The 54,711-nt window shown below is 55.1% G+C and carries 50 protein-coding genes, 5 tRNA genes and 1 other annotated feature; of the genes, 45 read left to right on the top strand and 10 right to left on the bottom strand.

Annotated elements, in window-relative coordinates; genetic code table 11:
• Nucleotides 1-244 precede the first annotated feature (244 nt).
• The 13 genes from cysG to rpoS all read left to right on the top strand — a co-directional run bounded on the left by cysG (nt 245) and on the right by rpoS (nt 11,617).
• On the top strand, nt 245-1,660 hold the full coding sequence (cysG, locus tag ABIB18_RS16025; protein ID WP_046289599.1) for a siroheme synthase CysG: 1,416 nt from the start codon (nt 245-247) through the stop codon (nt 1,658-1,660).
• Nucleotides 1,661-1,669: 9 nt separating this feature from the next.
• Complete coding sequence (gene cysD / locus ABIB18_RS16030) at nt 1,670-2,578, top strand: sulfate adenylyltransferase subunit CysD (protein ID WP_031374746.1); 909 nt, start codon at nt 1,670-1,672, stop codon at nt 2,576-2,578.
• Nucleotides 2,579-2,589: 11 nt separating this feature from the next.
• Entirely contained in the window at nt 2,590-4,017 is a 1,428-nt protein-coding gene (gene cysN / locus ABIB18_RS16035; protein WP_031374747.1) for a sulfate adenylyltransferase subunit CysN, read from the top strand.
• Nucleotides 4,017-4,622, top strand: a complete 606-nt coding sequence (gene cysC / locus ABIB18_RS16040; RefSeq protein ID WP_031374748.1) for an adenylyl-sulfate kinase — start codon at nt 4,017-4,019, stop codon at nt 4,620-4,622. The genes cysN and cysC overlap by 1 nt, the downstream gene beginning before the upstream one ends.
• A 54-nt stretch (nt 4,623-4,676) precedes the next feature.
• Nucleotides 4,677-4,997, top strand: a complete 321-nt coding sequence (locus ABIB18_RS16045) for a DUF3561 family protein (RefSeq protein ID WP_031374749.1) — start codon at nt 4,677-4,679, stop codon at nt 4,995-4,997.
• Between the two features lie 178 nt (nt 4,998-5,175).
• Nucleotides 5,176-5,493, top strand: coding sequence for a cell division protein FtsB (ftsB, locus tag ABIB18_RS16050; RefSeq protein WP_031374750.1), 318 nt, complete (start codon nt 5,176-5,178; stop codon nt 5,491-5,493).
• Between the two features lie 3 nt (nt 5,494-5,496).
• The gene (gene ispD / locus ABIB18_RS16055; RefSeq protein ID WP_031374751.1) at nt 5,497-6,213 is read left to right on the top strand and encodes a 2-C-methyl-D-erythritol 4-phosphate cytidylyltransferase; all 717 of its coding nucleotides are present in this window, start codon (nt 5,497-5,499) and stop codon (nt 6,211-6,213) included.
• Nucleotides 6,213-6,695, top strand: a complete 483-nt coding sequence (gene ispF, locus ABIB18_RS16060) for a 2-C-methyl-D-erythritol 2,4-cyclodiphosphate synthase (protein WP_031374752.1) — start codon at nt 6,213-6,215, stop codon at nt 6,693-6,695. Before ispD ends, ispF begins: the two co-directional genes overlap by 1 nt.
• Nucleotides 6,692-7,732, top strand: a complete 1,041-nt coding sequence (gene truD / locus ABIB18_RS16065) for a tRNA pseudouridine(13) synthase TruD (RefSeq protein WP_354474792.1) — start codon at nt 6,692-6,694, stop codon at nt 7,730-7,732. Before ispF ends, truD begins: the two co-directional genes overlap by 4 nt.
• Nucleotides 7,733-7,923: 191 nt before the next feature.
• Nucleotides 7,924-8,685 carry a 5'/3'-nucleotidase SurE gene (gene surE, locus ABIB18_RS16070; RefSeq protein WP_031374754.1) on the top strand — a complete coding sequence of 254 codons (762 nt, stop codon included), beginning with the start codon at nt 7,924-7,926 and terminating at the stop codon, nt 8,683-8,685.
• On the top strand, nt 8,679-9,305 hold the full coding sequence (locus ABIB18_RS16075) for a protein-L-isoaspartate(D-aspartate) O-methyltransferase (protein WP_031374755.1): 627 nt from the start codon (nt 8,679-8,681) through the stop codon (nt 9,303-9,305). The genes surE and ABIB18_RS16075 overlap by 7 nt, the downstream gene beginning before the upstream one ends.
• Nucleotides 9,306-9,467: 162 nt before the next feature.
• Nucleotides 9,468-10,568: a murein hydrolase activator NlpD gene (gene nlpD, locus ABIB18_RS16080; RefSeq protein ID WP_031374756.1), complete on the top strand. Its 1,101-nt coding sequence runs from the start codon at nt 9,468-9,470 to the stop codon at nt 10,566-10,568.
• 56 nt (nt 10,569-10,624) lie between these two features.
• Entirely contained in the window at nt 10,625-11,617 is a 993-nt protein-coding gene (gene rpoS / locus ABIB18_RS16085; RefSeq protein ID WP_031374757.1) for an RNA polymerase sigma factor RpoS, read from the top strand.
• A gap of 399 nt (nt 11,618-12,016) precedes the next feature.
• Here the strand turns inward: rpoS and mutS are convergent, their stop codons facing one another.
• Together mutS and narL are read right to left on the bottom strand one after the other, a co-directional pair.
• A complete protein-coding gene (mutS, locus tag ABIB18_RS16090; RefSeq protein WP_046289601.1) occupies nt 12,017-14,578 on the bottom strand; it encodes a DNA mismatch repair protein MutS in 2,562 nt (853 codons plus the stop codon).
• A 302-nt stretch (nt 14,579-14,880) separates the two neighbouring features.
• Complete coding sequence (narL, locus tag ABIB18_RS16095) at nt 14,881-15,528, bottom strand: two-component system response regulator NarL (protein WP_031374758.1); 648 nt, start codon at nt 15,526-15,528, stop codon at nt 14,881-14,883.
• A gap of 322 nt (nt 15,529-15,850) precedes the next feature.
• Here narL and ABIB18_RS16100 point away from each other — a divergent pair, with 322 nt between their 5' ends.
• The 7 genes from ABIB18_RS16100 to ABIB18_RS16130 all read left to right on the top strand — a co-directional run bounded on the left by ABIB18_RS16100 (nt 15,851) and on the right by ABIB18_RS16130 (nt 25,692).
• Nucleotides 15,851-17,242 carry a NarK family nitrate/nitrite MFS transporter gene (locus tag ABIB18_RS16100; protein WP_046289603.1) on the top strand — a complete coding sequence of 464 codons (1,392 nt, stop codon included), beginning with the start codon at nt 15,851-15,853 and terminating at the stop codon, nt 17,240-17,242.
• A 101-nt stretch (nt 17,243-17,343) separates the two neighbouring features.
• The gene (locus ABIB18_RS16105) at nt 17,344-21,105 is read left to right on the top strand and encodes a nitrate reductase subunit alpha (RefSeq protein WP_256149372.1); all 3,762 of its coding nucleotides are present in this window, start codon (nt 17,344-17,346) and stop codon (nt 21,103-21,105) included.
• Nucleotides 21,102-22,646 (top strand): nitrate reductase subunit beta, encoded by a 1,545-nt coding sequence (narH, locus tag ABIB18_RS16110; RefSeq protein WP_354474796.1) that lies wholly within the window; start codon nt 21,102-21,104, stop codon nt 22,644-22,646. The genes ABIB18_RS16105 and narH overlap by 4 nt, the downstream gene beginning before the upstream one ends.
• On the top strand, nt 22,643-23,371 hold the full coding sequence (narJ, locus tag ABIB18_RS16115) for a nitrate reductase molybdenum cofactor assembly chaperone (protein ID WP_354474798.1): 729 nt from the start codon (nt 22,643-22,645) through the stop codon (nt 23,369-23,371). The genes narH and narJ overlap by 4 nt, the downstream gene beginning before the upstream one ends.
• Complete coding sequence (narI, locus tag ABIB18_RS16120) at nt 23,368-24,045, top strand: respiratory nitrate reductase subunit gamma (RefSeq protein WP_354474800.1); 678 nt, start codon at nt 23,368-23,370, stop codon at nt 24,043-24,045. The genes narJ and narI overlap by 4 nt, the downstream gene beginning before the upstream one ends.
• A gap of 148 nt (nt 24,046-24,193) precedes the next feature.
• Nucleotides 24,194-25,276 carry a lytic murein transglycosylase B gene (gene mltB / locus ABIB18_RS16125; RefSeq protein ID WP_031374763.1) on the top strand — a complete coding sequence of 361 codons (1,083 nt, stop codon included), beginning with the start codon at nt 24,194-24,196 and terminating at the stop codon, nt 25,274-25,276.
• 80 nt (nt 25,277-25,356) lie between these two features.
• Entirely contained in the window at nt 25,357-25,692 is a 336-nt protein-coding gene (locus ABIB18_RS16130; protein WP_031374764.1) for a zinc ribbon domain-containing protein YjdM, read from the top strand.
• A gap of 35 nt (nt 25,693-25,727) precedes the next feature.
• Here the strand turns inward: ABIB18_RS16130 and ABIB18_RS16135 are convergent, their stop codons facing one another.
• Complete coding sequence (locus tag ABIB18_RS16135) at nt 25,728-26,615, bottom strand: dihydrodipicolinate synthase family protein (protein ID WP_031374765.1); 888 nt, start codon at nt 26,613-26,615, stop codon at nt 25,728-25,730.
• Nucleotides 26,616-26,782: 167 nt separating this feature from the next.
• Between ABIB18_RS16135 and tam the strand changes: the two genes are divergently transcribed.
• The 15 genes from tam (at nt 26,783) to luxS (ending at nt 38,212) form a co-directional block, all read left to right on the top strand.
• The gene (gene tam, locus ABIB18_RS16140) at nt 26,783-27,559 is read left to right on the top strand and encodes a trans-aconitate 2-methyltransferase (protein ID WP_354474802.1); all 777 of its coding nucleotides are present in this window, start codon (nt 26,783-26,785) and stop codon (nt 27,557-27,559) included.
• 105 nt (nt 27,560-27,664) lie between these two features.
• Complete coding sequence (gene pncC, locus ABIB18_RS16145) at nt 27,665-28,159, top strand: nicotinamide-nucleotide amidase (RefSeq protein ID WP_354474804.1); 495 nt, start codon at nt 27,665-27,667, stop codon at nt 28,157-28,159.
• A gap of 96 nt (nt 28,160-28,255) precedes the next feature.
• Entirely contained in the window at nt 28,256-29,326 is a 1,071-nt protein-coding gene (gene recA, locus ABIB18_RS16150) for a recombinase RecA (RefSeq protein WP_031374767.1), read from the top strand.
• 124 nt (nt 29,327-29,450) lie between these two features.
• Entirely contained in the window at nt 29,451-29,969 is a 519-nt protein-coding gene (locus ABIB18_RS16155; protein ID WP_084227840.1) for a regulatory protein RecX, read from the top strand.
• Between the two features lie 133 nt (nt 29,970-30,102).
• Nucleotides 30,103-32,730, top strand: a complete 2,628-nt coding sequence (gene alaS, locus ABIB18_RS16160; protein WP_354474807.1) for an alanine--tRNA ligase — start codon at nt 30,103-30,105, stop codon at nt 32,728-32,730.
• Nucleotides 32,731-32,980: 250 nt separating this feature from the next.
• Entirely contained in the window at nt 32,981-33,166 is a 186-nt protein-coding gene (gene csrA, locus ABIB18_RS16165) for a carbon storage regulator CsrA (RefSeq protein ID WP_008927091.1), read from the top strand.
• Nucleotides 33,167-33,451: 285 nt separating this feature from the next.
• Nucleotides 33,452-33,544 (top strand) — tRNA-Ser (locus tag ABIB18_RS16170).
• Nucleotides 33,545-33,552: 8 nt separating this feature from the next.
• Nucleotides 33,553-33,629: transfer RNA gene (locus ABIB18_RS16175), tRNA-Arg, on the top strand.
• A 216-nt stretch (nt 33,630-33,845) separates the two neighbouring features.
• A tRNA-Arg gene (locus ABIB18_RS16180) sits at nt 33,846-33,922 on the top strand.
• Between the two features lie 190 nt (nt 33,923-34,112).
• Nucleotides 34,113-34,189, top strand: a tRNA-Arg gene (locus ABIB18_RS16185).
• A 189-nt stretch (nt 34,190-34,378) separates the two neighbouring features.
• Nucleotides 34,379-34,455: transfer RNA gene (locus tag ABIB18_RS16190), tRNA-Arg, on the top strand.
• A gap of 460 nt (nt 34,456-34,915) precedes the next feature.
• The gene (yqaB, locus tag ABIB18_RS16195) at nt 34,916-35,482 is read left to right on the top strand and encodes a fructose-1-phosphate/6-phosphogluconate phosphatase (protein ID WP_089562569.1); all 567 of its coding nucleotides are present in this window, start codon (nt 34,916-34,918) and stop codon (nt 35,480-35,482) included.
• Nucleotides 35,479-35,907, top strand: coding sequence for a YqaA family protein (locus ABIB18_RS16200; RefSeq protein ID WP_031374771.1), 429 nt, complete (start codon nt 35,479-35,481; stop codon nt 35,905-35,907). Before yqaB ends, ABIB18_RS16200 begins: the two co-directional genes overlap by 4 nt.
• Nucleotides 35,908-35,938: 31 nt before the next feature.
• A complete protein-coding gene (gshA, locus tag ABIB18_RS16205) occupies nt 35,939-37,546 on the top strand; it encodes a glutamate--cysteine ligase (RefSeq protein WP_031374772.1) in 1,608 nt (535 codons plus the stop codon).
• A 150-nt stretch (nt 37,547-37,696) separates the two neighbouring features.
• On the top strand, nt 37,697-38,212 hold the full coding sequence (luxS, locus tag ABIB18_RS16210; protein ID WP_031374773.1) for an S-ribosylhomocysteine lyase: 516 nt from the start codon (nt 37,697-37,699) through the stop codon (nt 38,210-38,212).
• Between the two features lie 58 nt (nt 38,213-38,270).
• On the opposite strand, the gene ABIB18_RS16215 is transcribed toward luxS, so the two are convergent.
• Together ABIB18_RS16215 and ABIB18_RS16220 are read right to left on the bottom strand one after the other, a co-directional pair.
• On the bottom strand, nt 38,271-39,557 hold the full coding sequence (locus tag ABIB18_RS16215; RefSeq protein WP_069728904.1) for an HlyC/CorC family transporter: 1,287 nt from the start codon (nt 39,555-39,557) through the stop codon (nt 38,271-38,273).
• A 15-nt stretch (nt 39,558-39,572) separates the two neighbouring features.
• Complete coding sequence (locus ABIB18_RS16220; protein ID WP_031374775.1) at nt 39,573-40,373, bottom strand: cytochrome C assembly family protein; 801 nt, start codon at nt 40,371-40,373, stop codon at nt 39,573-39,575.
• Between the two features lie 165 nt (nt 40,374-40,538).
• On the opposite strand from ABIB18_RS16220, the gene ffh reads away from it, so the two are divergent.
• The 5 genes from ffh to rplS all read left to right on the top strand — a co-directional run bounded on the left by ffh (nt 40,539) and on the right by rplS (nt 44,047).
• A complete protein-coding gene (gene ffh / locus ABIB18_RS16225) occupies nt 40,539-41,900 on the top strand; it encodes a signal recognition particle protein (protein WP_159223287.1) in 1,362 nt (453 codons plus the stop codon).
• 141 nt (nt 41,901-42,041) lie between these two features.
• On the top strand, nt 42,042-42,290 hold the full coding sequence (gene rpsP / locus ABIB18_RS16230) for a 30S ribosomal protein S16 (protein ID WP_003849041.1): 249 nt from the start codon (nt 42,042-42,044) through the stop codon (nt 42,288-42,290).
• Between the two features lie 18 nt (nt 42,291-42,308).
• Nucleotides 42,309-42,857, top strand: coding sequence for a ribosome maturation factor RimM (gene rimM, locus ABIB18_RS16235; RefSeq protein ID WP_046289605.1), 549 nt, complete (start codon nt 42,309-42,311; stop codon nt 42,855-42,857).
• Between the two features lie 35 nt (nt 42,858-42,892).
• Nucleotides 42,893-43,657 (top strand): tRNA (guanosine(37)-N1)-methyltransferase TrmD, encoded by a 765-nt coding sequence (gene trmD, locus ABIB18_RS16240; RefSeq protein ID WP_031374777.1) that lies wholly within the window; start codon nt 42,893-42,895, stop codon nt 43,655-43,657.
• 42 nt (nt 43,658-43,699) lie between these two features.
• Nucleotides 43,700-44,047, top strand: coding sequence for a 50S ribosomal protein L19 (gene rplS / locus ABIB18_RS16245; RefSeq protein WP_031374778.1), 348 nt, complete (start codon nt 43,700-43,702; stop codon nt 44,045-44,047).
• A gap of 73 nt (nt 44,048-44,120) precedes the next feature.
• Here the strand turns inward: rplS and ABIB18_RS16250 are convergent, their stop codons facing one another.
• Nucleotides 44,121-44,681, bottom strand: coding sequence for a GNAT family N-acetyltransferase (locus ABIB18_RS16250; protein WP_031374779.1), 561 nt, complete (start codon nt 44,679-44,681; stop codon nt 44,121-44,123).
• Nucleotides 44,682-44,971: 290 nt separating this feature from the next.
• Here ABIB18_RS16250 and ABIB18_RS16255 point away from each other — a divergent pair, with 290 nt between their 5' ends.
• The gene (locus ABIB18_RS16255) at nt 44,972-46,051 is read left to right on the top strand and encodes a 3-deoxy-7-phosphoheptulonate synthase (protein ID WP_031374780.1); all 1,080 of its coding nucleotides are present in this window, start codon (nt 44,972-44,974) and stop codon (nt 46,049-46,051) included.
• A gap of 5 nt (nt 46,052-46,056) precedes the next feature.
• Nucleotides 46,057-47,178 (top strand): bifunctional chorismate mutase/prephenate dehydrogenase, encoded by a 1,122-nt coding sequence (tyrA, locus tag ABIB18_RS16260; protein ID WP_031374781.1) that lies wholly within the window; start codon nt 46,057-46,059, stop codon nt 47,176-47,178.
• A 33-nt stretch (nt 47,179-47,211) separates the two neighbouring features.
• On the opposite strand, the gene pheA is transcribed toward tyrA, so the two are convergent.
• The 4 genes from pheA to bamD all read right to left on the bottom strand — a co-directional run bounded on the left by pheA (nt 47,212) and on the right by bamD (nt 49,961).
• A complete protein-coding gene (gene pheA / locus ABIB18_RS16265) occupies nt 47,212-48,375 on the bottom strand; it encodes a bifunctional chorismate mutase/prephenate dehydratase (protein WP_031374782.1) in 1,164 nt (387 codons plus the stop codon).
• Nucleotides 48,376-48,397: 22 nt separating this feature from the next.
• Nucleotides 48,398-48,522, bottom strand: a sequence feature (Phe leader region).
• Complete coding sequence (gene pheL / locus ABIB18_RS16270; RefSeq protein ID WP_193387678.1) at nt 48,474-48,521, bottom strand: pheA operon leader peptide PheL; 48 nt, start codon at nt 48,519-48,521, stop codon at nt 48,474-48,476. It overlaps the preceding feature by 48 nt.
• A gap of 93 nt (nt 48,523-48,615) precedes the next feature.
• Nucleotides 48,616-48,951, bottom strand: coding sequence for a ribosome-associated translation inhibitor RaiA (gene raiA, locus ABIB18_RS16275; protein ID WP_031374783.1), 336 nt, complete (start codon nt 48,949-48,951; stop codon nt 48,616-48,618).
• 278 nt (nt 48,952-49,229) lie between these two features.
• Nucleotides 49,230-49,961 carry an outer membrane protein assembly factor BamD gene (gene bamD, locus ABIB18_RS16280; protein WP_031374784.1) on the bottom strand — a complete coding sequence of 244 codons (732 nt, stop codon included), beginning with the start codon at nt 49,959-49,961 and terminating at the stop codon, nt 49,230-49,232.
• Nucleotides 49,962-50,091: 130 nt separating this feature from the next.
• Here bamD and rluD point away from each other — a divergent pair, with 130 nt between their 5' ends.
• The 3 genes from rluD to clpB all read left to right on the top strand — a co-directional run bounded on the left by rluD (nt 50,092) and on the right by clpB (nt 54,496).
• Complete coding sequence (gene rluD / locus ABIB18_RS16285) at nt 50,092-51,069, top strand: 23S rRNA pseudouridine(1911/1915/1917) synthase RluD (RefSeq protein WP_031374785.1); 978 nt, start codon at nt 50,092-50,094, stop codon at nt 51,067-51,069.
• Nucleotides 51,069-51,797 carry a purine nucleoside phosphorylase YfiH gene (gene yfiH / locus ABIB18_RS16290; RefSeq protein ID WP_031374786.1) on the top strand — a complete coding sequence of 243 codons (729 nt, stop codon included), beginning with the start codon at nt 51,069-51,071 and terminating at the stop codon, nt 51,795-51,797. The genes rluD and yfiH overlap by 1 nt, the downstream gene beginning before the upstream one ends.
• A gap of 113 nt (nt 51,798-51,910) precedes the next feature.
• A complete protein-coding gene (gene clpB / locus ABIB18_RS16295) occupies nt 51,911-54,496 on the top strand; it encodes an ATP-dependent chaperone ClpB (protein WP_354474816.1) in 2,586 nt (861 codons plus the stop codon).
• Nucleotides 54,497-54,711: the final 215 nt, after the last annotated feature.

The following is a 54,711-nucleotide window of genomic DNA, read 5'->3' on the forward strand; positions in this document are numbered from 1 at the left end:
CTTCGGCTGGCCATTGTCTGTTTTTGATGGAGGACGGCCAGTTTTTTGCGGCCTCCGCCAGCCGATAATCTGTGAGCACGGTCACGGATAACCCATTAATTATCCGTCGTTAAGATCAAATTGTTCTGTGCTTAGCGGGGCCGTTATTCCATTCGGTAACTACTCATTCCAATTCGTAATTTCATCTGGATAAACTCAGGGACGTATAGTCGCGTTAACGCAAAGTTACAACACTAAGGTTAACGTGGACTATCTGCCCCTTTTTGCCGATCTCTCTGGCCGCCCGGTTCTGGTTGTCGGCGGTGGAGATATCGCAGCGCGAAAAATTGAACTGCTGCGTCGTGCGCGCGCGCGCGTGCAGATTGCCGCGCGCGAACTCTGCCCTGAACTGCAGGCGCTGCTCGAGACGCAGCAGCTGGAGTGGCTGGCGACCGCGTTTGATCCTGCCCAGCTCGACGGCGTCTTCCTGGTGATCGCCGCCACCGATGACAATGCCCTCAACGCGGCGGTCTTCGAGGCTGCCAACGCGCGCCAGAAGCTGGTGAACGTGGTGGACGATCAACCGAAATGCAGCTTTATCTTCCCCTCGATTGTTGACCGCTCACCGCTGGTGGTCGCGATCTCCTCCAGCGGCACTGCGCCGGTGCTGGCGCGTATGCTGCGTGAAAAATTGGAGACGCTACTGCCCGCTAACCTCGGCCAGATGGCTGAGGTGGCCGGACAGTGGCGTGACAAAGTTAAACAGCGTTTTCACCGCATGTCTGACCGCCGCCGTTTCTGGGAGCGGGCATTCAACGGCCTGTTTGCCAGCCAGATGTCGGCTGGCAATGTGGATGAGGCGAAACGCACGCTGGACCGTGAGCTGCTCGATGAACCAGGCCGACAGGGTGAAATTATTCTGGTGGGGGCCGGTCCGGGCGACAGCGGTCTGCTGACGCTGCGCGGCCTGCAGGTGATGCAACTGGCCGATGTGGTGCTGTATGACCATCTGGTCAGTGACGAGGTGCTGGAGCTGGTTCGCCGCGATGCCGATCGCATCTGCGTCGGTAAACGGGCGGGTGCGCATTCGGTGCCGCAGGAAGAGACCAATCAGATGCTGGTTAAGCTGGCGCTGCAGGGCAAGCGGGTTGTGCGCCTCAAGGGGGGCGATCCGTTTATCTTTGGCCGCGGCGGCGAAGAGCTGCAGGCGGCACAGCAGGCTGGCATTCCGTTCCAGGTGGTGCCGGGCGTCACCGCCGCCGCCGGAGCCACCGCTTACGCCGGTATTCCGCTGACTCACCGCGATTACGCGCAGAGCGTGATGTTTATTACCGGTCATTGTCGTCCGGATGGTGACGACATTGACTGGCCGTCGCTGGCGCGTGCGCGTCAGACGCTGGCGATCTATATGGGCACGGTGAAGGCGGCGCTGATTAGCGAAGCGCTGATTCAGCACGGCCGCGCGCCGTCGACGCCGGTGGCGGTGATCAGCCGCGGCACCCGTCAGGATCAACAGGTAGTGACCGGTACCTTAGAACAACTCGAGGCGCTGGCCGCCTCGGCACCCACTCCGGCACTGCTGGTGATCGGAGAAGTGGTCAATTTGCACGGGCAACTCGCCTGGTTTCAACATTCGGCACAGCAGGGGGCTCGCGAGTCCGCCGTTGTCAATCTGGCTTGAGGGAAAATCATGGACCAAAAACGACTCACTCATCTGCGTCAGCTGGAGGCGGAGAGTATCCACATCATTCGCGAAGTGGCGGCGGAGTTCAGCAACCCGGTGATGATGTACTCAATCGGTAAAGACTCCTCAGTGATGCTGCACCTGGCGCGTAAAGCCTTTTATCCTGGCACGCTGCCGTTCCCGCTGCTGCATGTGGACACCGGCTGGAAATTCCGCGAAATGTACGAGTTTCGCGATCGCACCGTCAAAGCGATGGGCGCGGAGCTGCTGGTTCACCGCAACCCGGAAGGGGTGGCGATGGGCATTAACCCGTTTGTGCACGGCAGCGCCAAACATACCGACATCATGAAAACCGAAGGGCTGAAGCAGGCGCTGAACAAATACGGTTTTGATGCTGCTTTCGGTGGCGCACGTCGTGATGAAGAGAAGTCGCGCGCTAAAGAGCGTATCTACTCGTTCCGTGACCGCTTCCATCGCTGGGACCCTAAAAACCAGCGTCCGGAGCTGTGGCACAACTACAACGGCCAGATCAACAAGGGCGAAAGCATCCGCGTTTTCCCGCTGTCGAACTGGACTGAACTGGATATCTGGCAGTACATCTTCCTGGAAAACATTGAGATCGTGCCGCTTTACCTCGCCGCACCGCGTCCGGTACTGGAACGCGATGGCATGCTGATGATGATCGATGACGATCGTATCAACCTGCAGCCGGGTGAAGTGATCAAACAGCGCATGGTGCGTTTCCGTACTCTCGGCTGCTGGCCGCTAACCGGCGCGGTGGAATCTGAGGCGCAGACGCTGCCGGAGATCATTGAAGAGATGCTGGTCTCCACCACCAGTGAGCGTCAGGGTCGGGTGATCGACCGCGATCAGTCCGGTTCGATGGAACTGAAAAAACGTCAGGGTTATTTCTAAGGAGACGCCAGATGAATACCGTAATTGCACAACAGATTGCCGACCAGGGCGGCGTTGAAGCCTGGCTGACCGCACAACAACACAAGAGCCTGCTGCGTTTTCTCACCTGCGGCAGCGTCGATGATGGCAAAAGCACCCTGATTGGTCGCCTGCTGCATGACACCCGTCAGATCTATGAAGATCAGCTCTCTTCGCTGCATAACGACAGTAAGCGTCACGGCACCCAGGGCGAAAAGCTCGATCTGGCGCTGCTGGTAGACGGTCTGCAGGCGGAGCGGGAACAGGGCATCACCATTGATGTGGCCTATCGCTATTTCTCTACCGAAAAGCGCAAGTTTATCATTGCCGATACTCCGGGCCACGAGCAGTACACCCGTAACATGGCGACCGGTGCGTCAACCTGCGATCTGGCGATCCTGCTGATTGATGCGCGTAAAGGGGTGCTGGATCAGACCCGTCGTCACAGCTTTATCTCGACGCTGCTGGGCATCAAACACCTGGTGGTGGCGATCAACAAGATGGACCTGGTGGATTACAAACAGGATATCTTCGAGCAAATCAAACAGGATTATCTCGATTTTGCCGCCCAGCTGCCGGAAGATCTCGATATTCGCTTTGTGCCGATGTCGGCGCTGGAAGGGGATAACGTGGCGTCAGCCAGCCAGACCATGCCATGGTACAGCGGCCCGACGTTGCTTGACGTGCTGGAGACGGTTGAACTGAAGCGGGTGGTGGATCATCAGCCGATGCGTTTCCCGGTACAGTACGTTAACCGTCCGAACCTCGATTTCCGTGGCTATGCCGGTACGCTGGCGTCGGGCAGCGTGCAGGTCGGGCAGCGGGTCAAAGTGCTGCCATCTGGTGTCGAATCCAGCATTGCCCGCATTGTGACCTTTGATGGCGATCTGCAGGAAGCCGGGGCCGGTGAAGCGATTACGCTGGTGCTGCAGGATGAGATTGATATCAGCCGTGGCGATCTGCTGGTGGATGCCAGCGCTGAGCTGAGTGCCGTCCAGTCCGCCAGCGTGGACGTGGTCTGGATGGCAGAGCAGCCGTTGCAGGCTGGCCAGAGCTACGACGTGAAAATCGCCGGCAAGAAAGCGCGTGGCCGGGTTGAGAAAGTGCTGCATCAGGTGGAGATCAACTCGCTGGAAACGCGCCATGTCGATTCGCTGCCGCTCAACGGCATTGGCCTGATTGAGATGACCTTTGATGAGCCGATGGTGCTCGACAGCTATCAACAGAACCCGGTGACCGGCGGCATGATCTTTATCGATCGCCTGAGCAACGTCACCGTGGGTGCCGGCATGATCCATCAGCCGAAACAGGATGCGCCGACCCATCAAGGGCAGTTCAGCGCCTTCGAGCTGGAACTGAATGCGCTGGTGCGCCGTCATTTCCCACACTGGAACGCGCGCGATCTGCTGGGCGGTCAATAATGGCCGGCCACGATGATAATGTGGTGTGGCATGACCATCCGGTGACCCGCGCCGCACGTGAACAGCAGCATGGCCATCAGGGCGTGGTGCTGTGGTTTACCGGGCTGTCTGGCTCGGGAAAATCAACCGTGGCGGGCGCGCTGGAGCAGGCGCTGCATCGCATTGGCGTCAGCACCTACCTGCTGGATGGCGACAATGTGCGTCACGGGCTGTGCCGCGATCTCGGCTTCAGCGATGACGATCGCAAAGAGAACATTCGTCGGGTCGGCGAAGTGGCGAAACTGATGGTGGACGCCGGACTGGTGGTGCTGACCGCCTTTATTTCGCCGCACCGCGCTGAGCGTCAGATGGTGCGCGATCTGCTGGAACCGGGCCAGTTTATTGAGGTGTTTGTCGATACGCCGCTGGCGGTATGCGAAGCGCGCGATCCCAAGGGACTCTATCGCAAAGCACGCGCTGGTGAACTGCGTAATTTCACCGGTATCGATAGCGTATACGAGGCGCCAGAAAGCCCGGATATCCAGCTGGAGGGCGAACAATTGGTTACAAAACTTGCCGCCCAATTGTTAGACCTGCTGCGTGACCGCGATATCATCAGATCCTGAACAGACAGCGGCAAATCGAAGCTGATTTGCCGCCTTCGCGTCAACAGGACCCCTATGCAAAACATTACCCCCATGCTGGCTCGCAAAGATGAACGCACCCCGGATGAGCCGCACTCATCACTGCCGGGCGGCATTATCGGCTTTGTTGCTTACTGGTGCGCCCTGGCCATACCGTTCCTGTTGTACGGCTCTAATACCTTGTTTTTCTTTCTCTACACCTGGCCGTTCTTCCTTGCGCTGCTGCCGGTATCGGTGCTGATGGGTATCGCGCTTAACACCTTACTGCGTGGACAACTGCTGTGGACCACACTCGCCACGGTGATTCTGGTGATTTGCCTGTTCTGGTTAATGTTCGCCTTTCTCTCCGGCTGGTAACCGCCATTGCCGCCACGCTGATGTGCAAACGCATCGGCAGGTTACAAAACTTTTCCCGCCTGGTTTACCCCACTGATTCATATTTTGCGCAGACGCGCAGCAAAGCGCGCCATTTTCGCCGCTGGTGTGGAGTCCTGCGCAAAGTTATGGGATGATTGGGCCGTTTTTAGGGGGCGGGATGGGAAAACTGACGTTACTGCTATTGGTGCTGCTTGGCTGGCTGCAATATTCATTGTGGCTGGGAAAAAATGGCATCCATGACTATACGCGCGTCAACGATGACGTCGCGGTGCAACAGGCGAATAACGCCAAACTTAAATCGCGTAACGATCAACTGTTTGCCGAAATTGACGATCTCAATGGCGGCTCTGAAGCGATCGAGGAACGCGCACGCAATGAATTGGGCATGATTAGGCCTGGTGAAACCTTCTATCGCCTGGTGCCTGACCAGAACAAACGCAACGCGCAACAAGCAGCGCTTAACCAACAACGATAAAACATGAACAATCTGTCCTCCCTTGCGGATGTGATTGCCGTGGTGCCCGCTGCCGGGATCGGCAGCCGGATGCAGGCAACCTGTCCTAAACAGTATCTGACGATTGGTCAGCACACCCTTCTGGAACACAGCATTGCACGCCTGTTTTCCCATCCCGCTATCAAACAGGTGATTGTCGCCCTGAGTCCCGATGACCAGCATTTTGCCGCGTTGCCGCTGGCACGCGATCCGCGTGTGGTGCGAGTCATCGGCGGAGAGACGCGCGCTGAATCGGTACTGGCCGGACTGCAGGCAGCGAAAGGCTCCGCCTGGGTGCTGGTGCACGATGCGGCGCGCCCCTGCCTCCATCCGGACGATCTTCAGCGTCTGCTAAACGTGCGGCATCAGAGCCACGTTGGCGGGATTCTCGCTGCCCCGGTGCGCGACACCATGAAGCGGGGCGAGCCGGGCAAAGCGGCCATCGCCCATACCGTGGAGCGCGAGGATCTGTGGCACGCCTTAACCCCGCAATTTTTCCCGCATGCATTGCTCACCGCCTGCCTGACGCGCGCGCTGAATGAAGGCGCGACCATCACGGATGAGGCGTCGGCGCTGGAGTACTGCGGCTACCATCCGGAGCTGGTGAGCGGACGCAGCGATAACATCAAAGTCACCCGGCCAGAAGATCTGGCGCTGGCGGCTTTTTATCTGAGTCAGATTCAATTAAAGGAGAGCGCATGATGCGTATCGGTCACGGTTTTGACGTTCACGCCTTCGGTGGCGAGGGTCCGCTGGTGATTGGCGGCGTGCGAATCCCGTTTGAACACGGTTTTATCGCCCATTCTGATGGCGACGTGGCGCTGCATGCGCTGACTGACGCGCTGTTAGGCGCGGTGGCAATGGGTGATATCGGGAAGCTGTTCCCGGATACCGATCCCGCCTTCAAAGGCGCAGACAGCCGCGGCCTGCTGCGTGAAGCCTGGCGACGTATTGAAGCCAAAGGCTACCGCATCGGCAACGTCGATGTCACCCTGATTGCCCAGGCGCCGAAAATGCTGCCACACGTGCCGCAAATGCGCATCAATATCGCTGAAGATCTCGGCTGCCATATGGATGCGGTCAACGTAAAAGCCACTACCACCGAAAAGCTTGGTTTTACCGGTCGTGGCGAAGGGATCGCCTGTGAGGCGGTGGCCCTGCTGCTCAAAGCCGACAGCCAGTGATGCTGCATTATCTTCACGGTGTGCCTGCTGTTACCGGCGTAATCAAAGCTAAGCCAGAAGATTTTGTGGTGGTTGAGGATCTCGGCTATGGCGCGGATGGGGAAGGCGAGCATCTGCTGGTGCGCATCCGCAAAGTGGGTGCCAATACCCGCTTTGTCGCTGAAGCGCTGGCCAAATACCTCGGCATTCACCCGCGTGATATGAGCTACGCCGGCATGAAAGATCGGCATGCGGTTACCGAGCAGACGCTCTGTTTTCGCCTGCCGGGCAATGCGATGCCGGATCTGCGCGGTTTTGCACTGGAAGGGGTAGAGATTCTGCAGGCGGTGCGCCACAAGCGTAAGCTGCGCATCGGTGCGCTGGCGGGCAATGCTTTCCGTCTGGTCATTCGCCAGATCAGCGATCGGCAGGCGGCGGAAGCCCGGCTGGCGCAGATACGCGATGCTGGCGTGCCGAACTATTTTGGCGAGCAGCGTTTTGGCCGCAACGGCAACAATCTGATCATGGCGGAGAAGTGGGCGCGCAATGAGATTATGGTGCGCGACCGGAATAAGCGCAGCCTGCTGCTGTCATCTGCGCGCAGTGCACTGTTTAATCAGGTCACCAGCGCGCGCCTGCAACAGCAGGGTAGTCTCAGCCAGGTGATGAACGGTGATGCGCTGCAGCTTACCGGTCGCGGCAGCTGGTTCGTCGCCCAGCCCGATGAACTTGTATCCTTACAAACACGCGTCGATCAGCACGAGCTGCGCATTACCGCTCCGTTGCCCGGCGATGGTGAAGCCGGGCCACAGGCCGATGCGCTGGCTTTTGAACAGCAGGCGCTGGCTGATGCCACCACCTTGCTGAGTCTGATGACGCGCGAACGTGTCGATGCCGCCCGCCGGGCGATGCTGGTGGTGCCGCGGGATTTGCACTGGAACTGGTGTGATGAGGCGACGCTGGAAATGACTTTCTGGCTGCCTGCGGGTAGCTTTGCCACCAGCGTGGTGAGAGAACTGCTCACCCACGCCGATGCGCTTGATAATATTGACGAGTAATCCCTGCTGCAACATTACCCCGATTGTGGGTATTGTTGCGGCAAACCCCCGCAGTAGTATGATTTACGCCTACCACTTCGTTGCGTGCCTCGCTAGAATGCAAAAATCGCTGTCCGGTCTTCACCTGTTGCCATGCAGTTCAAACGGGTCCAGTCACGGCGACCAGTCGAATAAAAAAAGGTCAGAACAAAATGCGGATATTGCTCAGCAACGATGACGGCATTCATGCGCCAGGTATTCAAACGCTGGCGAAAGCCCTGCGGCACTTTGCTGACGTGCAGGTCGTCGCGCCCGATCGTAACCGAAGCGGTGCCTCGAACTCCTTAACCCTGGAAACGCCGCTGCGCACCTTTACTCATGAGAATGGCGATATTGCGGTGCAGATGGGCACCCCGACAGATTGCGTCTATCTGGGCGTCAACGCGCTGATGCAGCCGCGTCCCGACATCGTGGTATCCGGTATCAACGCCGGTCCTAACCTGGGCGATGATGTGATCTACTCCGGCACGGTGGCGGCGGCGATGGAAGGGCGTCATCTTGGCTTACCCGCCGTCGCGGTATCGCTTAATGGCCACCAGCACTATGCCACTGCGGCAGCAGTCACCTGCGCTATCCTTAAGGCCCTGACTCAGCAACCGCTGCGCACTGGCCGCATTCTTAACATCAACGTGCCGGATCTGCCGCTGGCCGAACTGAAGGGCATCCGCGTTACGCGTTGTGGTAGCCGGCATCCTGCCGATCAGGTGATCGCCCAGCAGGATCCGCGCGGCAATACGCTTTACTGGATTGGCCCGCCGGGTGAGAAACTGGATGCAGGCCCGGATACCGACTTTGCCGCGGTTGATCAGGGCTATGTTTCGATCACGGCTCTGCATGTCGATTTGACCGCGCACAGCGCGCAGGATGTGCTGAATGACTGGCTGGCTAAAGCTGAGGTGAATCTGGCATGGTGAATCGGCGTATTGAGACATTGCTGTCACAGCTGCGTCAGCAGGGGATTGATGATGAAAACCTGCTGAAAGCCATCAGCGATGTGCCACGTGAACGTTTTATCGACGAGGCTTTTGAACACAAGGCCTGGGATAATGTGGCTCTGCCGATCGGCTCCGGCCAGACCATCTCGCAACCTTATATGGTGGCGCGAATGACGGCGCTGCTGGCGCTGAATCCGCATTCACGGGTGCTGGAAATCGGCACCGGTTCCGGCTATCAGACCGCGATTCTTGCCCATCTGGTGGATCATGTGTATTCGGTTGAGCGCATCAAAGGGTTGCAGTGGCAGGCCAAGCGCCGACTGAAGCAGCTCGATCTGCATAATGTCTCGACCCGACATGGCGATGGCTGGCAGGGCTGGCCGTCACGCGGGCCGTTCGACGCCATCATCGTCACCGCCGCCCCGCCTGAAATTCCGATTGCGCTGATAGCGCAACTGGCAGAAGGCGGCATTATGGTGCTGCCAGTTGGTGAAGACCAGCAGGTGCTGAAACGTCTGCGTCGTCAGGGCGAAGAAATTATTGAAGAGACGATTGAGCCGGTGCGGTTTGTGCCGCTGGTTCAGGGCGATCTCGCCTGACCCGCTTCGTATTTCTTCACAACTGTTTCATGGCACCACGTACTTGATATTGTTACTATCCATTTTAATCAACGAAAACGCATATTTTATCGCGCCGTGCAGAGTATTCTGCTGGCAAGTACAGTGAAACAGGTACATCAGGGTTGCCATCACGGGGGATCAATGAGCACGGGAAGCACAATTTTTCAGTTACGCCGTCTGGCGGCGCTTTCACTGGTAGGTTTTTGGCTGGCAGGCTGTAGCTCCAGCGACAACACACAAGCACCCATTAGCCGCGTTGGTGATGGTGGCGGCATGAACAGCAGCCAGAGTGGCGCGGCAAGCGCCTCAGGCGGTGTTCCCACTATGCCGGGGCAGGGAGGAATGTTAAGCGGAAATGCAGCATCTGCGCCCAGCAGTGGTGGAATGATTAGTACCAATAATAATGTTGAGACGCAAAACGGCCGAATTGTGTACAACCGCAGTTATCAGAATATTCCTAAAGGTAGCTACTCCGGTGAAACATATACCGTAAAACGCGGCGACACGTTGTTTTACATCGCCTGGATTACCGGCAACGATTTCCGTGATTTAGCCCAGCGTAACAACGTTCCTGCGCCTTACAGCCTGAATGTCGGGCAAACTTTGCAGATCGGCAACGGTTCCGGCCAGCCGATTACCGGTGGCAATGCCATTACCGTTGCTGATGCAACGCAGGGCGGCGTCCCGACCGCGCCACAAATTAAATCTGCCGCTGTTGCACAGCAACCTGTTATTACGTATTCTGATGATTCGGGTAGTTCGGGCGGCAGTAAACTGCTGCCTTCGAAAGGAGCAAATGTTGCATCGACAACAGCTCCAGTGGTTACCGCACCGCCAACGGTCAGCAGCACAACCAATAGCTCTACGCCGGTAGGAAGCTGGCGTTGGCCGACCGATGGTAAGATTATCGATAACTTCTCTGCCGCCGAAGGGGGCAACAAGGGTATCGATATCGCCGGAACGCGCGGACAGTCTGTCGTCGCCACCGCTTCAGGAAGGGTGGTTTACGCAGGTAACGCACTCCGGGGTTACGGTAATCTGATCATCATTAAACACAATGATGATTATCTGAGTGCTTACGCCCATAACGATACAATGCTGGTCCGGGAACAACAGGAAGTTAAGGCGGGGCAGAAGATCGCGACCATGGGTAGCACCGGAACCAGTTCAGTAAGATTACACTTTGAAATTCGTTACAAGGGGAAATCCGTAAACCCGTTGCGTTATTTACCGCAGCGATAATCCGGCAGAACGCACCTTTTGATGTTCTGCCCTGGAATCACGGGTAGGAGCCGCTTATGAGCCAGAATACGCTGAAAGTAAACGAGTTACATGAGAACGCGGAATTCGAGGAGAATGGAGCTGAGGTTTTTGATGAGAAGGCTCTCGTCGAAAACGAACCTGGTGATAACGACGTAGCGGAAGAAGAGTTGTTGTCCCAGGGTGCGACGCAGCGTGTATTAGATGCGACGCAGCTCTATCTCGGGGAGATTGGCTATTCTCCGTTGTTAACGGCCGAGGAAGAAGTGCTGTTTGCTCGCCGTGCATTGCGAGGTGACATTCCTTCCCGCCGCCGCATGATCGAAAGTAACTTACGCCTGGTAGTGAAGATTGCCCGTCGTTACAGCAATCGTGGTTTAGCCCTGCTGGACCTGATTGAAGAAGGTAACCTCGGCCTGATTCGTGCCGTTGAGAAGTTTGACCCGGAGCGCGGGTTCCGTTTCTCAACTTATGCTACCTGGTGGATTCGTCAGACTATTGAACGGGCGATCATGAATCAAACCCGTACCATTCGTCTGCCGATTCATATTGTTAAAGAACTGAATGTTTATCTGCGTACTGCGCGTGAACTCTCCCACAAGCTTGACCATGAGCCAAGCGCGGAAGAGATCGCAGAGCAGCTGGATAAACCGGTTGATGACGTAAGCCGTATGTTGCGTCTCAACGAACGCATTACGTCAGTCGATACGCCGTTAGGCGGTGATTCTGAAAAAGCGCTGCTGGATATTCTGGCCGATGAGAAAGACAACGGTCCGGAAGACACCACGCAAGACGATGACATGAAACAAAGCATCGTCAAATGGCTGTTCGAACTGAACGCCAAGCAGCGTGAAGTGCTGGCACGTCGTTTTGGCCTGTTAGGCTATGAAGCGGCAACGCTTGAAGATGTGGGCCGTGAAATCGGTTTAACCCGTGAGCGTGTCCGTCAGATTCAGGTTGAAGGTTTGCGTCGTCTGCGCGAAATCCTGCAGGCGCAGGGCCTCAACATCGAAGCACTTTTTCGGGAATAATCGCGTCGTGAGTCTCTGATTCAGGTGTGAATCTAAAAAGCGGTGGTGAAAACCACCGCTTTTTTTATGCCTGCAGAAAGGTGATTTGCCGGGTGAAAGGTGATTTGCATTCAGGGAGCTGATTTGCGTGCAGATAGGTGATTTGTTCACAGAGAACTGATTGACCTGCAGAAAAATGTTTTGCCAGTCGATAAGTGATTTGTGTTCAGATAACTGATTCTGCGGCAGAAAATCGATCTGCGCGCAGAGAACTGATTTGCCTGCAGGCAACGGACTTCCATTTAAAATAATAGTTGCCCGCAGATAAGCGACTCACCCGCAGAAGAAGTGCTCAGCGCCTTACCCTGGCGCGCCTGCAAAGCCTGCGCGCATCGGGCTTCAGCCCGATGCGCGCAGTTATTACACCAGTGACTTTAGACGATAGATCCAGTCCAGCGCCTGACGTGGGGTCAGGGTATCCGGGTCCAGCGCTTCAAGGGCTTCCACCGCCGGCGAGGTCTCTTCAACCAGCAGCGGCAGTTGCGAACCATCCACCGTCGATGAGGCGGTATGGTTTGAAACCGTCTCCAGCTCCTTCAGCTTGTTACGCGCCCGCTTGATCACTTCCTTCGGTACGCCCGCCAGTGCGGCGACAGCAAGACCATAACTCTTACTGGCCGCGCCATCCTGCACGCTATGCATAAAGGCGATGGTGTCACCGTGCTCCACCGCATCAAGATGCACATTGACTACACCTTCCATTTTTTCCGGCAGGGTGGTCAGCTCAAAGTAGTGCGTTGCGAACAGCGTCATCGCCTTGATGCGGTTTGCCAGATTTTCGGCACAGGCCCAGGCCAGCGACAACCCGTCGTAGGTTGAAGTACCGCGGCCAATCTCATCCATCAGCACCAGGCTGTTTTCAGTGGCGTTATGCAGAATGTTGGCCGTTTCGGTCATCTCTACCATAAAGGTCGAGCGGCCGGACGCCAGATCGTCAGCCGCGCCGACACGGGTGAAGATACGGTCAAGCGGCCCAATCAGCGTCTCATCAGCTGGCACAAAGCTGCCGATCCAGGCCATCAGTGCAATCAGCGCGGTCTGCCGCATATAGGTACTTTTACCGCCCATATTGGGGCCGGTAATGATCAGCATCCGGCGCTGCGGTGCCAGCGAAAGCGGGTTAGCAATGAACGGCTCTTTCAGAACCTGTTCAACCACCGGATGGCGGCCACCGCTGATTTTAATCCCCGGTTTGTCCTGCAACACCGGACGGCAATAGTTGAGTGACCAGGCGCGTTCCGCCAGGTTGCTCAGCACGTCCAGCTCTGCCAGCGCGGCGGCGCTAAGCTGCAACGCTTCCAGATGCGGCAGCAGCTGGTCAAACAGCGCCTCATACAGACTTTTTTCCAGCGCCAGCGCCTTGCCTTTCGAAGTGAGCACCTTGTCTTCGTACTCTTTCAGTTCCGGAATGATGTAGCGCTCGGCATTTTTCAGCGTCTGGCGGCGGACATAGTGCATCGGCACCTGATGGCTCTGACCGCGGCTGACCTGAATGTAGTAACCATGGACCGCATTGAAGCCGACCTTAAGGGTATCCAGCCCCAGCTTTTCGCGTTCGCGTATCTCCAGCTTGTCGAGATAATCGGTGGCACCGTCGGCGAGGGCGCGCCACTCATCCAGCTCGGCGTTGTAGCCGGGCGCGATTACCCCGCCGTCGCGGATCAACACCGGCGGCGACTCAATCACCGCCTGCTCCAGCAGTTCGCGTAAAGCGGTAAACTCGCCCATCTGGGTACGCAGCTGTTTTAACTGGGTCGACTCAACTTCCGCCAGCAGCTGATTCAGTTCAGGCAGCTGCTGGAACGCATGACGCATCCGCGCCAGATCGCGCGGACGCGCGGTACGCAATGCCAGACGCGCCAGGATACGCTCGAGGTCACCCACCTGGCGCAGCACTGGTTGCAGGGTTTCGCTGAGATTTTGCAGTTCGGCAATCGACTCCTGACGCTGATTGATGATGCGCGCATCGCGCAGCGGCATGTGCAGCCAGCGCTTCAGCATCCGGCTGCCCATTGGAGTGACGGTTTTATCCAGCACCGCCGCCAGGGTGTTGTCGGTACCGCCGGCCAGGTTCTGGGTGATCTCCAGGTTACGGCGGGTTGCCGCATCCATAATGATGCTGTCCTGCTGCCGTTCCATACTGAGGGAACGGATGTGGGGCAGGGTAGTGCGCTGGGTATCTTTAACATATTGCAGCAGACAGCCCGCCGCACTTAAGCCAAGATGCGCGTTTTCGACGCCAAAACCGTTCAGATCACGGGTGCCGAACTGCAGATTGAGCTGCTGACGTGCGGTATCGATCTCAAATTCCCACAGCGGACGACGACGCAGGCCACGACGCTGATCGATCAGCGACATCGCCTGAAAATCTTCCGGATAGAGCAGTTCGGCAGGATTAGTGCGCTGCAATTCTGCTGCCATGGTTTCCGCATCGCCCGGTTCACTCAGACGGAAACGGCCAGAACTGATGTCCAGCGTTGCGTAGCCAAAGCCGCGCGGGCTCTGAACAATCGCCGCCAGCAGGTTATCGTGACGCTCCTGCAGCAGTGCTTCGTCACTGATAGTGCCGGGTGTGACGATGCGTACCACTTTGCGTTCAACCGGCCCTTTGCTCAGGGCGGGATCGCCAATCTGCTCGCAGATGGCGACGGATTCGCCCAGCTGCACCAGCTTCGCCAGATAACTCTCAACGGCGTGATAGGGCACGCCAGCCATCGGAATCGGTTCGCCAGCCGAAGCGCCGCGTTTGGTGAGTGAAATCTCCAGCAACTGCGAGGCGCGTCTGGCGTCGTCATAAAACAGCTCGTAGAAATCGCCCATCCGGTAAAACAGCAAAATGTCAGGATGTTCCGCCTTGAGTCGCAGGTATTGCTGCATCATCGGCGTATGGGAAGGAAAATCCTTTTCGGTTGGCTCTTGCATAGGGTTTTAACTCATTTTTAAAGCGGTAAGATTCTGGCTGCCGACGTCGCTGAACCGAAGCGGCTCAGCGTCAGCGTGCAGGATAAGCAGATGATAACGAATAGGGCGGGGCATATACCAGTCTGATGCATCGCCGTTACCTTCAGCCGTTGTTGCCTGACCGGCACCCTATCAAACACCAGGCGCGGCTGGCGACTGAAAAAAACGGTTTTTCCGGCTGTTTAGCTGCGGCTGCGAGCCTGCTCGCGAATTCTGCTGCCTGAATCCTTATCCCGCCGGTCTCCTGTTCAGATCGCGGCTACTTAACGTTGTCCGCTCTGTAATGCCCAGACGGCTGCCTCCAGCCGGGATTTCAGGTTCATCTTTTTCAGCAGGTATTTGACGTGAACTTTGACCGTGCTTTCACTGATGCCCAATTTGCGCGCAATGGCTTTATTGGTCATCCCGGCGCTGATCAGCTGCAGAATATCGCGCTCGCGGCGGGTCAGCTGATTGATATCCCGGGCCGGGGCCGGGCGATCTTCCCGTAAGCGGGCCACCAGTATCGGGGTTAAGGTTTCGCTGAGGACAGTCTGCCCGGCCGCCGCCTGGTGCAGGGCTTTCAGCAGCGCTTCCGGCTCCATATCTTTCAGTAAATAACCGTCGGCACCGCGTTTTAAGGCGGTGACCACATCTTCCTCATCATCAGAAACGCTGAAAACCACTACCCGACCCGAGAGCGATATCTCGCGCAGCCGGCTCAGCGTATCCAGTCCGTTGAGGCCCGGCATATTCAGATCGAGCAGGATCAGGTCAGGATCGTGCTGCTGTGCCAGCGCCACCCCCTCTATGCCGTTGCCTGCTTCGGCCACCACTTCCAGCCTCTCATCCAGCGCGATCAGCTGTTTCAGCCCGTTACGCAGCATCGGATGATCGTCGATAAGTAAGAGCGTAAACTTTTCTGTCGTCACATCTCTGCTCCTGCTCATTGGATTCGCGCGTATCGCGAAGTGAAGTAAAGGCGGTATCTTACCGGGGAAGACGGGTGGCTATATACCCCGTATGGACTACTCCTTTATTTCCCACTGCCGGCGCGCTTGTGACAGGTTTTATGCAACTGTTTTAAAAACCACTGATTCACAAAGGTTATTTGCTGGCTGTTCATCTACTTAACCGGGATATCTGCGCGCCAGTGTCGCATAACTACCTGCTTTGCCGTTGATTTGTATCAAGCTGCTCATCAGGTCGGATGCGCAGGATATGCACAATTAATATCCTGTAGATGAGAACGCTATGACCCAACCTGTCCCTCTGCAAACCGACACCCGCCGCGCGGTAATCCAGGACTGGCAGCCTGAAAATGAGGCTTTCTGGCAGTCGCACGGCAAACGTATCGCCAGCCGTAACCTGTGGATTTCCGTCTTCTGTCTGCTGCTCGCCTTCTGCGTCTGGATGTTGTTCAGCGCCGTTGCGGTCAACCTGAATAAAGTTGGTTTCAGTTTCACTACCGATCAGTTGTTTCTGCTGACGGCACTGCCGTCGGTTTCCGGCGCGCTGCTGCGCGTTCCATACTCTTTCGTCATCCCGCTGGTTGGGGGACGTCGCTGGACCGCCTTTAGCACCGGCATCCTGATGATCCCTTGCCTGTGGCTCGGTTTCGCGGTGCAGGATAGCCAGACGCCGTTCAGCACCTTTGTGATTATTTCTCTGCTGTGCGGTTTTGCCGGGGCTAACTTCGCTTCCAGCATGGGCAACATCAGCTTCTTCTTTCCAAAAGCCCGTCAGGGCGGCGCGCTGGGCATCAATGGCGGCCTCGGTAACCTCGGTGTCAGCGTGATGCAGTTTGTCGCGCCGCTGGCGATCTCCTGTGCCATCTTCGGTTTTTCGGATGCGGGTCAGACTACCGTTAATGGCGAAGCGATCTGGCTGGAAAACGCCGCCTGGATCTGGCTGCCGTTGCTGGCGGTCGCCACGCTGGCCGCCTGGCTGGGAATGAACGACCTGGCGGCGGCGAAATCTTCGCTGCGTGAACAATTGCCGGTACTGAAGCGGCCACACCTGTGGGTGATGGCGCTGCTCTATCTGGCGACGTTCGGATCATTTATCGGATTTTCTGCCGGTTTCGCCATGCTGACCAAAACGCAGTTCCCGGACGTAGTGATTCTGCACTACGCCTTTTTTGGTCCGTTTATTGGCGCGCTGGCCCGCTCAGCGGGCGGCATCATTTCTGACCGTTTCGGCGGTACCCGCGTCACGCTGATCAACTACGTGCTGATGGCGCTGTTTGCCGCACTGCTGTTTTTCACCTTACCGGGCGCTGACGGCCACGGCTCGTTTATCGCTTTCTTCGCCATCTTTATGGGGCTGTTCTTCACTGCCGGACTGGGCAGCGGCTCAACCTATCAGATGATTGCGGTGATTTTCCGCAAGCTCACTCTGGAACGCATTAAAGCCGAAGGCGGCGACGATGCGCTGGCGCTGCGTGAAGCCGGGACTGAAACCTCCGCCGCGCTGGGCTTTATCTCCGCGATTGGCGCGCTGGGCGGCTTCTTTATTCCGCAGACCTTTGGCCTCTCGCTCTCTATGACCGGCTCGCCAGCCGGCGCGATGAAAATTTTCCTGGTGTTTTACCTCTGCTGTATCGCCATTACCTGGCTGGTTTATGGACGCAAGTCCCGCGCCTGATAACAACAATGCCGGCGTGGCGCGCCGGCCATTATTCACTTTCTGCGTCCTCACCGACGCAGAGTTAGCAATGTCACATTAAGCCTTCAGGAGTATTCCGGATGAGCAAGTTTCTCGATCGGTTTCGCTATTTTAAACAGCTGGCGGAGCCTTTCTCTGGCGAACATGGCCAGTCACTGAACAGCAACCGCGACTGGGAAGATGGTTACCGCAGTCGCTGGCAGCACGATAAAATTGTCCGCTCCACGCATGGGGTCAACTGCACCGGCTCCTGCAGCTGGAAAATCTACGTGAAAAACGGCCTGGTGACCTGGGAGACGCAACAGACCGACTATCCGCGTACCCGTCCCGATCTGCCTAATCACGAACCGCGAGGCTGTCCGCGTGGTGCCAGCTACTCCTGGTATCTCTACAGCGCCAACCGGCTGAAATATCCACTGATGCGTAAAAAGCTGATTCAGCTGTGGCGCGAGGCGAAACAGCAGCACAGCGATCCGGTTGATGCCTGGGCCTCGATTATCAGCAACCCGGAAAAAGCCAAAAGCTATAAGCAGGCGCGCGGCCGCGGTGGGTTTGTGCGGTCCAGCTGGCAGGAGGTCAATGAGATGATCGCCGCCGCTAACATCTGCACTGCGAAAACCTACGGTCCGGACCGGGTGATGGGTTTCTCACCTATCCCGGCGATGTCGATGGTCTCCTATGCGGCAGGCGCGCGTTATCTGTCGTTGATTGGCGGTACCTGCCTGAGTTTTTACGACTGGTATTGCGATCTGCCTCCGGCATCACCGATGACCTGGGGCGAACAGACCGACGTGCCGGAATCGGCCGACTGGTACAACTCTTCTTACATCATCGCCTGGGGCTCAAACGTGCCGCAGACGCGTACCCCTGATGCGCACTTCTTTACCGAAGTGCGTTACAAAGGCACCAAAACCGTGGCGGTGACGCCGGACTATGCCGAGGTTGCCAAGCTGTGCGACCAGTGGCTGAATCCGAAACAGGGCACCGACAGTGCAATGGCGCTGGCGATGGGCCACGTGATGCTGAAGGAGTTTCATCTCGATCGCGAAGTCAGCTATTTCAGCGACTACGTGCGTCGTTATACCGATATGCCAATGCTGGTGTTGCTGGAGCCGCGTGAAGGTGGCTTTTACGCCGCCGGACGCCAGCTGCGAGCCAGCGATCTGATCGATGGTCTCGGTCAGGATAATAATCCTGAATGGAAAACGGTGGCGATCAACGAGGCGACCGGCCAACTGGTGGCACCGCAGGGTTCAATCGGCTTCCGCTGGGGTGAAAAAGGTAAATGGAACCTTGAGCAGCGTGACGGGACGACGCAGCAGGAAGTTCAACTGCAGCTCAGTCTGCTGGGTGGCCATGACGAGGTGGTTGAAGTTGGTTTCCCTTACTTTGGCGGGATCACCAGTGAGCATTTCAACAGCGTCGCGCTGGATGAAATCCTGCTGCATAAGCTGCCGGTAAAACGTCTGCAACTGGCCGATGGCAGCGAAGCGCTGGTCACCAGCGTTTACGATCTGACGCTGGCAAACTACGGTCTGGAGCGCGGACTGGGTGATGCCAACTGCGCGCAAAACTACGACGAGGTGAAAGCGTACAGCCCGGCCTGGGCCGAGCAGATCACCGGCGTTTCGCGCCAGAATATCATCCGCATTGCCCGTGAATTTGCCGACAATGCCGAGAAGACCCGCGGCCGTTCAATGATTATCGTCGGTGCCGGTATGAACCACTGGTATCACATGGACATGAACTACCGTGGCCTGATGAACATGCTGATCTTCTGCGGCTGCGTCGGTCAGAGCGGCGGTGGCTGGGCGCACTATGTGGGTCAGGAGAAACTGCGTCCGCAGACCGGCTGGGCCCCGCTGGCATTTGGCCTCGACTGGCAACGTCCGCCACGTCAGATGAACAGTACCTCGTTCTTCTATAACCACTCCAGCCAGTGGCGTTATGAAACCCTCGCCACCAGCGAGCTGCTGTCGCCGCTGGCAGATAAAAGTCGCTACAGCGGCAGCCTGATCGACCTTAACGTGCGTTCTGAGCGCATGGGCTGGCTCCCGTCGGCGCCGCAGCTCAACGTTAACCCGCTGCGTATCGCCGCGCAGGCGCAAGCCGCTGGCCTGTCGCCGCTGGATTACACCGTTGAGAGTCTGAAAAAAGGCACGCTGCGTTTCGCCGCCGAACAGCCAGACGATCCGCAGAACTTCCCGCGTAACCTGTTTGTCTGGCGTTCTAACCTGCTCGGCTCATCCGGTAAAGGGCACGAATATATGCTGAAGTACCTGCTGGGTACTGAAAACGGCATTCAGGGTAAAGATCTGGGTAAGCAGGGCGGCGTGAAGCCTGAAGAGGTGGAGTGGCTGGATCAGGGGGCTGAAGGCAAACTGGATCTGGTGGTGACCCTCGATTTCCGTATGTCGAGTACCTGCCTCTACTCTGATGTGGTGCTGCCAACCGCCACCTGGTATGAAAAAGACGACATGAATACCTCGGATATGCATCCGTTTATTCATCCGCTCTCTGCCGCGGTCGATCCAGCCTGGGATTCAAAAAGCGACTGGGAAATCTATAAGGGCATCGCAAAAGCCTTCTCCGATCTCTGCCCTGGCCATTTAGGGGTAGAAACGGATGTGGTCACGCTGCCGGTACTGCACGATTCGCCAGCCGAACTGGCGCAGCCGTTTGACGCCAGAGACTGGAAGAAAGGCGAATGTGAGCTGATTCCAGGTAAAACCGCGCCACACATCATGCTGGTAGAGCGTGATTATCCGGCCACCTGGGCGCGCTTTACCTCACTGGGTCCGCTGCTTGATACCCTGGGTAACGGCGGCAAAGGCATCGGCTGGAATACTGAGAAAGAAGTCGATTTCCTTAAGCAGCTTAACTATGTCAAAGCGGATGGCCCGGCAGCGGGACGGCCGAATATCGACACGGCCATCGACGCGGCAGAAGTGATCCTGACGCTGGCCCCGGAAACCAACGGTCAGGTAGCCGTTAAAGCCTGGCAGGCGCTGGGTGAGATTACCGGCCGCGACCATACCCATCTGGCGCTGAACAAGGAAGATGAAAAAATTCGCTTCCGCGATATCCAGGCACAGCCGCGCAAAATCATCTCCAGCCCAACCTGGTCTGGTCTGGAAGACGAACATGTCTCCTACAACGCCTGCTACACCAACGTTCACGAGCTGATTCCGTGGCGCACCCTGAGTGGCCGCCAGCAGCTGTATCAGGATCATGAGTGGATGCGTGCCTTTGGTGAAAGCCTGCTGGTCTACCGTCCGCCGATTGATACCCGTGCCGCCAAACCGCTGCTCAACAGCAAACCTAACGGTAATCCGGAGAAGGCGCTGAACTTCCTGACGCCACACCAGAAGTGGGGCATTCACTCCACCTACAGCGATAACCTGCTGATGCTGACCCTGTCGCGCGGCGGACCGATTGTCTGGATGAGCGAAGACGATGCCCGTGAACTGGGGATTGTCGATAACGACTGGATTGAGGCGTTCAATGCCAACGGTGCGCTGACCGCGCGTGCGGTGGTAAGCCAGCGTATTCCGGCCGGGATGACCATGATGTATCACGCCCAGGAACGTATTGTGAATATTCCGGGTTCAGAGATCACCAGCCAGCGCGGCGGTATTCATAACTCCGTCACCCGTACCTGTCCGAAACCGACCCATATGATCGGCGGCTATGCCCAGCTCTCCTGGGGCTTTAACTATTACGGCACCGTCGGTTCTAACCGCGATGAATTCGTGGTGGTAAGAAAAATGAACAACATTAACTGGTTAGACGGGGAAGGCAACGATGCCTGTCAGGGCAGCCAGCAGGAGGTAAAACCATGAAAATTCGCTCACAGGTCGGCATGGTGCTGAACCTCGACAAATGTATCGGCTGCCACACCTGCTCGGTAACCTGCAAAAACGTCTGGACCAGTCGTGAAGGGATGGAATATGCCTGGTTCAACAACGTAGAGAGCAAGCCCGGCGTCGGTTATCCCCACGCCTGGGAAGATCAGCAGAAATGGAAGGGCGGCTGGATCCGGAAAATCAACGGCAAGCTGGAGCCGCGCATGGGAAACCGTGTCGGCGTGCTGTCAAAAATCTTCGCTAACCCGGATGTGCCGGCGCTGGATGATTACTACGAACCGTTCGATTTCGATTACCAGCATCTGCACAATGCGCCGGCCGGTAAACACCAGCCGATTGCGCGCCCGCGTTCACTGATCACCGGTCAGCGGATGAAAAAAATCGAAAATGGCCCGAACTGGGAAGAGATCCTCGGCGGTGAATTTTCCAAACGTTCACAGGATAAAAACTTCGACAATATCCAGAAGGATATTTACGGCCAGTTTGAACACACCTTCATGATGTATCTGCCGCGCCTGTGTGAGCATTTCCTCAACCCTGCCTGCGTGGCGACCTGTCCGAGTGGTGCCATCTACAAGCGTGAAGAAGATGGCATTGTGTTAATCGACCAGGATAAATGCCGTGGCTGGCGTATGTGCCTTACCGGCTGCCCGTACAAAAAGATCTACTTCAACTGGAAGAGCGGCAAATCAGAAAAATGCATTTTCTGCTATCCGCGTATTGAAGCCGGCCAGCCGACCGTCTGCTCGGAAACCTGTGTCGGACGTATCCGCTATCTCGGCGTACTGCTGTATGACGCAGACCGTATTGAACAGGCCGCCTCAGCAGAGAACGAAAAAGATCTCTATCAGAGCCAGCTGGATATCTTCCTCGATCCACACGCTCCGGCGGTGATCGCCCAGGCGCTGAAAGATGGCGTAGCGCAAAGCGTGATTGACGCGGCGCAACGTTCGCCGGTGTACAAAATGGCGATGGACTGGAAGCTGGCGCTGCCGCTGCATCCGGAATATCGCACCCTGCCGATGGTGTGGTATGTGCCGCCGTTGTCACCGATTCAGTCAGCCGTCGACGGTGGTGCACTGGCGCACACCGGCGTGCTGCCGGACGTTGAAAGCCTGCGTATTCCGGTCGAGTATCTGGCGAACCTGCTGACCGCCGGTGATACCGCGCCGGTGCTGCTGGCGCTGAAACGCATGCTGGCGATGCGTCATTACAAGCGGGCGGAAAGCGTCGAAGGTAAACGCGATGTCCGGGCGCTGGAACAGGTCGGTCTGAGCGAAGCGCAGGCGCAGGAGATGTACCGTTATCTGGCTATCGCCAACTACGAAGATCGCTTTGTGGTGCCGTCCAGCCATCGCGAACTGGCACGTGAAGCCTTCCCGGAAAGTAAAGGCTGCGGCTTTAGCTTCGGCGATGGCTGCCACGGCAGCGACAGCAAATTCAACCTGTTCAACAGCCGCCGTATCGATGCCATCGAAATCACTAAACAAACCGTACGCCCGGAGGATGCATCATGATTGCGCTACGTGTGCTGTCGCGCCTGCTGGATTACCCGGATGAGGCGCTGTTTAGCCACCATCAGAACCTGATTGAGGCGCTGGAAAGCGCCCCTGAACTCGACCCAGCGCAGAGCGCACGGCTGGTGGACTTTATCCACCAGCTCTGCGCCCGGCCACTGCTCGACGTTCAGGCTGATTACTGCGAACTGTTTGATCGCGGCCGCGCCACCTCGCTGTTGCTGTTTGAACATGTGCACGGTGAGTCACGCGATCGCGGTCAGGCGATGGTCGATCTGCTGGCGCAGTATCGGGCCGACGGACTGGAGCTGGATAGCAAAGAGCTGCCTGATTATCTCCCGCTTTACCTTGAATACCTCGCCTGTAAAACGGCTGATGAGGTGCGTCAGGGTTTAGAGGATATCGCGCCGATCCTGGCGCTCCTGGCGGCGCGGCTGGTGGAACGTGAAAGTCCCTATGCCGAGCTGTTCAGTGCGCTGTTAACGCTTTCGGGTACCGCTATCCAGCCTGACGCCTTACGGCCGCAGGTGGCACAGGAAGCACGCGACGATACCCCGGCGGCCCTGGATGCCGTCTGGGAAGAGGAGCAGGTTAAATTTCTTGGCGAACAGGGCTGCGCCTCGGCGCAACAGGCCGCGCATCAGCGCCGTTTCGCCGCAGCGGTTGCGCCGCAGTATCTGGATATCGCTCAGGCTACTCCGCGCGCCACAGGAGAATCAGCATGAATTTTCTCAACACTTTCTTCTTTGATATTTACCCCTACCTTGCCGGGACGGTCTTTCTGGTCGGCAGCTGGCTGCGCTACGATTACGGGCAGTACAGCTGGCGCGCCGGTTCCAGCCAGATGCTGGATAAAAAAGGGATGCGGCTCGCCTCTAACCTGTTCCACATCGGCATCATCGGTATCTTTTTCGGCCATATCCTCGGGATGCTGACGCCTCACTGGATGTATCAATCCTTTCTGCCGCTCGACGTGAAGCAAAAGCTGGCGATGATTGCCGGTGGCGTGTTTGGCGCGATGACGCTGGCCGGTGGCGCACTGTTGCTGAAACGCCGTCTGACTAACCCTCGGGTGCGGGCAACCAGCAGCGTCGGCGATATCCTTATCCTGAGCTTACTGGTGGCGCAGGCTACCCTCGGACTGCTGACCATTCCTTTCTCGGCACAGCATATGGATGGCAGCGAGATGATGAAGCTGGTGGGCTGGGCGCAGGCAGTGGTGACCTTCCATGGCGGTGCATCCCATCATCTTGACGGCGTGGCTCTGATCTACCGGCTACATATGGTGCTGGGAATGACGTTATTCCTGCTGTTTCCATTCTGCCGCCTGGTGCATATCTGGAGCGCGCCGGTGGAGTATCTCACCCGTCGTTATCAGCTGGTGAGAAATCGCCGCTGACGAGGTGACGGTCACCGGCACAGCGCGTCCGGTGACCGTTTTTCGGGGCAGTTTCTTGACGTTTTTTTAAGAATTTGACCTGTATGTCGTTGCGCTGAACGACTACTATTAGCGCATCTGAATCTACCCCCTCGTTTATGGATTACCGATGCGTCTCAAGCTAGCTCTCCTTGCGTTCATCCCGTTACTGGCCTCCTGCAGCAGCAAACCTGAAGTCCCCCAACAGCAAAAGATGCTGGCTGCACCGCAAGGTGGATTCTTGCTCCAGCCGTCGCACAGTGGATCCGCGATGTTTGGTGACTTTGCTGGCAACCCGGCGGCAGAACAATTTATCGATCAGATGGTGGAGAAGCACGGCTTCGATCGCCAGCAACTGCATAACATTATTGGTCAGGCAAAGCGGCTGGACTATGTGCTGCGCCTGATGGATCGCCAGGCACCGAGCTATACGCCGGCACCGGGACCTAACGGTGCCTGGATTCGCTATCGCAATAAGTTTATTACGCCGGACAACGTCCAAAACGGCGTCGCCTTCTGGGATCAATATCAGGATGCGCTGCAACGCGCGCAGCAGGTCTACGGCGTGCCGCCTGAAATCATCGTCGGCATCATTGGCGTTGAAACCCGCTGGGGGCGCGTGATGGGGAAAACGCGTATTCTGGATGCGCTCGCGACCTTATCCTTCAACTATCCGCGTCGCGCGGCTTACTTCAGCAGCGAACTGGAAACCTTCCTGTTGATGGCGCGTAATGAGCAGGACGATCCGCTGGCGCTGAAAGGCTCGTTTGCCGGGGCGATGGGCTATGGTCAGTTCATGCCATCGTCCTACAAAGAGTACGCGGTGGACTTCAACGGTGATGGCCACGCCAACCTGTGGGATCCGGTTGATGCCATCGGCAGCGTGGCGCACTACTTCCAGCAGCACGGCTGGCGCAGCGGCGAAAACATTGCGGTCCCGGCCAGTGGTCAGGCGCCCTTGCTTGAAGATGGCTTCAAGACCCGCTACAGCGTAGGCATGCTGGCTGCCTCCGGCCTGTCGCCGCAGGGCTCACTCAATGGCAACGACCAGGTGAGCCTGCTACGGCTTGATTTGGGCACCAGCTATCAGTACTGGTACGGTTTACCCAACTTTTATGTCATTACCCGTTATAACCACAGCACCCATTACGCGATGGCGGTGTGGCAGTTAGGCGAGGCCGTTAGCAAGGCGCGGCAGGGCGGAATGCTATAAAGACTGTCCTTATCAACTGTAAGGTTATATGATGACGCCCTTTTTCAGGCCCATCAGCCCTTGTTATCTCTGGAGTCGTTATGTCTTTACCTGCCTGCCCAGCCTGTCACGCCGATTACACCTGGCAAGATGGCGATAACCTTAACTGTCCTTCCTGTGGTCATATCTGGACCGAGGCGGAAAGTGACAGCAGCAATCAGTCGCTGGAAGTGCGTGACGCTAACGGCAATCTGCTGGCAGATGGCGACAGCGTCACAGTGATTAAAGATCTCAAGGTGAAGGGGAGTTCTTCGTCGCTGAAGATTGGCACCAAAGTGAAAAGTATCCGTCTGGTTGAAGGGGACCACAACATCGACTGTAAGATCGACGGTTTTGGTCCGATGAAATTGAAGTCTGAGTTCGTCAAAAAGAACTGAGGCTGGCGGGCGCAGGGAGGCGCCCGTAATGCTGATTAGCTGAATAACCGATCGAGCGCCGCACACTGTTGCGCGTCTAAAGTGCCACCGTAATTACGCGATGCGCTACGCATTGAATCATAGCGACGCGACACCGCGGTTTTTATCGTGGTCACAAAGTCATCACCGATGCTGTAAATCGCCATCATCCGGCCAATCTGTTGCTGGATACGCGTCAGTTCAGCCATATTGCCGTCACGCCACGCCTGCATCATTTGGGCAAAAACCTCCGGCACAATATTGTTCAGTCCCGAGATTACCCCGGCGCCACCCGCCAGCAGATTGGGCAACAGATATTCGTCATAGCCCGACAGCACCGCAAAATCGCTGCGTACCTTTTTCGTCTCGTCAATCATTGCCCGGTTATGCGACAGGCAGTCGACGGTATCCTTAATGCCGATGAAATTCGGCAGTTTTGCCGCTAACGCGGCGACCAGCGTGGGGGAGAGGTCGCAGCCGGTGCGCGCCGGAAAATTATAGGCAAACCACTTGCCGCCTAACTGCTGATCGAGCGTTTCAAAATAATGCATCAGCTGGTTCTGCGTCTGGCCGTAGTAGTAGGGCGGCAGAACCATCACCGCGTCGTAACCACTTTCCCATGCCGCTTCAGCCAGCGACAGCATATCCGCGACGCAGGTAGCGGAGACATTAGCCACCATTGTCAGCGGCGATAGGGGACGGGCTTCTTTAATCAGCTGTAAACGTTCCTGCTGCGTCAATGAGGCGAACTCGCCAATACTGCCCATGATCAGTAAGGTATCAATGCCTGAACGGTTGAGGCGCGAAAAATGGCGTCCGAGCGCATCGATATCGATCGCACCCTGCGCATTAAACGGGGTCACCGAGGGACACCAGACGCCGGCAAAGGCAGATTCTGCAGTCATGACTCACTCCTGAGTAGCGTTTAGGGAAAATGAAACAGTGTTTTAACTTAATTATTCCGCCTCAGCACCGCCAGCATTCGATTCAGAAATGAGCAACAGGTCGCACTTTTCCGCGTTTAAAGCGTCTTATCGATTGGTCACGTCAGATAACCAAACCGGAGGTGAGCATGAAAGAGTGGGATCCTGAGTTGTATCGCAAGTTTGAGGCGGAACGCACCCGCCCGGCACGTGAACTGCTGGCGCGCATCAGCGTTGAAGAGGTTGAACAGGTGACCGATTTGGGCTGCGGTCCGGGCAACAGCACCGAATTGCTGGCTGAAGCCTGGCCGCTGGCCACGGTCTGCGGGCTCGACAGTTCAGCAGCGATGTTAGCCCAGGCGCGCGAACGGTTACCGCACTGCCGCTTTGTACAGGCGGACATTCGTAGCTGGCAGGCAGAAACACCTCAGCAGGTGATCTATGCCAATGCGTCGCTACAGTGGCTGGATAACCACGCGACGCTGTTTCCCCATCTGGTGGAACAACTGGCACCCGGCGGCGTGCTGGCAGTGCAGATGCCCGATAATCTCAATGAGCCCTCGCATCGATTGATGCGCGACGTGGCGGCGTCTGAACCCTGGCATTCCCGTATTGATGCCAAAACGGCGGACCGTAAACAGCTGCTCCCGACCGGCGACTATTACGATCTGCTCACCGGCACCGGCTGTGACGTGGATATCTGGCGCACCACCTATTATCACGTGATGGCCGATGCACAGGCGATTATCAGCTGGCTAGAGGCGACCGGCCTGCGCCCGTTTCTGGCCATGCTGGATGAAGCCGAACAGGCGGATTTTCTGGCGGCCTATCATCAGCGTTTGCTCAGCGCCTATCCGGCGCAGCGCGATGGTCAGGTTCTGCTCGCTTTCCCGCGTCTTTTTATCGTTGCCGTGAAAAAAAGCTGAGGTTAAGGGAAAACAGGCCGCAAAAAGCGGGCAATACTTAAGACAGGGCTTGAAAAAGTGGCGGTGTTGCACCACTTTCATTGCACCACCTGAGGGAGAAACACGATGGATGATCGGCAGTTGCAGGCGCTTAGCGCGCAGATCGGTGAGAAGCTTAAGCAGCAAAACGCCACCGTAACCTGTGCAGAATCCTGCACCGGAGGGTGGATTGCCAAGGTGTTTACTGACATCAGTGGCAGCTCAGCCTGGTTTGAACGCGGCTTCGTGACCTACAGTAATGATGCCAAGCAGCAGCTGGTGGGCGTTCAGGCAACGTCGCTGGAACAGTACGGAGCGGTGAGTGAAGCCGTGGTGCGCGAAATGGCGCTGGGCGCAAGGCACGCCGCCCGGGCAGACTACGCCATCTCCGTGAGCGGTATTGCCGGGCCGGATGGCGGCAGTGCGGAAAAACCGGTCGGCACCGTCTGGTTCGGTTTGGCCGGTCCGCAGGATAAAGTCCTGACTTTTCAGCAGCATTTCTCCGGTGACCGTGAGGCGGTACGCCGCCAGTCCGTCGCCTGGGCACTACAGCGGCTGTATGGCGAATTTCTGACAAATTAAACTTGATACTGTATGACTATACAGTATAATTGTCGGCAACAGAAAGAGTGCAGGCACCCCTGAGTGCGTGTTTACCCGGCTTGATTAGGAGTTGAAATGGCGATTGATGAAAACAAACAAAAGGCTTTAGCTGCCGCGCTGGGCCAGATTGAGAAGCAATTTGGTAAAGGCTCCATCATGCGCTTGGGTGAAGACCGCTCAATGGATGTGGAAACCATCTCTACCGGTTCGCTGTCGCTGGACATTGCGTTAGGCGCAGGCGGTCTGCCAATGGGCCGTATCGTTGAGATTTACGGGCCAGAGTCTTCAGGTAAAACCACGCTGACCCTGCAGGTAATCGCGTCAGCACAGCGTAAAGGCAAAACCTGTGCCTTTATCGATGCTGAGCATGCGCTGGATCCGGTTTACGCCAAGAAACTGGGCGTAGACATCGACAACCTGCTTTGTTCGCAGCCAGACACCGGTGAGCAGGCGCTGGAGATTTGTGATGCGCTGGCCCGCTCAGGCGCGGTTGACGTAATCATTGTCGACTCCGTGGCGGCACTGACGCCGAAAGCGGAAATCGAAGGTGAAATCGGTGACTCACACATGGGCCTGGCGGCACGTATGATGAGCCAGGCGATGCGTAAGCTTGCCGGTAACCTGAAGCAGTCCAACACCCTGCTGATCTTCATCAACCAGATCCGTATGAAAATTGGTGTGATGTTTGGTAACCCGGAAACCACTACCGGTGGTAACGCGCTGAAGTTCTACGCTTCTGTCCGTCTTGATATCCGCCGTATCGGCGCTATCAAAGAGGGCGATAACGTGGTGGGCAGTGAGACCCGCGTTAAAGTGGTGAAAAACAAAATCGCGGCGCCATTTAAACAGGCAGAGTTCCAGATCATGTACGGCGAAGGCATCAACACCTTCGGCGAACTGGTCGACCTGGGCGTGAAGCACAAGCTGATCGAAAAAGCGGGTGCATGGTACAGCTACCAGGGCGATAAGATTGGTCAGGGTAAATCGAATGCCAGCAACTTCCTCAAAGAGAATGCGGCTGTCGCAAACGAGATTGATCTGAAGTTACGTGAAATGTTACTGAACGGCGCTGACGATAAGCTTGCAGCAGAGCAGTCTGCTGACAAAGTTGAAAACGCAGCCAGTGAAGCGAACGAAGACTTCTAATCACTCACGCGGGGGTGGAGAAATCCACTCCCGTTGTTTTTTACCACTTACCCTCTCTTTCTTACCTTTCTTCTCTCCCGATCTGTCGCCATAATCCCCTTCCCGTTAGTACAAGGTGCGCAGTATGTCTGAACAATCCCAGCCCCAACCCAACATTGTCTCTTTTTCTCGTCTGCTCGACCGTGCGATGCGCATTCTTGGACAGCGCGATCACAGCCGTGCCGAATTAGCGCGTAAGCTGCAACAGTCGGCGCAGCGTGCGGCGTGGGCACAGCAGAAAGAGCCGGAAATCGTCACCGAAGAGCTGCTGGAAAAAGTGCTCAACTGGTGCCAGGAAAATGGCTGGCTAAACGACACGCGTTTCACCGAACGTTTTATTCAGAGCCGAAGCCGCAAAGGTTTTGGTTCACAGCGGGTACGTCTGGAACTGGCGCAGAAGGGGATCGATCGCGAGGCGATTGATATTGCGATGGAAGAGACCGAGGTGGACTGGTCTGCCTGTGCTGCCCAGCTGGCTGAACGTAAATTCGGACACCCGTTACCGAAAGAATGGAAAGAGAAAGCCAAAGTACTACGCTATCTACAGTCAAAAGGCTTCATGAGCGAAGATATTCAGTCCGTTTTCAGAAATTTTGACGACTAAAAGCCGATGTAATTTTACTTCCCACTGAAGAAAATTTATCTTATTCCCACTTTTTGTTCCTCTAATCAGGCGCCGCCAGGATGTGGCATCGCGGAAAAGATGGAACGTTCGTTAGCGTGATTCCAGGATATATATGAGCAAGAGCACTGCTGAGATCCGTCAAGCGTTTCTCGACTTTTTTCATAGCAAGGGACATCAGGTTGTAACCAGCAGCTCCCTCGTACCGAATAACGATCCGACGTTGCTGTTTACCAACGCCGGAATGAACCAGTTCAAAGATGTTTTCCTCGGCCAGGACAAGCGTGATTACTCACGTGCGACCACTTCACAGCGCTGCGTGCGTGCCGGTGGCAAACACAACGATCTTGAAAATGTCGGCTACACCGCACGTCACCACACTTTCTTTGAAATGCTGGGTAATTTCAGCTTTGGTGACTACTTCAAGAAAGAGGCAATCGCTTTTGCCTGGGAACTGTTGACGAGCGAGCAGTGGTTCGGCCTGCCAAAAGAGCGTCTGTGGGTTACGGTATATGAAACCGATGATGAAGCTTATGCCATCTGGGCCAACGAGATTGGCGTGCCGCACGAACGCATTATCCGTATCGGCGACAACAAGGGCGGGGCTTACGCGTCAGATAACTTCTGGCAGATGGGCGACACCGGCCCTTGCGGTCCCTGCAGCGAAATTTTCTACGATCACGGCGATCACATCTGGGGTGGACCACCAGGCAGCCCGGAAGAGGATGGCGACCGCTACATTGAGATCTGGAACATCGTCTTCATGCAGTTCAATCGTCAGGCGGATGGCACCATGCTGCCGCTGCCGAAACCGTCGGTTGATACCGGCATGGGCCTGGAGCGCATTACTGCCGTACTGCAACACGTCAACTCTAACTATGAAATCGACCTGTTCCAGAAACTGATCCAGGCGGTAGCGCAGGTGACCGGTGCCACCGATCTGAGCAATAAATCACTGCGCGTGATTGCCGATCATATCCGCTCCTGTGCATTCCTGATTGCCGATGGCGTGATCCCGTCGAATGAGAACCGTGGTTACGTGCTGCGTCGCATCATTCGTCGTGCCGTACGTCATGGCAACATGCTGGGCGCGAAAGACGCATTCTTCTATAAGCTGGTCGCGCCGCTGGTTGAGGTGATGGGATCGGCCGGTGAAGAGTTACAGCGTCAGCAGGCTCAGGTTGAGCAGGTGCTGAAAAGCGAAGAAGAGCAGTTCGCTAAGACTCTGGAACGCGGCCTGGCGCTGCTGGACGAAGAGCTGGCGAAACTGCAGGATGATACGCTGGATGGCGAAACGGTCTTCCGTCTGTACGATACCTTTGGCTTCCCGGCTGACCTGACGGCTGATGTCTGCCGCGAACGCAATCTGAAGATCGACGAAGCGGGCTTCGAGCAGGCGATGGAGCAACAGCGCCAGCGCGCACGTGAAGCGAGTGGTTTCGGCGCGGATTACAGCAACGTTATTCGTATCGATGCGGCGTCCTCGTTCAAAGGCTACGACCAGCTGGATTTAGCCGCGACGGTGAAAGCGCTGTACGTGGCAGGCGAGTCGGTGAATGAAGTCACCGAAGGCCAGGAAGCGGTTGTGGTACTGGATGAAACGCCATTCTATGGCGAATCAGGCGGTCAGGTCGGCGATACCGGCGTGCTGACAGGGAAGAATGCTGAATTTAGCGTACAGGACACACAAAAATATGGTCAGGCAATCGGTCATATCGGTAAGCTGACGGCAGGGCAGTTACGTATCGGCGATCGCCTTGAAGCAAAAGTTGATGCGGCACGCCGGGCGCGTATCCGTCTTAACCACTCTGCAACCCACTTATTGCATGCCGCGCTGCGTCAGGTATTAGGTGAGCATGTTGCACAGAAGGGATCTCTGGTTAACGATAAATACCTGCGTTTTGACTTCTCGCATTTCGAAGCGATGAAACCTCAGGAGATTCGCCAGGTCGAAGATATTGTCAACGCGCAGATTCGTCGCAACTTGCCGGTTGAAACCGACGTGATGGATCTTGAGGCGGCGAAATCTAAAGGTGCCATGGCGCTGTTTGGCGAAAAATATGATCAGCGCGTGCGCGTCCTGACCATGGGTGATTTCTCGGTTGAGCTGTGCGGCGGCACGCACGCGGCACGTACCGGCGACATCGGTCTGTTCCGTATCCAGGCTGAGTCAGGCACTGCGGCGGGTGTTCGTCGTATTGAAGCGATTACCGGTGAAGGTGCCCTGGCGCAGGTCAATGCGCAGAGCAGCCAGCTGCACGATCTGGCGCAACTGGTGAAAGCCAACAGCAGCAACCTGAATGAAAAAGTACGTGGTCTGGTGGATCACGTACGGGCGCTGGAGAAAGAGTTGCAGCAACTGCGCGATCAGCAAGCGGCGCAGGAGAGCGCGTCTCTGAGCAGCAGTGCCATCGACGTGAAAGGCGTGAAGCTGCTGGTCAGTGAGCTGAATAACGTTGAGCCGAAAATGTTGCGTACCATGGTGGATGACCTGAAAAACCAGTTGGGTTCGGCCATCATTGTGTTAGCGACGGTTGCGGAAGGTAAAGTGTCGTTAATCGCTGGCGTGACCAAAGATTTGACTGACCGGGTTAAAGCCGGTGAACTGATTGCAGGTCTGGCGCAGCAGGTCGGCGGCAAGGGCGGTGGACGCCCGGATATGGCGCAGGCTGGCGGAACCGATGTGGCGGCCCTGAAAAGCGCGTTAACAGGGGTTGAGGACTGGGTCAGCAGCCGTCTGTAAGTGAATTAAAACAAGGCATCGTATAAAGCGTCAGAACGGTTGTTCCGGCGCTTTTTCATACGATGTCAGAGTAGCAAATGACAAAGTCAGGTTGATGTAGTGTATTTCGGCTAAACTAACTATCAGCAGAATGTATTAGCGCATCGATGTGCATTGGTGTATTTGTCATACTCATTGTGCAGCGTTAAATGATGGATAATGCCGGGAGCCTGTACAAGCCCGACTCTTTTAATCTTTCAAGGAGCAAAGAATGCTTATTCTAACTCGTCGAGTTGGTGAAACCCTCATGATCGGTGATGAGGTGACTGTAACGGTGCTGGGTGTTAAAGGTAACCAGGTTCGCATCGGGGTTAACGCTCCGAAAGAAGTGTCTGTGCATCGCGAAGAGATCTATCAACGCATCCAGGCTGAAAAAACGCAACAAACCAGCGTTTAACGGATTCAGCGTCTCGCACCTGTGCGAGGCGCTACCGCTTTATCGACCCATTCCCCCCTTTTTCTTTTCTCCCCCTTATTCCCTTTTTTGTTAACTGCATCATCTTTCATTGTTGATAATTCACTCTTTTTGCCGTCATTTTGGCCCAATTGTCTGTCATTTGTTCAATCAAACAAACCTTCGGAAAAATTGTTTGACTTATAAGTGCGGGAAAGTAATATGTGCGCCACGCAGTGCCGATGAGCGGAAACAAAGTTCAGCGGCGCAGTTCGGAAGAACGCGTAAGGTGAGGTGGCCGAGAGGCTGAAGGCGCTCCCCTGCTAAGGGAGTATACGGTCAAAAGCTGTATCGAGGGTTCGAATCCCTCCCTCACCGCCATTTCCGATGCATCCATAGCTCAGCTGGATAGAGTACTCGGCTACGAACCGAGCGGTCGGAGGTTCGAATCCTCCTGGATGCACCATATTTTCGAATGTGGAGAAGTGCCTCAGTGTGACATGACGCAATTAGTGTTCAGGTCGTACTAAGGAGGTTAACGTTGCATCAGCAACGGCCCGCAGGGCGAAGCGCAAGCTGAGTAATCCTCCTGGATGCACCATCGGAATAAAAACAAAGTGAACTAGCAATTCCTTTCATGGTGAGTAGTTAGCACCCTGCGTTGTACAAGAATTAAATCAATGCATCCATAGCTCAGCTGGATAGAGTACTCGGCTACGAACCGAGCGGTCGGAGGTTCGAATCCTCCTGGATGCACCATATTTTCGAATATGGAAAGTGCCTCAGTGTGTCATAGCGTGAAAATCGTCAGACTGCACTAAGGAGGATAACGTTACTTCAGCAACGGCCCGCAGGGCGAAGCGTAAGCTGAGTAATCCTCCCGGATGCACCATTCTTCGTATCATTCCCAGGTTGATTTCTGAAAGTCCATAAAAAGTAATTCCCCAATGCATCCATAGCTCAGCTGGATAGAGTACTCGGCTACGAACCGAGCGGTCGGAGGTTCGAATCCTCCTGGATGCACCATATCTTCGGATAGGGAAGTGCCTTAGTGTGTCATAGCGTGAAAATCATCAGACTGCACTAACGAGGATAGCGTTGCCTCAGCAACGGCCCGCAGGCCGAAAAGTAAGCTGAGACATTATCCGCGATGCACTCTTCACTTTGCTGTTTTGCCGGTTAGCAACCTGCTCCGTAATTCCCCAGATTTCCGTTGCATCCATAGCTCAGCTGGATAGAGTACTCGGCTACGAACCGAGCGGTCGGAGGTTCGAATCCTCCTGGATGCACCATCTCTTTCGATATCATTATCTCCTCAGCGTCTTATAGCGTTCTCATTGTTCAGGCTGCACTAACGTGCATAACGTTGCCTCAGCAACGGCCCGCACTGGTGCCTCCTCTGAATGAGCCCTTTGCATTTCTTCCTCTACTGCTCACGTTTAATCGCAAAACCGATCTGCTTTATCAACCCGGCTAACAGGCTGTCTGGCCTGACTCTTTCTGCTGACGGTTAGCGCGTAAATCCGGTTTTCTATTGCTGGCTTTTAATTGATGCCAGCCAGCTCCGGTTTACCCTCTGCGGATAAAAAATGCTGCAATTTCGTACGGTTATTGCCGGTCGCAGACGATCACCTTTATCTGAAAAGAAAAATTGCTAATGCTTTCAAAGCATTTGCTGTTCATCCCCCCTGGCGACAACCTGTGCACATTAGGCTAAAGTAATGTCTCATTTGTTGGAGGTCCGGAGTGACTATGTACGATCAATACGACGCCCTGATTTTCGATATGGACGGCACCATTCTCGATACTGAGCCGACACATCGAAAAGCGTGGCGTCAGGTACTGGCGCGTTATGGAATGACGCTGGATGAAGCGCGTATTGTCGGCTTTAATGGTGCTCCTACCTGGCGACTGGCGCAGTTCATCATCGAAACGAATCAGTCGTCTCACGATCCTCATCTTCTTGCCGCCGAAAAGACCGCCGCAGTGAAAGCCATGCTGTTGGAAAATGTTCAGCCGCTTCCTTTGATGGAGGTGGTGAAGGCTTACCACGGGCGTCGTCCTATGGCAGTCGGTACCGGCAGTGAACACAGCATGGCAGATGCGTTACTGACGCAGCTGGGCGTGCGTGAGCTGTTTTCCGCCGTGGTCGGCGCTGATGACGTACAGCGGCATAAACCTGAACCAGATACCTTCTTACGCTGCGCCGAGCTGATGGGCGTGGCGCCAGAGCGCTGTGTGGTTTTCGAAGATGCAGATTTTGGCGTTCAGGCGGCGAAAGCGGCAGGGATGGATGTGGTGGACGTCCGCTTACTGTGAGTGAGATGCTCGCCTATGCCTCATTGTTCGGCAGCAGTTTTTTAAGTGCGACGCTCCTGCCAGGAAGCTCTGAAGCACTGCTGATAGCACTATTAATTGCAAAAAAGACGTCAGTTTATGGGTTGCTTTTGGCCGCATCACTGGGAAACACCTTGGGCGGCTTAACCAACATTTTTCTTGGTCGCTTGCTGCCGTTAAAACGTCAGGGGCGATGGCATGACACAGCAATGACGTGGTTGCACCGATTGGGTCCTGCAGCACTGTTATTTAGCTGGTTACCAGTGATAGGTGATCTGCTCTGCGTGCTTGCAGGCTGGTTACGCTTCGCCTGGTTACCGGCGATGTTGTATCTCGCTGTCGGTAAAACACTGCGTTATATCGTTATCGCGACCGCCACATTACAGGGTATGCAATGGTGGCATTGATTCGCACAGATTCGAGGCTACGGTTAACATTATGCTGAACAAAAATAAATTATTCTCACAGCGGGAGGTTAATGTGATCCCGGACGTATCTAAAGCGCTCTCCTGGCTGGAAGCGCATCCTGATGCCCTTAAGGGTATCGGCCGTGGCATCGAACGTGAAACGTTGCGCGTGCAGGCAGACGGTAAGCTGGCGGAAACCGGTCACCCCGAATCACTGGGTTCGGCGCTGAAGCATGACTGGATTACCACAGACTTTGCCGAAACGCTGCTGGAGTTCATTACGCCAGTGGATCACAGCATCGATCACATGCTGGCTTTCCTGCGTGATATTCATCGTCATGTTGCCCGTGAACTCGGCGAAGAGCGTATGTGGCCCTTCAGCATGCCGTGCGAGATTGACGATGCGAACAAGATTGAACTGGCACAGTATGGGAAATCCAATATTGGCCAGATGAAAACGCTGTACCGCCAGGGGCTGAAAAACCGCTACGGCGCGTTAATGCAGACCATCTCCGGTATTCACTATAACTTCTCGCTGCCGCTCTCTTTCTGGCAGGAATGGGCCGATGTGAAAGATCAGGAAAGCGGGAAAGAGACCATCTCTGCCGGCTATCTGCGACTGATCCGTAACTATTATCGTTTTGGCTGGGTGATCCCGTATCTGTTTGGTGCGTCGCCCGCCATCAGTTCCAGCTTCCTGCAGGGCCGCGAGAGCGCACTGCCGTTTGAAACTAACGATAAAGATACCCTGTGGCTGCCGTATGCCACCTCGCTGCGTCTGAGCGATTTAGGCTATACCAACAAATCCCAGAGCGCGCTGGGCATTACCTTCAATTCACTGGAAGGCTATGTCACTGCGCTGAAGAAAGCGATCAAGACGCCGTCGGAAGAGTATGCTGAGATGGGCACCAAAGATGCCGACGGCAACTGGCTCCAGCTCAACACTAACGTGCTGCAGATTGAAAATGAACTCTATGCGCCTATCCGGCCTAAGCGCGTTACGCGCTCGGGTGAAGCGCCTTCTGACGCGCTGCTGCGTGGCGGCATTGAGTACATTGAAGTGCGCTCGCTGGATATTAACCCGTTCTCAGCGATTGGCGTGGACGAGAACCAGGTGCGCTTCCTCGACCTGTTCCTGATCTGGTGTACGCTGGCTGACGCGCCGGAAATGAGCGCTGACGAGCTGCAGTGTACCCGTAAAAACTGGAATAGAGTGGTGCTGGAAGGGCGTAAGCCGGATCAGAAAATTGCGGTCGGCTGTGGTGAAGCGGAGCATTCGCTGGTTGAAGTCGGTAAGACACTGTTTGCCGATCTGCGTCGGGTGGCGGAAGTTTTAGACAGCAACAACCAGGGCAGCACGCAATATCAACAAGTTTGCGATCAACTGGTGGCATCGTTCGACGATCCTGAGCTAACCTATTCGGCGCGCATCCTTCAGGCGATGAAGGACAATGGTGTTACCGGTACCGGTGTGGCGTTAGCAGAACAGTATCGCCATCTGCTTTGCGAAGAGCAGCTGGAAGTGCTGAGCGAAGACGATTTCAGTCGTCAGGCGAAGGAGTCTGTGGCAGCACAGCAGGCGCTTGAAGCCGATGACAAGCTGGATTTTGAGGCTTATCTGGCGAGCCGGGAAGGGTAGAAAAGAAAAAGGCCACATCAATGTGGCCAAATTAACATCTCTGTTGTCAGGGATGATGATAACAAATGCGCGTCTTTCATATATTCAGACGTTGGGCGAACAGAAAAGTTTCATCGTTTTAAAAAAAATTCTTAAAACAGGAGGTGACGTATGCCACTACTGGACAGTTTTACCGTTGATCACACTATCATGGCCGCTCCCGCCGTACGCGTTGCGAAAACCATGAAGACTCCGCATGGCGATACGATTACCGTTTTTGACCTGCGTTTTTGCCGCCCGAACATTGATATCCTCACTGAGCGTGGCATTCATACGCTGGAGCACCTGTTTGCCGGTTTCATGCGTAATCATCTGAACGGTGACGGCGTTGAAATCGTTGATATCTCGCCAATGGGTTGCCGTACTGGCTTCTACATGAGCCTGATTGGTACGCCAGACGAGCAGCGCGTAGCAAAAGCGTGGAAAGGGGCGATGGAAGACGTTCTGAAAGTTAAAGATCAGAACCAGATCCCTGAGCTGAACGAATACCAGTGCGGCAGCTACAAGCTGCACTCGCTGGAAGAAGCACAGCAGATCGCCCGCAATGTGCTGGCACATGATATCGGTGTTAACCGCAACGAAGATCTGAAACTGCCTGCTGAGAAGCTGAAAGAACTGCACATCTAGTCAGGACTTTTCTGCTAAAAAAAAACGCCGCATTATTATTGCGGCGTTTTTTTATGGCTTAAGAGCCGATAGATTTCTTTAACGGCGTGGTCGGTGTGATGCGGACCTGTTTAATCATGTTGTCCTGCACATCGAGGATGTCGATGTTGTACTGACTGATTTGCACCCGGGTCTGCACCTCAGGAATCTCCTCCAGCGCCTCCAGCAGCATGCCATTGATGGTGCGGGCTTCCTGCTCCGGCAGATGCCAGTTAAACGCCTTGTTGATTTCACGCACGTTGGCGCTGCCTTCAACCAGCACCGATCCATCATTCTGCGGCATCACTTCTTCAGCCAGCGAAGGCGACATCGAGGTGGTGAAATCGCCGACGATCTCTTCCAGAATATCCTCTATCGTCACCAGTCCTTTGATATCGCCATACTCATCAACCACCAGTCCGGCTTTCTTCTTATTGCGCTGAAACTTCACCAGTTGGGTGTTGAGCGGCGTGCCTTCCGGGATGTAGTAGATCTCATCGGCAGCGCGCAGCAGCGTCTCTTTGGTGAACTCTTTTTTCTCGGTCATCATGCGCCAGGCCTCACGCACCCGCAGCATGCCGACGCAGTCATCCAGCGAATCCCGGAACAGCACGATGCGGCCGTGTGGCGAATGACTTAACTGGCGGACCACCGATTTCCAGTCATCGTTGATGTTGATGCCGACGATCTCATTACGCGGCACCATGATGTCATCCACACTGACCTTCTCGAGATCGAGGACGGACAACAGCATGTCCTGATTACGGCGTGATATCAGGTTACGCGATTCGTAAACAATGGTACGCAGCTCTTCTTTACTCAGCGCGGAATTGACAGAACCGTCAGCGCGAATACCGACCATCCGCATCAGCAGACGGGTAATGGTGTTCAGCAACCAGACCAGCGGCAACATAATGTATTGCAACGGACCCAGCAGGAAGCTACTGGGATAGGCGACTTTTTCCGGATAGAGCGCCGCCACGGTTTTTGGTAACACTTCGGCAAACACCAGCACCACGAAGGTCAGTACACCGGTGGCGATGGCAACGCCGGCATCACCATACAGGCGCATCCCGACGATGGTACCGAGGGCAGATGCAAGAATGTTGACCAGGTTGTTGCCGATCAGCACCAGGCTAATCAGGCGGTCAGGGCGGCGCAGCAATTTTTCGACGCGACGGGCAGCGCGGTGGCCATTTTTAGCCTGATGGCGCAGCTTGTAGCGATTGAGAGTCATCATGCCGGTTTCAGAGCCCGAAAAATAAGCCGAAACCAGCACCATGATGATCAGCGTAACAATCAGCGTGGTGGTTGAAACATGTTCCAACGCAGAACTTCCTTTTTAACGAGAGGTAGGGATAAGCAGGTGCTGTAGGATGCGACTGCCAAAGTAGGCCATGGTTAATAACAATGCGCCGCTGCAGTTAAACCACACCACACGACGTCCACGCCAACCTTCATGATAGTGCCCCCACAGCAAAACGATATACACAAACCAGGCGATGATGGAGAGCACCGCTTTATCGACGTTTTCCGCGCTGAAAAGATCCTGCATGTAAAACAAGCCGGTACACAGCACCAGCGTCAGCAGCACTACGCCGACCTGGGTGATGTGAAACATCTTGCGTTCAATCGTCAGCAGTGGCGGCATGTCCTGGGTAAAGGTCAGTCGCTTGTTTTTCAGCTGATAATCGATCCACGCCAGTTGCAGCGCATACAGCGCCGCGATGATCAGCGTCGCGTAGGCAAACAGCGAGAGGCCGATATGAATCATCATGCCTGGGGTGGTTTCCAGATGAGTGATAAACGCATTGGGCACAAAAGTAGCAAAGGCGAGGTTGATCAGCGCGAAGCTATAAACAATCGGCAGCAGTAACCAGCCACGGTTGCGGGACGCCACAATGGTCATGATGGCACAGATCAACAGACTGACCAGCGAGCCGATATTGAGCAGGCTTAAGTTCTGTCCACTGTCGACGGCAAAAATACGTTGCTGCAAGGCCACCGCGTGAGTAATCAACGCGACGCAGGCAGAGAGCATCGCCATTCGCCGCCAGCCGCCGTTACGTTTCAACAGGCTGGGAATGATCAGTGCAAGACTAAGGGAGTAGGCGAACAGCGCCACTATCGCGAAAACGAACATAGATCCTTTCGGGTATCAGTCAGATAAGGAAAACGGCAGTATAGCGCCAGCCGCAGCTGGCACCAAACGATCTGAGGGGCAATTGCAGAGATCGCTGAGGCTTCGTGTTATAATCCGCCGCATTCTGCCGATCAGGCGCCTCGCGATCTTTTTAAGTGAGAGACCATGTTTGATAATTTAACCGATCGTTTGTCGCAAACCCTGCGCAATATCAGCGGCCGCGGAAGGCTGACTGAAGAGAACATCAAAGAGACCCTGCGTGAAGTTCGCATGGCACTGCTTGAGGCAGACGTTGCGCTGCCGGTAGTGCGTGACTTCATTAATCGCGTGAAAGAGAGCGCGGTTGGGCACGATGTGAATAAAAGCCTGACGCCAGGTCAGGAGTTCATCAAGATCGTCCGTAACGAACTGGTTGCGGCGATGGGTGCAGAAAACAATGCGCTGGATCTGGCTGCGCAGCCGCCTGCCGTAGTGCTGATGGCCGGCCTGCAGGGTGCGGGTAAAACCACCAGCGTCGGTAAGCTGGGTAAGTTCCTGCGTGAGAAGCATAAAAAGAAAGTCTTAGTGGTTTCTGCCGACGTTTATCGTCCGGCGGCAATCAAACAGCTGGAAACGCTGGCGCAACAGGTGGGTGTAGACTTCTGTCCATCCGATCTGAGCCAGAAGCCGGTCGACATTGTTAACCATGCGCTGCGTGAAGCACGCCTGAAGTTTTACGATGTTCTGCTGGTGGATACTGCGGGTCGTCTGCACGTTGACGAAGCGATGATGGACGAAATCAAACAGGTTCATGCCGCGATTAATCCGGTAGAAACGCTGTTTGTGGTCGATGCCATGACCGGTCAGGATGCGGCGAATACCGCCAAAGCCTTTAACGAAGCGCTGCCGCTCACCGGGGTTATCCTGACCAAAGTGGATGGTGATGCGCGCGGTGGTGCGGCGCTGTCGATTCGTCATATCACCGGCAAGCCGATTAAGTTCATGGGTGTCGGTGAGAAGACTGATGCACTGGAGCCGTTCTATCCGGAGCGTATCGCTTCACGTATCCTCGGCATGGGCGATGTGCTGTCGCTGATCGAAGATATCGAAAGCAAGGTTGACCGCGATCAGGCGGAGAAGCTGGCGAAGAAGCTGAAAACCGGTGACGGTTTCGATCTCAATGACTTCCTTGAGCAGTTGAAGCAGATGCGTAACATGGGCGGGATGGCCAGCCTGATGGGCAAACTGCCAGGCATGGGGCAGCTGCCGGATAACGTGAAGTCACAAATGGATGACAAGGTGCTGGTGCGCATGGAAGCGATCATCAACTCGATGACGCGTAAAGAGCGCCAGAAGCCTGAAATCATCAAAGGCTCGCGCAAGCGCCGTATTGCTACCGGCTCCGGTATGCAGGTGCAGGACGTTAACCGCTTACTGAAGCAGTTCGACGACATGCAGCGTATGATGAAGAAAATGAAGAAGGGCGGAATGGCGAAAATGATGCGCGGCATGAAAGGTATGATGCCGCCAGGTTTCCCTGGACGCTAAGTGTTCCACAAAAAAGCCCGAAAGGACGCGGTTTAGGTTGCTTTTTGCGCCAAAATGAGTAAAATTTTCGGGCTTTTTATACAGCACCCGGACCCCGTTCCTCGATGGGGGCCGGGTGTTTTATTAACTGAAGAGGATGTTATGGTAACAATTCGTTTGGCACGTCACGGCGCTAAAAAGCGTCCGTTCTATCAGGTCGTCGTCACTGACAGCCGCAATGCACGCAACGGTCGTTTCATCGAGCGCGTTGGTTTCTTCAACCCGATCGCATCTGGTCAGGCTGAAGGTCTGCGTCTGGATCTGGATCGTATCGAGCACTGGGTTGGCCAGGGCGCAACACTCTCTGATCGCGTTAACGCGCTGGTCAAAGAAGCTAAGAAAGCAGCTTAATCTGTCACGGTGGTGAGCATGAGCAGACAACTTGCCGCACAGCCTCCCGTTAATCCACTGGTGTTGGGTAAAATGGGAGCCGCCTACGGTATTCGCGGCTGGCTCAAAGTGTTTTCCTCCACTGAAGACGCTGAAAGCATCTTCGACTACCAACCCTGGTTTATCCAGCGCGCCGGTAAATGGCAGCAGATCGAACTGGAGAGTTGGAAGCACCATAATCAGGACCTGATCATCAAAGTTAAAGGCGTTGACGATCGGGATGCGGCGGCTCAGTTAACCAATTGCGAAATTCAGGTTGACTCGACGCAGTTGCCATCGCTGGAAGAGGGCGACTACTACTGGAAAGACCTTATGGGTTGCCAGGTGGTTAACCTCGACGGCTACGAGATGGGTAAAGTCATCGATATGATGGAAACCGGCTCGAACGACGTTCTCGTCGTTAAGGCAAACCTGAAGGATGCGTTCGGTGTGCAGGAGCGGTTAATTCCGTTTCTTGATGAACAGGTTATCAGGAAAGTCGATCTCTCTACTGGCGTTATTGAAGTAGATTGGGATCCTGGTTTTTGATCTCCGAATCGAACGGTAACGTAACGGCGAATACAATGTGGATTGGTGTAATTAGCCTGTTTCCAGAAATGTTTCGCGCTATTACCGATTACGGGGTAACTGGCCGGGCAGTAAAAAACGGTCTGCTCAGCATTCAAAGCTGGAGTCCTCGTGACTTCACGCACGACCGGCACCGTACCGTAGACGATCGTCCATACGGCGGCGGACCGGGAATGCTGATGATGGTACAACCCTTACGGGATGCCATCTCCGCAGCGAAAGCAGCGGCAGGTGATGGGGCCAGGGTGATATATCTTTCACCTCAGGGGCGCAAACTGGACCAACAGGGCGTTTGCGAACTGGCGGCACGGGACAAGTTAATTCTGGTCTGTGGCCGTTATGAAGGGATAGATGAGCGCGTAATCCACGCCGAAATTGACGAAGAATGGTCAATCGGTGATTACGTTCTCAGCGGCGGGGAACTGCCAGCTATGACGATGATTGACGCAGTCGCCCGGTTTATTCCCGGCGTACTCGGCAAGCAGGCGTCAGCCGAAGAGGATTCGTTCTCGGAGGGGCTGCTGGACTGTCCGCACTATACCCGACCTGAAGTGTTAGACGGTGTGGAGGTTCCGGCAGTATTACTGTCAGGCAACCATGCTGATATTCGCCGTTGGCGCCTGAAGCAGTCGCTAGGCCGTACCTGGCTGAGAAGACCTGAACTTCTGGAAAACCTGGCTCTGACTGAAGAGCAAGCAAGGTTGCTAAGTGAGTTCCAGCGGGAATTTCATCAGCAACAAAACGATGATGTGGAAGAGTGATCTTCCCCGACTATCAGTTTACCCAGGATATGAGATTTAATTATGAGCAACATTATCAAGCAAATTGAACAAGAGCAGATGAAACAGGACGTACCTTCCTTCCGCCCGGGTGATTCCGTGGAAGTGAAAGTATGGGTCGTTGAAGGTTCTAAAAAACGTCTGCAGGCATTCGAGGGCGTGGTTATCGCTATTCGTAACCGCGGTCTGCACTCTGCATTCACTGTTCGCAAAATTTCTAACGGCGAAGGCGTTGAGCGTGTATTCCAGACTCACTCGCCGGTTATTGACAGCATCACTGTCAAACGTCGTGGCGCTGTGCGTAAAGCCAAACTGTACTACCTGCGTGAGCGTACTGGTAAGTCTGCTCGTATTAAAGAGCGTCTTAACTAAGGTATCGCTAACGCGACATCTAAAAGTTAATAGCAAACAAGGGGTTGGCGTGATGCCAGCCCCTTTTTTTATCTTAATGCCCAACCAAAGATGATAATTCGTCGGCATCCGGTCGCGGAAAATGGTAAATCGCCGTATTCACCGCGCCGCTCTCCAGCACAATCAACCCGTAGCGGCAGCCAATAAACTCACCACCACATTTCTCTGCCACTGCCCGACTGGCCAGATTTTCCTCTGCCGCCAGGATCTCTATACCGCGCGTTTCAGGTCGAGAAAACCCCAGTGTCAGCAAAGCCTTCACGGCCTGGCTGGCGATCCCCTGACGTTGTGCATCGCTGCGTACCCAGTAGCCTAAGGCGCTGAAATCGCCGGGATGACGGGCGAATCGGATACCGGCCCCTCCGAGCAGGCGATCGTGTTGATCAACGATGGCAAATTCCTCCGCCTGTGCCTTAATTCGTTGCCAGTGGGTGAAGCGGATCCAGCTTTCCGCTTCGTGCGGCTGATAATTCGGGTGTGCCCAGGCCATCCACGGCATCAGGCTTTCCAGCGAGGCGTTAACCGCCTGGGTGAATGCGTCTATGTCATTGAGGGTAAAAGGGCGCAGCTTAATGTTTGCAGCAGTCTGTGGCATAGCACACTCGGTAATCGTCAGGTTGATGGCTTCATTCTGCCAGCGACGTGCGGGAAAACAATACCCAGTAGTGTAAATAAATTTGTACAGTTGATCGGGATTAGTGAATCAAGGTGATTGGTTTAATTAGTTGATTTTTATCAATATTTACAATTTTTGTTGAGGTGTTTAATTTCAGTGGTAATAAAAGTGTACGTTTATAGTTGTGTCATGTATTCGCTGTGATACAGTGTGCTCCATCCTCCATGAGGATCCCATGACCGCATACACGAGCAAAAAGGATCGCCATCATGCAAAAAGACGCGCTGAACAATGTGCATATCGCCGACGAACAGGTACTTATTACCCCGGAAGAGCTGAAAGCAAAATTTCCGCTGACCGCTGAGCAACAGGCTCAGGTTGCTGCCTCTCGTCAGACTATCTCCGACATTATTGCCGGCCGCGATCCTCGTCTGCTGGTGGTGTGCGGACCTTGTTCAATCCACGATACCGAAGCGGCTCTGGATTATGCTCGTCGTTTGCAAACTCTGTCTGAACAGTTGAAGGATCAACTGTATCTCGTGATGCGCGTCTACTTTGAAAAACCCCGTACCACCGTCGGCTGGAAAGGGTTGATCAACGATCCTTACATGGATAACTCATTCGATATGGAAGCAGGTCTGCACATTGCCCGTAAACTGCTGGTGAACCTGGTTGAAATGGGTTTACCGCTGGCAACTGAAGCGCTGGATCCTAACAGCCCGCAGTACCTTGGCGATCTGTTCAGCTGGTCAGCCATCGGCGCGCGTACCACTGAATCGCAGACGCACCGTGAAATGGCCTCTGGCCTGTCGATGCCGGTGGGTTTCAAAAATGGCACCGACGGCAGCCTGGGCACCGCGATTAATGCGATGCGCGCAGCGTCAATGCCGCACCGCTTTGTCGGCATCAATCAGGCGGGGCAGGTTTGCCTGCTGCAGACGCAGGGCAATCCGGATGGACACGTCATTCTGCGCGGCGGAAAAGCGCCTAACTACGGTCCGGAAGATGTTACGCAATGTGAAAAAGAGATGCTCAAGGCGGGACTGCGTCCGGCCTTAATGATAGATTGCAGCCATGGTAACTCTAATAAAGACTACCGTCGTCAGCCTGGCGTAGCGGAATCCGCTATCGCCCAGATCAAAGATGGAAACCGTTCAATTATTGGTTTGATGCTGGAAAGCCATATCAATGAAGGTAACCAGTCTTCTGAGCAGCCTCGCAGTGAAATGAAATATGGCGTCTCTGTCACCGATGCCTGCATCAACTGGGACGTCACTGAAACGTTGCTGCGTGAGATGCATCAGGATCTGCAGGGAGTGCTGTCGGCGCGTCTGTCACACGAGGTGTAAGAGCAATGGTGGCTGAACTAAGCGCGTTACGCGATCAAATTGATAGTGTCGATAAGGCGCTGCTTGACCTGCTGGCCAGACGGCTTGAACTGGTCGCCGAGGTGGGCGAAGTCAAGAGCCGTTATGGACTGCCGATTTATGTTCCTGAGCGTGAGGCCTCCATGCTGGCTTCGCGCCGTAAAGAAGCTGAAGCGCTCGGTGTTCCGCCGGATCTGATTGAGGATGTGTTGCGTCGGGTAATGCGCGAATCCTATACCAGCGAGAACGACAAGGGCTTCAAAACGTTGTGTCCTGAACTGCGGCCGGTAGTGATCGTCGGCGGTAATGGTCAGATGGGGCGGCTGTTTGAGAAAATGCTGCGGCTGTCGGGCTATACGGTGAAAACGCTGGATAAAGATGACTGGCCACAGGCAGAGAATTTACTCAGCGATGCCGGCATGGTGATCATCAGCGTACCGATTCATTTGACCGAACAGGTCATTGCCCAACTGCCGCCGCTGCCACAGGATTGTATTCTGGTCGATCTGGCGTCGGTGAAGAACCGGCCGTTGCAGGCGATGCTGGCTGCTCATAGCGGTCCGGTGCTGGGGCTGCACCCGATGTTTGGCCCGGATAGCGGCAGCCTGGCAAAACAGGTGGTGGTCTGGTGTGATGGTCGTCAGCCCGAAGCCTATCAGTGGTTTCTGGAGCAGATTCAGGTCTGGGGCGCGCGCTTACACCGCATCAGTGCGGTTGAGCACGATCAGAATATGGCATTCATTCAGGCGCTGCGTCACTTCGCAACGTTTGCTTACGGCCTGCATTTAGCGGAAGAGAACGTTAACCTCGATCAGCTACTGGCGCTGTCGTCACCGATCTACCGGCTGGAGCTGGCGATGGTCGGACGATTATTTGCTCAGGACCCGCAGCTTTACGCTGACATCATCATGTCGTCAGAGAGCAACCTGGCGCTGATTAAGCGTTATTACCAGCGCTTCGGTGAGGCGATTGCCTTGCTGGAACAGGGTGATAAGCAGGCATTCATTGCCAGCTTCAATCGGGTTGAACACTGGTTTGGCGATCACGCGAAACGCTTCCTGGTTGAAAGTCGCAGCTTATTGCGTTCGGCGAACGACAGTCGTCCTTAAGCAGAAAGGCATCCCGCGGGATGCCTTTTTTGTCTATTCTCCCGGTTCGACCGGCACCACATTCTCACTGGGATAACAGCCCAGCACCTTCAGTGAACGGGTCATGGTCTGCAACTCCTGCAGCGCCTGCTGCATTCTTTCCGACTGCAGGTTGCCCTGAACGTCGATATAAAACATCTCTTCCCATGGATTGCCGTTAATCGGCCGCGACTCCAGCTTGCTCATGATCAGATTATGCTGGCGCAGCACCAGTAAGGCATCAACCAGCGCACCCGCCTGCTGACCCGTTGCCATGATCAACGTCGTTTTGGCCGGAACCTGATCTGAAACCTCGATTGCTTTGCGTGCCAGCACGATAAAGCGCGTATGGTTCTGCTGCTGGTTCGCCAGGTTACGCTCCAGCACCTGCAACTGGTAGAGTTCACCGCCGGCTTCACTGCCCAGTGCCGCCACTTTCGGTGAGTTAAGCGCCGCGACTTTCTCCATCGCTGCCGCAGTGCTTTCGGTATATTCGATTTTCCAGTGCGGGAATCGGTTAATGAACTGACTACACTGCTGGAATGGCTGAGGATGGCTGTAGACCGTCTCGATCTGCTGCAAGTCAGTAGGGCCATTGACCAGTACGCAATGGTCAATCGGCAGCGTCATTTCTCCGACGATCGATAAGCTGGTCTGCTGCAGCAAATCGTAGACGTCATTGATTGAACCTGAACTGGTGTTCTCAATCGGCATCACCGCGTAATCAGCTGCGCCGTTCTCTACCTGCTTGATAATGTCGTGAAACTTCAGGCAACCGCATTCAACCATATTGTCGAAATGACGGGCGGCATATTTGCGTGCCGCCAGATGGGAGTAAGAACCTTTAGGGCCGAGAAAGGCGATACGTGCCGCATGGGCATGCGGATGATTCAGGTTTTTTTGCAATAACGCCTGCTGGGTTAACACCGAGTCTTCGATCACCAACTGAAACAGCCGGGTGATGTAATGTGCATCCAGATTATGCGCTTTGCCCAGCACAATCAGGTTTTCCAGCAGCGCTCGCTCACGTTCGACGTCACGAATCGGGCGGTGGGTAGCCAGTTTGGCCTGCGCAACTTCCACTGCCAGCAGGCGGCGTTCGGCTAAAAGCGTCAGGAGTTTTTTATCAACTGCGCTGATTTTATCGCGTAGCGCCAGCAGTGGATTGTCGGGATTCATAAGGCTCACCTGTAAGCTGTCCAATAAAAAAGCCTCCCGGTTGGGAGGCTTTGTTGTTCGTCTTCGCTTTCGTTTTCACACGACGAATGGCCTCCCGTTCAGGGGAAGGTAAAAAAGAAAGCGAAGAAAAACAGGTCATGTTTCATAGGTATGTCCGAAAAAAGTGTGTTCTGAGAGTAACCGTACTGATTTAAAGCTGTCAATAAAAAACGCGCCCGCAGGCGCGTTAACCGAATCAGGTCAGGATTGTTCGTCAGCGGGGATAATGTCTTTCACGCTGGCACTGGCGCGGCGCGCTTCAGATTTATGCTGTACTTTATTCAGCTGGCGCTCGAGCTTGGCGATCAGATCGTTGATAGCGGTGTACATATCCTCGTGTTTGGCACTGGCCACCAGCGTCCCGTTAGGCGTATTAATGGTGGCATCGGCCACAAATTCTTTGGGCTCTTTGGACAGGACGATATGGGGATTAATCAGGTCGGTTTGCCATTTTTCAAGCTTGGCGAGACGGTCTTCAACATGGTTGCGGATAGCCGCAGTGATTTCCATTTGTTTGCTGGTAATGTTCAGGATCATCAGTCTTACCTCTCTGTCATTTCCGTCTTGGTAGGTCCAGCATAGCGCGATAAAGGGTTAATTGCGTGATTTTGATCACGAAAAAATGTCACTTTTTGTCAAGCCAGACAATTTGTGAGAAAGGCAGAGAATGTGGCCGAAAAGCCTTGAAGCGAAGCGATTCTCGCGGCATTCTTGATGAGTTAACTTGCCAGCAAATATCTGTGACTGGTTATGCAATAAGCAAAAAAAAGCAGCCCATTCAGGCTGCTTTTTTATGGCCGATAATCTACAGACGATCAGTGACTGTTCGCTGCAATGATTTTCGCCACTTTATCTGCTTCAGCGTTCAGCTGCAGATGACGGTAAGCATTTTCCATCAACGGCAACGCATCATGTGTTGCCTGCGTATCCGGATAATCGCGCATCATGCCCTCTACCCGGTTAACAACCGCGACATAAGCCTCACGCTTAGTATAGAATTGCGCCACTGAAAGCTCATATTTAGCCAGACGATCTTTCAGGTAGACCAGACGTTTCTGAGCATCAGCCGCATACTGGCTGTTCGGGTAACCGCGCAGCAGCTGAGAGAAGTCGCGGAAAGCATCACGAGCGTGCGTCGGATCGCGGTCAGACCGATCGATACCAAAGAAGCCCTGCAGCGCCGAATCATCCAGCGCCATGTCCGTCAGACCTTTCATGTAGATGACATAGTCAATGTTCGGATGCGTCGGGTTCAGACGCATGAAGCGAGCGATGGCAGCCTGCGCCAGGGGCAGATCGGCATTTTTATAGTACGCGTAGATTAAATCCAGCTGAACCTGCTGCGAATAAGGACCGAACGGATAACGATTATCCAGCGCTTCCAGTTGCTTAATCGCGGCTTTAAAGTTACCGTCCTGCAGCTTTTGCTGCGCTGTAGCATAAATTTCAGAAGGCGGGCTGTCCGGTACCGCGTCATTTGAGCCGGAACAACCAACAAGTGCCAGGCTCAGTGTGGCAGCAGCCACCAGATGTTTCATACGCGTCATGACGAAGTGATTATCCTCAAAATGTTATGGCGGAAGCTGTCCGTATAGCTCCCGGTAATGACCAGGTACGATAGCACATTATATTAAACGGCATCGCCGTGAAAACCCAACGTTAACGAAGAAGCTGTATATGGCACAACAAGTTCAACTCACCGCAACGGTATCCGAATCACAACTCGGACAACGCTTAGATCAATCTTTGGCGGAATTGTTCCCTGATTATTCACGTTCTCGCATAAAAGAATGGATCCTCGATCGTCGCGTCACAGTCAATGGCGTAACGGTTGATACACCGAAAGAAAAAGTGTTGGGCGGCGAGCTGGTCGCCATTAACGCTGAGATCGAAGAAGAGCAGCGCTGGGAACCGCAAGCTCTGCCGCTCGACATTGTTTATGAAGATGAAGACATTATTGTCATCAACAAGCCGCGTGATTTCGTGGTGCACCCTGGCGCCGGCAATCCCGATGGCACGGTGCTAAACGCCTTACTTCATCACTATCCGGCGATTATGGATGTGCCGCGTGCTGGCATCGTTCACCGTCTGGATAAAGACACCACCGGTTTGATGGTGGTCGCGAAGACCGTACCGGCGCAGACGCACCTGGTGGAATCGCTGCAGAGGCGCGAAATCACCCGTGAATATGAAGCGGTCGCGATTGGCAACATGACCGCAGGTGGCACCGTTGATGAGCCTATCAGCCGACACTCGACCAAACGCACCCACATGGCAGTCCATCCGATGGGTAAGCCAGCGGTGACGCATTACCGCATCATGGAGCATTTCCGCGCGCATACCCGTTTGCGTCTGCGTCTGGAAACCGGTCGTACTCACCAGATTCGTGTGCATATGTCGCACATCAATCATCCGCTGGTGGGTGATCCGCTTTACGGCGGTCGTCCTCGCCCACCAAAAGGGGCATCGGATGCGTTCATTGCGACCCTGCGCGGTTTCGATCGACAGGCACTGCACGCCACTATGCTGCGTCTGTATCACCCGATCAGCGGTATCGAGATGGAGTTCCACGCAGCGATTCCGCAGGATATGGTCGATTTGATCGCAGCGCTGAAAGCCGATACTGAGGCTTTCAAGGACCAGATGGACTGGTGATGCAGATGATTATTCCTCAATGGCCGGCACCGGCGCGCGTCCGGGCTTGCTCGACGCAGCGTCAGGGCGGCGTCAGCCTGTCGCCCTGGGATGCACTCAATCTCGGCGGGCACGTGGGGGATAAGCCAGAGCACGTTGCACAGAACCGACAGTTACTGGTTGAACAGGCGGGTTTGCCAGCGATGCCACAGTGGCTGGAGCAGGTGCATGCCACTGATGTGGCGCGTCTGTCCTCGGGCGGCACTGAGCCGTTGCGTGCCGATGCCTGCATTACCGCCGAAGCAGGCGTGGTGTGCGCGATCATGACCGCCGACTGTCTGCCGGTGCTGTTCTGTTCAGCGGATGGAAGCGAAGTCGCTGCGGCGCATGCGGGCTGGCGGGGATTGTGTGCTGGCGTGCTGGAAAACACGCTGGCGCAGTTCCGTTCGCCAGCGCATCAGATTCACGCCTGGCTGGGGCCGGCGATTGGTCCGGATGCGTTTGAAGTGGGTGCCGAGGTTCGGCAGGCGTTTATGGCACAGGATCCTCGCGCTGCAGAGGCTTTTCGTCCCGCTGGTGAGAAGTTTTATGCCGATATCTGGCAACTGGCGCGCTTACGTCTGCAGGCCGCAGGCGTGCAATCCATCAGTGCTGACAGCCGTTGCACCTTCACCGAAGGTAACGATTTCTTCTCGTTCCGCCGTGATGGAATCACCGGGCGTATGGCAACTTTAATCTGGCTGTTATAACCTTACGCCATAAGACGGTCCAGTTAGCGTATTTTTTACTCAAATCTCAGGTCATTAACCTTGAAATTTTGAGGGATGACCTCATTTAATCTCCAGTAGCATTTTGACCTGTAATGGGAGGAATTATGCGTCTGGATCGTCTTACTAACAAATTCCAACTGGCTCTCGCCGACGCGCAGTCCCTGGCTCTGGGACACGACAACCAATTCATTGAACCTCTGCACCTGATGAGCGCACTGCTTAAACAGGAAGGCGGATCGGTTTCACCTTTATTGACGTCAGCAGGTATTGACGTTGCCTCATTGCGCACTCAGGTTGAGCAGGCTATCGATCGTCTGCCACAGGTGGAAGGCAGCGAAGGGGACGTACAACCCTCATCTGACCTGGTTCGGGTACTGAACCTGTGTGACAAACTGGCGCAGAAGCGCAACGACAACTTTATATCATCTGAATTATTTGTTCTGGCGGCCCTCGACTCACGGGGTTCACTGGCCGATCTGCTGAAAGCGGCAGGCGCAACCAGTGAAAAACTCACCAAGGCTATTGAACAAATGCGTGGAGGGGACAGCGTGAACGATCAGGGGGCTGAAGATCAGCGCCAGGCATTAAAGAAATACACTATCGATCTGACCGAGCGTGCTGAGAAGGGCAAGCTTGACCCGGTGATTGGCCGTGACGAAGAGATTCGTCGCACCATTCAGGTTCTGCAACGCCGGACTAAAAACAACCCGGTACTGATTGGTGAACCCGGGGTCGGTAAAACGGCCATCGTTGAAGGGCTGGCGCAGCGGATTATCAACGGCGAAGTGCCTGAAGGCCTGAAAGGGCGGCGGGTACTGGCGCTGGATATGGGTGCGCTGGTGGCCGGTGCCAAATATCGCGGTGAGTTTGAAGAGCGTTTGAAAGGCGTGCTGAATGACCTGTCCAAACAGGAAGGCAACGTCATTCTGTTTATTGATGAACTGCACACTATGGTAGGTGCCGGTAAAGCTGACGGCGCGATGGATGCGGGCAACATGCTCAAACCGGCGCTGGCACGCGGTGAACTGCACTGCGTGGGCGCGACTACGCTCGACGAATATCGTCAGTACATTGAAAAAGATGCGGCGCTGGAACGGCGTTTCCAGAAAGTCTATGTGGCTGAGCCCACAGTGGAAGACACCATCGCCATTCTGCGTGGTCTGAAAGAGCGTTATGAACTGCATCACCATGTGCAGATTACTGACCCGGCCATTGTGGCGGCCGCGACCTTGTCGCATCGCTATATTGCCGATCGTCAGTTGCCGGACAAAGCGATTGACCTGATCGATGAGGCCGCTTCCAGCATTCGTATGCAGATTGACTCGAAGCCGGAAGCGCTTGATCGGCTGGAACGCCGGATTATTCAGCTCAAGCTGGAGCAGCAGGCGCTGAAGAAAGAGGCAGACGATGCCAGCATTAAGCGTCTTGAAATGCTGGAAAGCGAACTCGACCAGAAAGAACGCGAATACGCCGAGCTGGAAGATGAGTGGAAGGCGGAAAAAGCGTCGTTGTCCGGTACGCAGAACATTAAAGCCGAGCTGGAACAGGCGCGTCTGAATTTAGAGCAGGCACGTCGCATCGGCGATCTCGCCCGGATGTCTGAGTTGCAGTACGGTAAAATTCCGGCGCTGGAAAAACAGCTGGCCGCAGCCACTCAGGCAGAAGGCAAAACCATGAAGTTACTGCGCAACCGCGTAACCGACGTGGAGATTGCCGATGTGCTGGCGCGCTGGACCGGTATTCCGGTGGCACGCATGATGGAAGGTGAGCGCGATAAACTGCTGCGTATGGAGCAGGATCTGCATGGACGGGTAATCGGACAGGATGAAGCGGTAGAGGCGGTATCGAATGCGATTCGTCGTAGCCGTGCGGGCTTGTCAGATCCTAACCGTCCAATCGGTTCGTTCCTGTTCCTGGGGCCAACCGGTGTCGGTAAGACCGAGCTGTGTAAGTCGCTGGCTAACTTCCTGTTCGACAGTGATGATGCGATGGTGCGTATCGATATGTCCGAGTTTATGGAGAAACACTCGGTGTCGCGTCTGGTGGGTGCGCCTCCGGGCTATGTCGGATATGAAGAGGGCGGTTATCTGACCGAAGCCGTTCGCCGTCGTCCTTATTCCGTGATTCTGCTGGATGAGGTGGAGAAAGCGCATCCGGATGTTTTCAACATCCTGTTGCAGGTGTTGGATGATGGGCGCCTGACGGATGGCCAGGGACGCACGGTCGATTTCCGCAACACCGTGGTAATCATGACCTCTAACCTCGGATCGGATTTGATTCAGGAACGGTTTGGCGATCTGAACTATGCCGAGATGAAAGAGATTGTCATGGGCGTGGTTGGACATCATTTCCGTCCAGAGTTCGTTAACCGTATAGATGAGGTGGTAGTGTTCCATCCGCTGGCGGAGAAACATATCGCGTCGATTGCCCAGATTCAGCTGCAGCGGTTGTACAAACGTCTGGAAGAGCGCGGCTATCAGCTGCATATCTCTGACGCGGCGATCAAACTGCTGGGTGAGAACGGTTATGATCCGGTATATGGCGCGCGGCCGCTGAAACGTGCGATACAGCAACAGATTGAGAACCCGCTGGCACAGCAGATTCTCTCTGGTACGCTGGTTCCCGGAAAAACAATCGAAATGGATGTGGAAAACGACGTTATCACCGCGCATCAGTAATGCAGCATGAAGAAAAACGGGCCTCAGGCCCGTTTTTCTTGTCTATTAGTGGGTGATTTGCTGGTTTTTTATTCATATTGCACGTAAAGTGAACGGTTAGTTAAAAAGTTGAAATTAGCACTTGTCAGCCTCCGGAAACTCCCTATAATGCGCCTCCACTGACACGGAACACCGGCTTACGGAGAGACGGGTCAGCAGGCACAGGAGACTGCGCC

It is taken from the genome of Pantoea sp. UYEF8 (assembly GCF_040546285.1).
Lineage (GTDB): Bacteria > Pseudomonadota > Gammaproteobacteria > Enterobacterales > Enterobacteriaceae > Pantoea > Pantoea brenneri.

What these genes read in the sequence shown, in the direction of transcription:
- ABIB18_RS16130 (WP_031374764.1), top strand. Translation starts at nt 25,357, where the DNA reads ATGTCTTTACCTGCCTGCCCAGCCTGTCACGCCGATTACACCTGGCAA.
- rluD (WP_031374785.1), top strand. Translation starts at nt 50,092, where the DNA reads ATGGCACAACAAGTTCAACTCACCGCAACGGTATCCGAATCACAACTC.
- tam (WP_354474802.1), top strand. Translation starts at nt 26,783, where the DNA reads ATGAAAGAGTGGGATCCTGAGTTGTATCGCAAGTTTGAGGCGGAACGC.
- cysD (WP_031374746.1), top strand. Translation starts at nt 1,670, where the DNA reads ATGGACCAAAAACGACTCACTCATCTGCGTCAGCTGGAGGCGGAGAGT.
- narI (WP_354474800.1), top strand. Translation starts at nt 23,368, where the DNA reads ATGAATTTTCTCAACACTTTCTTCTTTGATATTTACCCCTACCTTGCC.
- ispD (WP_031374751.1), top strand. Translation starts at nt 5,497, where the DNA reads ATGAACAATCTGTCCTCCCTTGCGGATGTGATTGCCGTGGTGCCCGCT.
- rpoS (WP_031374757.1), top strand. Translation starts at nt 10,625, where the DNA reads ATGAGCCAGAATACGCTGAAAGTAAACGAGTTACATGAGAACGCGGAA.
- ABIB18_RS16155 (WP_084227840.1), top strand. Translation starts at nt 29,451, where the DNA reads ATGTCTGAACAATCCCAGCCCCAACCCAACATTGTCTCTTTTTCTCGT.
- yfiH (WP_031374786.1), top strand. Translation starts at nt 51,069, where the DNA reads ATGCAGATGATTATTCCTCAATGGCCGGCACCGGCGCGCGTCCGGGCT.
- recA (WP_031374767.1), top strand. Translation starts at nt 28,256, where the DNA reads ATGGCGATTGATGAAAACAAACAAAAGGCTTTAGCTGCCGCGCTGGGC.
- ABIB18_RS16220 (WP_031374775.1), bottom strand. Translation starts at nt 40,373, where the DNA reads ATGTTCGTTTTCGCGATAGTGGCGCTGTTCGCCTACTCCCTTAGTCTT.
- ABIB18_RS16135 (WP_031374765.1), bottom strand. Translation starts at nt 26,615, where the DNA reads ATGACTGCAGAATCTGCCTTTGCCGGCGTCTGGTGTCCCTCGGTGACC.
- ABIB18_RS16105 (WP_256149372.1), top strand. Translation starts at nt 17,344, where the DNA reads ATGAGCAAGTTTCTCGATCGGTTTCGCTATTTTAAACAGCTGGCGGAG.
- bamD (WP_031374784.1), bottom strand. Translation starts at nt 49,961, where the DNA reads ATGACGCGTATGAAACATCTGGTGGCTGCTGCCACACTGAGCCTGGCA.
- narH (WP_354474796.1), top strand. Translation starts at nt 21,102, where the DNA reads ATGAAAATTCGCTCACAGGTCGGCATGGTGCTGAACCTCGACAAATGT.
- csrA (WP_008927091.1), top strand. Translation starts at nt 32,981, where the DNA reads ATGCTTATTCTAACTCGTCGAGTTGGTGAAACCCTCATGATCGGTGAT.
- ABIB18_RS16250 (WP_031374779.1), bottom strand. Translation starts at nt 44,681, where the DNA reads ATGCCACAGACTGCTGCAAACATTAAGCTGCGCCCTTTTACCCTCAAT.
- nlpD (WP_031374756.1), top strand. Translation starts at nt 9,468, where the DNA reads ATGAGCACGGGAAGCACAATTTTTCAGTTACGCCGTCTGGCGGCGCTT.
- ABIB18_RS16100 (WP_046289603.1), top strand. Translation starts at nt 15,851, where the DNA reads ATGACCCAACCTGTCCCTCTGCAAACCGACACCCGCCGCGCGGTAATC.
- narJ (WP_354474798.1), top strand. Translation starts at nt 22,643, where the DNA reads ATGATTGCGCTACGTGTGCTGTCGCGCCTGCTGGATTACCCGGATGAG.
- cysN (WP_031374747.1), top strand. Translation starts at nt 2,590, where the DNA reads ATGAATACCGTAATTGCACAACAGATTGCCGACCAGGGCGGCGTTGAA.
- ispF (WP_031374752.1), top strand. Translation starts at nt 6,213, where the DNA reads ATGCGTATCGGTCACGGTTTTGACGTTCACGCCTTCGGTGGCGAGGGT.
- pncC (WP_354474804.1), top strand. Translation starts at nt 27,665, where the DNA reads ATGGATGATCGGCAGTTGCAGGCGCTTAGCGCGCAGATCGGTGAGAAG.
- tyrA (WP_031374781.1), top strand. Translation starts at nt 46,057, where the DNA reads ATGGTGGCTGAACTAAGCGCGTTACGCGATCAAATTGATAGTGTCGAT.
- gshA (WP_031374772.1), top strand. Translation starts at nt 35,939, where the DNA reads ATGCTGAACAAAAATAAATTATTCTCACAGCGGGAGGTTAATGTGATC.
- ftsB (WP_031374750.1), top strand. Translation starts at nt 5,176, where the DNA reads ATGGGAAAACTGACGTTACTGCTATTGGTGCTGCTTGGCTGGCTGCAA.
- alaS (WP_354474807.1), top strand. Translation starts at nt 30,103, where the DNA reads ATGAGCAAGAGCACTGCTGAGATCCGTCAAGCGTTTCTCGACTTTTTT.
- ABIB18_RS16075 (WP_031374755.1), top strand. Translation starts at nt 8,679, where the DNA reads ATGGTGAATCGGCGTATTGAGACATTGCTGTCACAGCTGCGTCAGCAG.
- rpsP (WP_003849041.1), top strand. Translation starts at nt 42,042, where the DNA reads ATGGTAACAATTCGTTTGGCACGTCACGGCGCTAAAAAGCGTCCGTTC.
- ABIB18_RS16045 (WP_031374749.1), top strand. Translation starts at nt 4,677, where the DNA reads ATGCAAAACATTACCCCCATGCTGGCTCGCAAAGATGAACGCACCCCG.
- luxS (WP_031374773.1), top strand. Translation starts at nt 37,697, where the DNA reads ATGCCACTACTGGACAGTTTTACCGTTGATCACACTATCATGGCCGCT.
- mutS (WP_046289601.1), bottom strand. Translation starts at nt 14,578, where the DNA reads ATGCAAGAGCCAACCGAAAAGGATTTTCCTTCCCATACGCCGATGATG.
- mltB (WP_031374763.1), top strand. Translation starts at nt 24,194, where the DNA reads ATGCGTCTCAAGCTAGCTCTCCTTGCGTTCATCCCGTTACTGGCCTCC.
- ABIB18_RS16255 (WP_031374780.1), top strand. Translation starts at nt 44,972, where the DNA reads ATGCAAAAAGACGCGCTGAACAATGTGCATATCGCCGACGAACAGGTA.
- trmD (WP_031374777.1), top strand. Translation starts at nt 42,893, where the DNA reads ATGTGGATTGGTGTAATTAGCCTGTTTCCAGAAATGTTTCGCGCTATT.
- raiA (WP_031374783.1), bottom strand. Translation starts at nt 48,951, where the DNA reads ATGATCCTGAACATTACCAGCAAACAAATGGAAATCACTGCGGCTATC.
- clpB (WP_354474816.1), top strand. Translation starts at nt 51,911, where the DNA reads ATGGGAGGAATTATGCGTCTGGATCGTCTTACTAACAAATTCCAACTG.
- rimM (WP_046289605.1), top strand. Translation starts at nt 42,309, where the DNA reads ATGAGCAGACAACTTGCCGCACAGCCTCCCGTTAATCCACTGGTGTTG.
- rplS (WP_031374778.1), top strand. Translation starts at nt 43,700, where the DNA reads ATGAGCAACATTATCAAGCAAATTGAACAAGAGCAGATGAAACAGGAC.
- cysC (WP_031374748.1), top strand. Translation starts at nt 4,017, where the DNA reads ATGGCCGGCCACGATGATAATGTGGTGTGGCATGACCATCCGGTGACC.
- yqaB (WP_089562569.1), top strand. Translation starts at nt 34,916, where the DNA reads ATGTACGATCAATACGACGCCCTGATTTTCGATATGGACGGCACCATT.
- surE (WP_031374754.1), top strand. Translation starts at nt 7,924, where the DNA reads ATGCGGATATTGCTCAGCAACGATGACGGCATTCATGCGCCAGGTATT.
- pheA (WP_031374782.1), bottom strand. Translation starts at nt 48,375, where the DNA reads ATGAATCCCGACAATCCACTGCTGGCGCTACGCGATAAAATCAGCGCA.
- ffh (WP_159223287.1), top strand. Translation starts at nt 40,539, where the DNA reads ATGTTTGATAATTTAACCGATCGTTTGTCGCAAACCCTGCGCAATATC.